Source organism: Bradyrhizobium sp. 87 (assembly GCF_023073015.1).
Lineage (GTDB): Bacteria > Pseudomonadota > Alphaproteobacteria > Rhizobiales > Xanthobacteraceae > Bradyrhizobium > Bradyrhizobium canariense_D.
On the sequence record NZ_JADPIQ010000018.1, the window covers coordinates 1 to 55923 of the forward strand.

Here is a 55923-nt window from a genome sequence, read left to right on the forward strand (position 1 = left end):
CCGTCACCGGCGGAAACAACCTTCACCGAGATCATAATCCCGATGGTGGGGGCAGTTCTACATGACGCAAAGGGGGCAGTTCCGGATGGCGTTTGACACCCGGGCCCGCACTCGCGATCGTACTGGCAAGACCCAAGAGGGCGCGGCAGCGCGAGAAGCGCCAAAAAGAGCAGCTATTTCGTTGAGGGCTGCTCTGCTGGGCAAGGGCTTTAACGAGGCAGAGTACCAGCGCGTCTTCAGATCGATGGAACAAGATCACTTGGATGCGCTGATGGTACGCGATGAAGCATCAGACAGCTCTGTTGCTCGTTCGTCTTGGTCGGCACGAACCGCATGTTGGGCCTTGTGACCGCCTCGCAAATAGCCTCCGCGTCGGTGCTGTCGTTCTTCTGCCGCTTGACGTAGGGCTTCACATAGGCCGGAGGCGTCAGACGCACCGTATGCCCCAACGCCTGCAGCTCGCGGGACCAATGGTGCGATGAAGCGCAAGCCTCGATCCCAACTAGACACGGCGGCAACTTCTCAAAGAAGGACAGCACGAAGCGGCGCTTGAGCTGACGGCGTATGATCACTTGGCCGGCTGCATCGACCCCATGCACTTGAAAGACCGACTTCGCGATATCCAGACCAATCGTTGAAACTGACTGCATAGTTTGCTCCTCCGAATCGTGGGAGCCTTAAACGGCGCCCAGTCTTTGGCACTCTCGTGCCCGTGGAGGAGCCGTCCACAGCATCAGAAGCGGGAATGCCAAAGAGCTCCCTGCTCAAGCCGCACCTCGCAAGAACCGATGACGTTCACTCCTTCAGGGCAGCAAAAAGCCCGCAACAATACGCGGGCTTTGGTCGCAGGACAGAAAATCGTTAGCTTTCGTCGTTCTGCCAAAAGCTCAGCGATGGTTTGACCACGACCACGAGGCCGGCAAGGGCGAGAAAGGCGACGGCGACGAACGTGATTGCGATCTCTTCCATGAAGTCTCCTGAGACGCCCTTGCGGAGGATGCAGGTGCGTTGCGGCGGGATCGTGGCTCCAAGGTGAACTTAGCGTGCCGTTTACCAACCATTGCGTGACCGCCACTCCCGTCAACCTAGGCCCGATCTCGCAGTTCTATTCGTCGACCCACCAGGTAAGCGACGGATAAATGACCAGCAAGCTGACGAGGGCCAGCGATCCGGCCAGTAGCGTCCCTATGATCAAAGCGCCTATCATGGATTATATTATAAGCACATTAAATTTTGACGCAATTAAATTATTTAATTGGTTGTTTCCCCTTCGATGGACTGGAGTCCGCTGCGGCCAAAAGTGTCGGTCGGGCGCTCGGTTGCGAACTGCCGGGCTGCCCTATGAACAGACATATAGCTGCACCGCATTAACAGACGCCATGGACTACCAGCAGACGTCGCTTGCGGGCTGAACCAACCAGATCGCGCACCGAGGCGCAGCCTCTGCCTTTACAGATTGAAGTACAACATAGAGACTAGAACCGTCGAAAATACACCTAGCCCTATTATGGCAACTTTAAAAACCAGGTCGGCTGCCAAGTGCACCTCCCTCAGTTTGCAAATCAGTTAGAAGCATACGCCTTACTTCCGCGCCTGCAATCCGGGAAAGGAAAGCCATTCATCAATATGGGCGGCGATATCGCACGTGGGCCTTCGTCAAAAGGTCTTCACGTTCCGCGCCCGGAGGCAGGTGCCCTGCCTTTTCCCTTGCCCCTAGCTTCCTCGAGGAGTCGTTGGCCTAGCGTCCTATCTGTTTGAACCGGTGGCGTTTCATAAACGTCCTCCCGATGTGATATCTGCTACTTAAACGCTCTCAGAGTCGCGCAGTGCGTTACGGCTATCGCGTGGTGCGGCATAGACTTCTGAATACTTGCCGTCAAAAAGCAATCGAGATGACGCTGCGGCGTATTGATGTCGCCGGCATTGCGCTGGACTTTCAGGATGTAGCTGAAATCTACACGATCGATAACGCACGGGACTGGCAGCTAGATCCTTCTGCTGCGCTCGATATCGAGGCCCGCCTGCGATCGTACGGCTTCGATCAGCATGAGATCAGCATGGAAGTCTATGTTCAAGCGCGCGATATCCTCGTGCTGTTTGAATCGCCCCTGAACGGAGCACAGCTTCGACGCCTAATGATGCTGAAGGAGATTAACAACTTTCGGCGCTCAAAAATGGCTGATCTTGCCAATCCTGCGGAGCGCAAAGGTTGGCCAAGCGGCGTCAAGCTCTAGCGAAAAGGTCTTCCTGACGAGACCTTGCCTCGACTTCATCCGGCAACGATCTTATGGTCCAGATTGCCCAGCGCACTGCTCCACAATTGAGCATGAGTTGGCTCACAATTGTCATAGCACCTCCACTGCAACCCAATATAGTTCGTTCAAGCAATCAGGAATGATCAGGCGAATTTCAATGATCAGACATGCTCTCCGCATGCTGGCCACGTATTGTGTTTGCAGCCAGCCAGCTTATTCAAGCTACGAATCTCAAGCAGTGGCTCCGCCGCTGTCATTCTCACAATTCTGCGTCCAGTATCCGGAGGACTGCCAACGCCACGACGATCGCAGAATCAGAGACTTCCGCTCCTCAATTCAGCGTTGGCGAGAACTCGCTGAGATCAATTCGACGGTGAATTTCGGCATAGCGCCAAAGGATCTGCTCGCAAGCCGGCGTGACGCGGAATGGCAGATATTTCCTTCCGAGGGCAATTGCGGCGACTATGCCGTTACCAAGCGCCATCTATTGCTTCGATCGGGTTGGCCCAGCTCGGTTCTTCTTCTCGCAGAGGTCATCATTCGGGCAACCGGAGAGCACCACCTTATACTTCTTGTGCGCGAGGGAAGAGCGGTCCTTGTACTCGACAATCTAAGTCCGGTAATCACGCCGCTCGTGGATGCCCTGGACCGATACATCCTCGTGCGGTCGGAACCGGGAACTGATCCCCAGCATTGGACGCGCGAAGTTGGCGCTTTCTAGCAGGAATTCGAAGCACATGCCTCGCGAGTATCCTTCACGTTGGCAAGCAGGCGCAGAGTAACCATAACGCAGATTCCGGAGCATCCCGATGGGACCGAGTAGGCCGTTAATCTAGGCTTGATTTTTGCTCGGTTTCACTCTCCCTAATGAAGTCAATTTCGTGTAAGCACAAATCTTCATTTTGGGATTGATATGACAAAGAACCGAGCACTGATTACGGGCGTCACCGGCCAGGACGGCGCCTATTTGGCTGAACTTCTTTTGCAGAAGGGGTACGAGGTCCACGGCATCAAGCGTCGAACCTCCCTTTTCAATACCGACCGCATTGACCATCTGTATCTCGATCCACACGAGCCCAATCCGCCCTTCCGGCTTCACTATGGCGATCTCACGGATTCCTCGAGCTTGATCCGCATCGTCGGCCAAGTGCAGCCGGACGAGATCTACAATCTCGCGGCGCAGAGCCATGTTGCGGTTTCCTTCGAGGAACCCGAGTACACGGCGAATTCCGACGGCCTTGGCACGTTGCGCATCCTTGAAGCGATGCGCATTACAGGCTTGGAGAGGAAGGCGCGCTTCTACCAGGCCTCAACGTCTGAACTCTACGGTTTGGTTCAGGAGATCCCCCAAAAGGAGACCACGCCTTTTTATCCGCGCTCCCCGTATGCGGTTGCCAAGCTCTACGCCTATTGGATCACGGTCAATTACCGTGAAGCCTACGGCATGTACGCCTGCAACGGCATTCTGTTTAACCACGAATCTCCTGTCCGCGGCGAGACCTTCGTGACCCGAAAGATCACGCGCGCCTTGGCACGGATTCATTTAGGTCTGCAGGAACGGCTTTATCTCGGCAATCTCGATGCGTTGCGCGATTGGGGACACGCACGCGACTATGTTGAGATGCAGTGGCTGATGCTGCAGCAGGAAAAGCCGGAAGATTTCGTCATCGCAACGGGCGTTCAACATTCGGTGCGAGACTTCGTCAACGTCGCGGCGAGCGAAGTCGGCATGAAGATCCGATGGGAAGGCTCCGGCGTCGACGAGAAGGGCTACAATGTTGCAAACGCAAAATGCGTGGTCTCGGTTGATCCGCGTTATTTCCGGCCGACTGAGGTCGCCACTTTGCTTGGAGATCCGTCCAAGGCGAAGGAAAAGCTTGGCTGGCAGCCGCAAACCTCTTTCGAGAGTCTTGTGGGCGAGATGATGAAAGAAGACCTTGAATCTGCAAAGCGAGATGAACTCATCAAGCAGCACGGCTTTAGGTATTTCCCACGTCATGAATAGGCAATAATAGAAAGAAGCGGCGGTCACCCTTGTGACCGCCGCTTGCGAGCCTGCCGAACCGTTTGCCTAGAATTCTACTCGAACCGCCCCAGCGCGGAAGATGAGCGCCAATCTTGGAGAGCGCTCACAAGATCGAACCTCCTTACAAAACCAGTTTCTTGAAGTTTTCGCGGCACTATGTTTGTCGACCGAAACAACTTCATCACGCGAGCTCGATTAACAGAAGTTTTGATGCCGATCTTCGAAAGCACTTCGAAGAGAAGTCCCGCAAGAAGGATCAGCTGCAACGGTATCGTGCCTACGGGCTTAGGTAAGTGCGCCGCATCCCGAAATGCGGCGCAAATTCCTTCAGTCGTAACTGGCTCATCAAACGCAAAATTGTAAGTAATAAGCTTCTCATCGCTCCTTAGCGCGAATTCAAACGACGCAACGAGGTCTTTGACGTAGCCACAGGCCTTCTTCGTATCCCGCCTGCCGGGATAGAAAAATGTTCCTCTTTCCAGAGTTCTAGCTAATCGCGTAAAATTACCCCGCTCCTGAAAGCCAAAAACGACAGCAGGCCGAACAATAACAAGCTTCCGATCAACGCCCTCGCGCTGCCAGACTTCGTGTACCCGCTCAGCCAAGAGCTTCGATTTGCCGTATGCGCTCTCGGGATTTGGTTGGCACAACTCCGAGACTTCCTCTTCACTTGGCCCGTATATCGATATCGAGCTAGTGAAAAGCAAAGCACTGACACCAGCCCGACGGGCATAATCAGTTACGTTCAAGGCACCAGAAACATTTGTCCAATAGTACTCCCAATCGTCGTGACCTGGAGTTACGTGGACGGCCGCGAGATTATAGATATCCGTCACGTCAGGAACGAACTCAGGAGGAATCGGATATCGGACGTCACAATGGACATACTCGACCCCAACCGTCTCGAATCTTGGATGAGGCGCGATATCGGCGCTTACCACCCTCGAATAGTCACCAGACTCAATGAGGGCTCGAACTAGATGCGACCCAATAAATCCGTGTCCCCCGAAAACAACAGCAATTCGTTTGTCAATTTTCATAACAACCTTCTAAGGTCATGCCTTTTCAATCACCGATAAGTATTGACCCATAATAGCCTGCTTGTTCATGCAATCGGCCACGAAAGACTGACCGTTTTGCCCCTTTGCTTCCAATTCCTCCCTGCTGTCGATGAGAGTAACAACGCTCTCAAACAATGCGGTTTCATCGCCAGGGGAAACGCATATCCCTGCCTTGGAACGTTCGGTCAAAACATCCAGGGGACTACTTGGCTCTGCGATACAAACATAAGGACGCCCAGCCGCCATGATCGAAAATAGCTTCGACGGCAACGCATAATTCGCAACATCAAGCGCTTGCGGGACCATATGGAGGCTGGCCGCCTGCAAGCTTTCCGTGAACTTCTCGCTGCTTGCCAGCGGCAAAAAGATCGCATCAGCAATGCCGGCGTCCTGAAACAGCCGAGCAATGCGCTGCTTTTCCGAGCCGTCTCCCTGCATGACCACTCTCACGTCACCACGCTCAACCGACAGCCGCTTGATCAAAGGCAAAAGCTGATCGAGGTTCTGCTTTTTTCCAAAATTTCCAGAGTACATCAAAACTGGCGGCGAATGCGGCATCGGCGCCTCCCGTGAAGGAGTCGCCCAAATTGAAATCACAGAAATCGGCTTCTTACAGCCAAGCTTCTGAAGTTCACTTTTCATGCCGTCGGTCAAGACAACGATCTGGTCGGACCGATTGAGCGCGAATCGCTCGACCACCTGCATTAGCGAAATCAATAGCGGACTGGTGGCGATCTTGAGAGAACGAGCCAAACCGCTCTCAATATCGTGCACAACCGTAACGATCTTTGCTCCTGAAAGCAGCTTGATTACTAACGCTCCGAACACCGTTAGAATGCTGGGCACGTAAGCGACCACTATGTCAGTGGCTCCAAATTGGCGGCGAACAGCCCGGTTGAGCACACCAAGCAGAAAGCGAAAGTCGTTCTTTACTCGCTCTTTGAAGCCTCCCGCACCTCGCTCGCTTACAGGAATGCGAGATATTTTTATCTCGTGCAGACTCTCCTCGTCCCGCCCACCGTCAAGCCAGTCGCCGAACTTTTCAACTGTTGGGTAGTGTGGGCGGAAAGCGACCACACGAACTTTAAATCCGTGTTCCTGGAGCCAAATCGCAAGCTCCGTGCAATATGGCGCAGATCCGATCTCTTCAGGCCAAAAATACGGGGAAAGATAGAGGATATTCTTGATCACTTGCATATCTCTTCTGAACGGGCAGAGCTCTAAGCTTGGACGCCAACACGCATGTTCCGTCCACCCATCTCGAGAAAATCTGCATAAGCAACAGCCAGCCCAACCGACAAGGGGGTCTTTGGCGCCCACCCAAGTTCGCGAACGCGGGAACTGTCGAGGAGCTTGCGCGGCGTGCCGTCGGGCTTGGACGCATCGAAAATCAATTTACCTTCGTAGCCGACAACATCAGCTACAGCCGCTGCGAAGTCTGCGATCGACAATTCGTCTCCGCTACCGACGTTTATCGGCAGGTCACTCGAATAATTCTTCAGAAGAAAAACGCACGCGTCCGCAAAGTCTTCGACGTTGAGAAATTCACGAAGCGGCGTACCGGTGCCCCATACGGCGACACTGGGTGCTTTTGCGAGCTTGGCTTCGTGGAAGCGCCGGATCAGTGCCGCCGGAACGTGACTATGATCCGGATGATAATTGTCGCCACGGCCATAGAGATTGGTCGGCATCACCGAAATGAAGTCATCGCCATATTGCCGACGAAAGGCTTGGCACATCTTGAGGCCGGCGATCTTCGCGATAGCGTACCACTCGTTGGTCGGCTCAAGCGGCCCAGTCAGTAATTCGCTTTCGGCGATCGGCTGCTTGGCGTGTTTGGGATAGATGCAGGACGAGCCAAGGAACAGTAGGCGCTGCACGCCAACCATGTGACTTGCGCGGATCACGCTCAATTCCAGCGCCAGGTTGTCGCAGAGAAAATCGACCGGGAGATTGTTGTTGGCTGCGATACCGCCAACCTTTGCGGCGGCGTGAACCACCACCTCTGGACGATTGGCCTCGAGCCATTTCAGCGTTGGCTCTTCCCTTGTGAGGTCCAGCTCACGCCGGTCGGCCGTCAGGACAGTGCAGTTCTCTGACGCAAGCCTGCGGACGACGGCTGATCCGACCATGCCGCGGTGACCCGCGACGAAGACACGTTTGCCCGTGAGATCGTAGGTTGAAACCCCTGCCATCGTATCCTCTACCAGCGTCCGGCTTGGCCGGATCATCCGGCGGCCGCCGCGCTACGCATCACGCTGCCGATGCAGCCCCGGCAATCTGGTAACACAATCTTCACCATGCGATAGCCTGTCCCGGTCTGACAAAGATATTCATGGTGAACCTGCGCTGCGCGCACAAAAGGTCAGCACACAATGAAACAAGAACGAGCAAGGCAGCCGCATCGGCTGTGCGGCTGCCTTTAGACATCATCGAAAAACGGCAGACGCCGCCTGTTAGGTAATCCTCAGTACGCCCGGCGCAGGACAGGACCGAGAGGCGCGCAGACCCGATCCATATACCAGCCATAGGGCGTCTCGACCCGCACCAGCGGGCAACGGCGCCACGGCGCATACCGATACGGATAAGGCTGCGCCCAGAAGGTGATAGGCGTCACCTGGCCCTCACCCGTAAGCAAGGCCGCAGGTGCCGGCATCTGCATCGCGGCGCTCGCTCCGCTCGCCGCGGAAAAGCTAACAGTTGCGGCCAAAAGACCCGCTCGCGTCAACGTCTTAAACATCCCAAAAAGCTCCTTGCCCCTGCGGATTTGATCCCCGAGTCGCTTGTCAGCCCCCAGCCGACCAACGTCACGATGCATAAGCCACTCCGCGATTGGCCCAAATAGTGAACCGACTGTACCAAGGCCACCGGCGGAAATGCAACTAATGCCGGGCGGCCGAGGGACTTTGGGGACGACATGGCGCACAACTGTGGCTTCTGGGCCTTATTTTTCCTCGCTCCAGGCGCCTGGGGCGGCAAGTTGGGGTGAACGGCGGTACACATCCCGAAGGAACTGGTAGTTGACCGTCTGAGCAAGCGGTACGTCTTCCTCCCCTACCTTGGCAAAGAGGAGGATATCCCGGAGCGTCCGCCAGCGGCTTTCGTCATACTCACCGATACGGCCGCCCGCCGGAAGCACCAGCGAGCGCTGCTGCTGCAGTTCGAATTTCACGCGCTGGGGATTTAGACTTGCCGGTCCGGTACCAGCGAGAATAGGCACGCTCCGTGCATAGTCCGCATAGACGAACTGCCATCCTCGAATGAGGCCCTGAAGGACGTCGGCAATCATGGATGGTTGTTCATGGACGAGACTATTGCTCGCGAAGTAAACCAAGCCAAGAACATGGATACCGTAGTCTTGCGGCTTAATGACATTCAACTTGATGCTATTCGAGCCGGCGGGATCTGGTTGCTCGTCGATTGCTGCAATGATTGCATCCACCTCCCCGGCCCTGAGAGCCTCGAAACTGTCGCGGTCGGCCACCTTCGTGATCTGGCTTCGAGGCAGTCCGAGCTGCGCCATCGTGGCATCGAACACGACATCACCCTCACTCGCCCTGCGGTATCCAATACGTTTTCCGACCAGATCGACCGGCCGCCGCAGACCCGAGCTTTCGAGAGTAAAAATCGCGATGGAAGTATCAAGGAAGCTTGCTGCAAACGCCGTCACGGGAACACCGCGCCAGGTTGCCAGCAGGAACTTTTGGCCGCTGGTCACGCCGATGGCATGTTGACGTGCAATGGTTTGGACGAAGTCAGGGTCGGGTTGAACCGCCAGCTCCGTGCGGGAGGAGAAATAACCCTGCCTGGATGCAGCGAGCTCGCCGGCAAAGCGTGCGCCATACGGTCCATCCAAGAGGAGCTTGACCGCTGCGCCCGAGGCCCTCGGGGATCGTACGGGGGTTACATCGGCGCGAAGAAGGAGAAGAGCGGCTCCCGCCAATGCTGCAGCAGCAAGGCCAATGGCGAGGTAGCGCTTTCCCCTCGGCCGGGTCCGCCGCCGGGACTGGGTTCGAAGCAAGGAGATCTCCCTAACGGATTGTGAATTTTAACATATCAGTCGAGGCGAGATGGACTACAATGCAGCTTATGGAGTAACGTTAATTTTTCCTTCGCCTTGTTTTGACAGCGATTTTGACCGATAGCACGATATGTTCCGATAATGAATTTTGAGCCAGTGGTTGGCAGAATGACAATTTTATCGACTCGACCGGTGCCGGTAGCTGATTCTGCGGCGGAAGTTCTTGTGGTTGAGCCAGCAGTCGCGGCTTCTACAGGTTTTGCACCGAGTTGGATGCGGCCTTTGGTTGTGGAACGGCTAGTAGCGGCCGCAGATGCGGCGCTGATCGTGATCAGCGGGATCGGCTGCGCGGTCGGCTATCTCCTGGCGAGCGCGGGAGTCGTCGGCAAGGCTGACGTCTATGCGGGGGCGAGCGTTCTGGTCGCCGTCAATTTCATCCTTCTGATGACCGTACAGCACGGCTACCGTCTCAAGACGATCACCAACCTGTCGCGCACGTTCCGGATGACGCTGGCGACGTGGACCGGCTTGTTCGGCGCGCTGCTGGCGATCGCCTTCACGATGAAGATCAGCGAGGAGTTCTCCCGCGGCGCCGCGATCTCGTTTTATCTCGTTGGGCTCACCCTCCTGCTCGCCTGGAAGACGGTGGCCGCGCGCTGGATCGCGCGGGCCCTGCGCACCGGCGCCTTCGCCAACGGACGGGCGATCATGATCGCAGAGTTCGGTCTTGCGGCTTCCTCCAACGCGATCGACGACCTCGGCCAGCACGGCTACCGCCTGATGCGTGTGATGGAGATCCCCGCCAAGGACCTCGCTTCGCCGCTGCTGCTATCCTCGCAGGCGCCGCGCTTCGAAGAGATGGTTTCTTACGCGCGCGAGAACCGGGTCGAGCACGTTTTCCTCCTGATGAATTGGAGCCGGCAGCACGCGATCGACAGCATCCTCGACGCGCTGAAGATCCTGCCACTCCCGGTGCACCTTGTGCCGGACGCAAATACCGCGCGCTTCCTGCGCTACCCGCTTGAAGGCACCGGCAATACCTTCACCGCCGAGCTGCGCCGTGCGCCTTTGTCCTGGAAGGAGCGCGCGCTGAAGCGCGCGCTGGACCTCGTCGGCGCCAGCCTCGCACTTTTCGTGTTCGCGCCGGTGATGCTGGTAACCGCGATCCTGATCAAATTGACCTCGAAGGGCCCGGTGTTTTTCCGCCAGACCCGCCACGGCTTCGGCGGTCGCGCGTTCAAAATTTTCAAGTTCCGCACTATGTGTGTGCTGGAGGACGGCCCGACCATCGTGCAGGCGCAGATGAACGACCCGCGAATCACCGCGATCGGCAAGTGGCTGCGCAAGACCTCGATCGACGAGCTGCCGCAGATCCTCAACGTCCTCAAGGGCGAGATGTCGCTGGTCGGCCCCCGCCCGCACGCGGCCGCCCACAACACCGAATATGAGCAGATCATTGGTAACTACGCCTTCCGCCACCACGTCAAGCCAGGCATCACGGGCTGGGCCCAGGTTAATGGTTACCGCGGAGAAACCCGCACGCTCGAGCTCATGCAGAAGCGCGTGGAGCATGACCTATGGTACATCAATAATTGGAGCTTAATGCTCGACTTAGCGATCTTAATGAGAACCGCTCTAGTTAGCGTTCGACCTACTAACGCGCACTAGTAACAACGCAAACATCTAGGAACGGCAACTGACCGTCGAATGTCCCCAGATATTGAAACAAGTCCGCGAATTGTCTTCGCCGCGCTCGAAACATTTTCGCTCGTCGGAGGCCTCCAAAACTTTAATCGGCGCGTCATTGCTAATCTTTCGGCGCGCACACTCGAGAAGCAGCTCCCGAAGCCGCGTATCCTCCTGCTCCGTGACCGCGATTCGGTACCTGCCGACCTCTCATTTATAGCTAAAGGATATTCAAGCCGATGGTCGTACCTTGTGCGATCGGTCGTGGCGTCCTTGAGTGCTGACATATTTATTATTGGGCACGTGAACCTTCTGCCATTGGCAGCAATGATCCGCTGTGTCCGTTGGAAGCTACCGATCTTGCTCTTCGTGCATGGAGACGAGGTTTGGAATGACCCCTCGCAACGAAAGAAGCGATGGTACGAGAGTTTCCTAATCCATGCTGTCAATAGAATAGCGTCGGTGAGTAACTACACTGCGAGAGTAATGTCTCGAGAGTTTGGGGTTCCAACAGAGAAATTTTCCTTGCTTCCGAATGCGGTTGATCCAATTGCGCCTCTTCCGCCACGCACCGCGGGCCCGCCGACAGTTCTCACCGTAACGAGGTTAGATCGCAGGGATCGCGACAAAAATGTGACTCAAATGATCGATGCGATCGGGATTCTGAAAAGCAGGGTTCCGAATGTGCGATACGAAATCGTCGGAGCCGGTAGTCTGCTGGACGAGCTTCGAGCAAGAGCTGAGGAGAGAGGCCTTTCAGATACCGTTGTATTCCACGGACGCGTAAGCCCTGCCCATCTCGACGAGGCGTATCGGCGCGCCACTGTATTTGCATTGCCTTCTTCTAAGGAGGGCTTCGGGATTGTGTACTTGGAGGCTTGGCTAAGAGAGCTACCCGTAATTTGCAGTTGTTTTGGAGCATCTCACGAGATCGTTTCCGACCAAGAGGACGGATTTGTGGTGGACTCGCGATCTCCAGAGGAGATCGCTGAGCGGCTCTTTCAACTCTTGTCCGCCCCCCCGTTGGCGCAAAAATTTGGCGAAAGCGGACGCAGAAAGGTCGAGAAGATGTATTTGAACCGCTCATTTCGGAAAAATCTCGATCGGCTTGTTGATGACACAATTGGTCAGTCCGTGAAAACATGAGTTTGTCCGGACAAGTTGCCTACCACCGTCTCGCATCCACATTTGGAGCCCAGATATACAATCAAATAGTCACCGTGGGCGTTCAGCTAATACTGGTGCCGATCCTCTTGTACTGCTGGGGCGCCGAGCAGTATGGAGTCTGGCTATTGCTATCCGCGATTCCAACCTATTTCACGTTCGCTGACTTCGGCTTCACTATGGCCGCTAAAAACGTGATGACTATAAAGGTTGCGGCCGGAGATATACGTGGAGCTTTGGTCATCTATCAGAGCATTTTCCTCCTCTTAGGCATAATCGTAGTGACGATTTTGCTTCTTCTCCTGCTCTTACTTTCAACGATTCCCCTAGGGGAATTCTTCGTGCTTGGACCCGTTACTGAGCAAGCTGGCAAGTCCGTTCTATTTCTTCTCGCATCAAATGTTCTACTTACTCAGTACTTTCTCTTGATGGCCGGCGGCTTGCGATGCATCGGAAGGACGACGGAGGAGGTGGTCTGGGGCGCCTCAGCTAGATTGATGGAAGGAGCGATCACCGCGTTGGCTGCTTCGTTTAGTCGAGACATCGTCGTAGCCGGCATAGCAATTGTCGTCATCCGCCTCACATTCAATTTCGCGACCTGGGCACGCCTTAAATTTCTTGAACGGCGCCTTGTTATGGGCTGGCGATTTGCTTCCTTCGAAGAAGCGAAGCGGCTGTTCCATCCATCTTTAAGCTTCATGCTCGTGTCTCTCGGTCAGGCCCTAACCATACAAGGACCTGTTCTCATCCTTGGCGTGGTGGGAACCCCCTTTCAAGTAGTTGTCTTCTCGACCACGAGAACGTTAGCGCGGCTCGGCACGGCCGCTGCGAATATGATCAACTTCGCCTTGACGCCGGAATATTCCAGGCTATTCGGCCTGCAACAACTTAGACAGTTCGCGAGGCTCACGCGAATTCATCTTAGGATTACTGTAGTGCTCTGCGCCGGCTATTTCATATTTCTTGGCACGGCTGGCGATTGGATTATCGCCTTCTGGACAGGAGGCAAGGTCATGGTGGACAAAGGATTCTTTATCGCCATGCTTCTTGCGGTTACTGCCGAAATGATTTGGAGTGCCGAATTGATGCCTCTTGCATCAATCAACCGACACACCACTGTGTCGCGAGCTTTTTCGAGCCTCAGCGTTATTGGACTAATTTTATCATACCTGGCAGGCCAGCGATACGGCAACCTGATCGCAATTGTCGCTCCGTTACTAGCGATACATTCAGCGCTGGCGATCTTCGCAGCGATCCAGCTTCGAACTTTCTGGCATACCCATCTACTCGGAGACGAAGCTCAACCGCCACCCAGCGCCCAATAACAGAGCTCCCGCCTCCGAGGACCGCATTCGAAGACTGCTACTTGGGAGATCAGCTCTAATGCATGAATCCGCCCCGCGGAGTTTCTCCGCGACCACAAACAGGAATAAGCAGTTGAAAATTCTCCATCTAATCCCAACGGTTGATCCTAAGTATGGAGGACCAATCGAGGGAATCCTATCGTCAGCCCCCTTGTTAGCGGCCCTCGGACATCAACGATCGGTCGCGTGCTTGGATCATCCGACGGACCCCTGGATTGCCAGCTTTCCCCTCGACGTTTTCCCGCTGGGCACTCGGCCTACCGCACGTCGTAAGCTGTTGCGACGTTGGCTGCCATGGGTGCGCTATGATTTTTCCAACGAGCTTATCCCTTGGCTAAAGGAGCACGCGCGCGAATTCGACATTATTGTTGTAAACGGCTTGTGGAATTACATCGATCTCGCGGCTCGGTCCGCGCTCTCAAGATCTGACGTACCTTATTTTGTTTTTACACATGGCATGTTGGATCCGTGGTTTAAAAAAACCTATCCTATAAAGCACTTTTTTAAGCAGATGGTTTGGTGGTTCTCAGAAGGGCCGCTTTTAGCGCGGGCAGAGAATGTCATATTCACGTGCGACGAAGAGCGCTTGCTCGCTAGAAATGCTTTCTGGCCATACCGGGTACGCGAAGCCGTAATTCGTTACGGAACGATCTACACCGAGGGTAATGTTGCTCAACAAACAGCAGCTTTCTATGAAAAGGTGCCCTCCGTAAAAGATCGCAAGTTTCTTCTTTTTCTAAGTCGAATTCATCCAAAGAAAGGATGTGATCTTCTCATTAAGGCTTTTGCCAAAACTGCCCACAAGGACCCCAATTTGGATTTGCTGATGGCAGGACCGGATGACGTGAATTGGACACCCGAACTGATAGCCCTTTCAGAATCTCTCGGAATTCGAACCCGCATTCATTGGCCCGGGATGCTCAGGGGAGATGAGAAATGGGGAGCTTTTCATGCTAGTGAAATGTTCATATTGCCCTCGCATCAAGAGAACTTTGGAATTGCCGTCGCTGAAGCACTCGCTTGCGCCAAGCCGGTTCTAATTTCAGATAAGATCAACATCTGGCGAGAGATCGATGCGCAAGGAGCCGGGCTCGTCGCCGAAGATAACCTGGTCGGGACAATATCTTTGATTGATCGCTTCTTAGAAATGACTCCTGATGCAAAATCAAAGATGACCAAAGCGGCGCGCGCGACGTTCCTGATGCACTTTGATATGACCACCAATATTCATCAGTTCATTGAAATACTTGAAGGGAGCAAGAGGAATGCTTCTGAATGCCAGCAGTAGCAAGCCAATGGAAGGTGGACCGAGCTTCTCGCTCGGTAATCGCGCTTTTCGGGTGCTTTGGATGCTCGCTTGGGCGTCCTTGGCGCGTTGGACACCAGCGCCTCTCCATAGATGGAGGCGACTTGTCTTGATCCTGTTTGGAGCAAAAATAGCGAAGACGGCCCGCGTTTATTCCTCGGTGGACGTATGGTATCCGCCCAACCTTGAGGTTGAAGAGCATTCAACTATAGGGCCGAGAGTGATCTGCTACTCGCAGGATCGAATTGTGATCGGCAAGCGTGTAATCATATCCCAGGGAAGCCATCTCTGTACAGGTAGCCACGATATCAACGACGCAAACTTTCAGCTTATAACAAAACCAATTGTGATTTCTGATAATGCCTGGATCGCCGCTGAGTGCTTCGTCGGTCCCGGCGTCAATGTTGGCGAGGGCGCAGTCCTCGGAGCGAGAGGGGTCGCTTTTCGAGATCTGAATTCATGGACTGTATACACTGGCAATCCAGCCCAGGCGATAAAGAACCGTCGGTTTAGGAACGAGGCGTGAAATCCAAAAAGACTTCCACTACGGAAGTTGCTGCCAGGATCTCACATAATCTACCTTGTAGACGGAGGGCAACGAAGACGGAGCTGGAAGTCCACAACCATGCTCATGAACTTCGCTGTCGAGGACCATATGCATAGGGGAATGCCACGAGGTGTTGTCAGCTCGATGGACAAGCACACCATCGACGAAGAACTCCAACTGGCTAGGCGTCCAATTGAACCCAAAAACGTGAAAATCGTCTGCAAGGTCAAAGGGGCTAATCCAGCGCGCTTCTGATGCCTTATCTTCCTTAAGTCCAGGCAGCTGATAAACGTGTAATGTCATCTGATAATTGTTCACAGCGTCATTCCTATTCTTGCACATTTCAAATACGTCAACTTCGATTTGCTCATGATCGTATTTTTCATAGAACCAGAATGAACTCAGTGCGGCCGCTCGCATCGGCTTGGCCCGCACCTCGAAATATCCATACAGTACCGGCGTGACACTCTTAACAATCCCCGTTGACCACTTACCATAGCCTTCATTGGCGAGAGCTGCCGGAGGCTCCCGAAGCTGGCATGTAATGTTCAGACAGCCTGCTTCCACAGAGACATTCTCGGGCGAAAAGAACGATGGCTTCATGCCATTCCACGAATCCGTCGGAGACCATTTTGTATGATCTAAAGTTTCTCCATTAAACTCATCACTAAACGAGGGCAGTGTTCTCCATTTGCCGATATTTGATTGATCGGACAAAGGAAGTTCATCAGTTTCCCTAGGCGGCAACGCACCCAGCGCTCCAATCCTAAGGAATTTAGTTGCGCCAATTGCGTGCCCTTGAAAAGCAAGCCCGCCCAGCGCCGTAAGGGCCCCACGACGAGTTATCGAGTACGGTCGGTAGGCCATCGCTCGTTCCATAGCTACACCTTCAGCTTAAGCGGCGATCGACGCAAGCGTAGCAGATCGGTTCGATTGGTTGGGCCTGAAGAGTCAAATCGATCGCCACCAACGGCTGTGGCGGCACCACGAGCGCGACTCTTAATGAGGATACAGAAACAAATTAGAGAAAAGTAGATGAAGTGCTGGGGCTCGTGCGGGACCTCCAATTGAGAATTCACAGCCGAAAGAGCCAGGAGCCCGAATGATATACTCACACAGAAGACTCGCAGCCTAGAATCTTCCGATCGAAAGGCTACTAGCAACGGCTGTAGCATGAACGCCACGATAAGCAGAAAGTAGGGAATGCCGTACTTCGCCGCACTTCGCAAGCCACTCTCGATTACTCCACCCGCCTCATCTTCGCGCAATCCAGAGGTCGAATAGAGGTTTATCCCGAATCGTATAACCGGGTCGTCATGACCGACACCAAACCACGGATGATCAGTTATGACTTTCGTCAGCATGTTGGTCAGAAGTGCGCGTCCTGCGGTAAGGTCGTTGTTGGAATAGCGGGCAAGATCGACCCCTTGGATATTTACCCTCAAGTAAAGAAGAACGTTGTCAAAGTTCTGCGGATCAAGAAAATACGCCGCTACAGGCGGCAGAAGGCAAAGGTAAATCACATTCTTCCATACCTTGTTCAAGCTAAGCGTCTCTGTAGCGGCAACGACGAAAGCTATGCTGATTAGCAAATACGCAGCTGTTGCTTTTGCTGCCCATAGGCAAACCAACGATATTGCGATGGCAACGACGCGCGCGGCGAGCGATACACAAGCGACGTTCGAAAGTGCAATTATCAAAATGATAAATGCCAAGTCGATGAGAATGCTGTGCCCAGTCTTGTAGGTAAGCAGCCGAAGTCTTGTTCCGGCGGTTAGATCCTGGATCGGATTTTCGATATTCATGAAAGTAGACAGAAAAATCGAGACCACAAAATAAAAGAATATATTTGCCAATAGCAACCACAGCAGGAGCCGAAAGAACTCCGCTCGGCTTGATTGGGCCCTCGCGATTCTAGTCATCAAGTACAACGCAAGGATTTCCACAAATCCGACGGCAACCAGATTGAGGACATTTTGCACCCGATCGGCATATATCGCCACCAGGAGGCCCATCAGTAAAAACTTTGCTTTGAGGACGTTCGGGACATTGATGCGCGAGATAGACCTCAAGCGAATCGAACGAAAAGTCGCCAACAAAAGAACCACGCCGAGGACGGCGTAGATCGATGGCCAATAAATGAAATACAGTATTGGAAAAACAGTAATAAGCGCCAGCCAAAGAAGCACTTCTCGCCGTGGTCCGGAGGGACGTGCCCTTGCGCCTCTAGGCCCCAGCGCAGCATAGGACCTCGCGTCCGTGTAGCTCATGTACTTTAGCTCCGATGGCCAGATGCTCGATTTCCCAACTAGGAGAGCACCAGACGAGCACCGCCAAATCGAGCGGCTTCAAATGCGAAAGCGAATCGAAGTACGCTGGTAGACTTGCACCCAGCCATCTTCCGAGGGTCTTCCTCGCCAGATCGTTTTGCAAACACGGTTTTCATTGCGTCACGCCAACTAGCGAAACTCAGTTCTCATTCCCGAAAACGCGTTTTCTCCAGCTACTTTTGCAAAACGGAGTAGCGGAAGAACCTAACCTTGTTCGCGGATCCGAGTATCGTATCAACGCGCTTGAAGCCGTCTACCGTGACTGAATTGCACCGATCGGAGCCTAGATAGCAAATCTTCGCCTCGATCTTTCGAGGACAATTGTTCTTTACGCTAATGACGTGATCGACGAGATCCGGATTGATCGCGTGTGTACGTGCGGCCGCTTCAACATCAAGGCACGGTCGTCCAAGGGCATCGCGAATGATGCGCGATTGCGCTTCCGCAGCAGCCCCTTGCATGGTGAGTCTTGGAGCACGTTCGGGGACCGACTGCGCAAAACATCCAGCGTGGAGCAATGCCAATGCTGTCAGCACGCACGTGGCCCGGGTGATAGTTCTTGCGATCAATGCCATGGCCTCTCGTCTATCTCCACGCCAGGCACATTGACCTTCAGACCCTCACGTAACAATATCTTTGCAAACGCCTCTCGCGGAATCGTGTCCACGTCCGTAAGGCTCCTCAGCAGCTGTTCTCTCCGAGCCCACCCAACTCCCATCAAATTTAGTGCGGCGACTTCGGTAAAATTGCTATCGACCATGTGGGCGAATTCTGCCATCACTTGGATTTGCACTGCCTCGTCCAATCGCGCAAAAGCGCTAAGTGCAAGCTTATTGCGTCGGAGGGAAATCCAGCCTTCCAAGGGCCCGGCTGCGTAGGATTGATCCAGAAATCGGGTCGTCCTCGCCTCCAAGCCATTGCGCTCCAATTCGACAGAGTACAGCATCAGCCACAGGAAGGCGTCGGTCGGTGCCATACAAAGCGCGCTCCTCACCTTGTTCTTGCCGGCTTCCATCGCGAGGTCGGCGGCATCAGAGCCCGCCCGTGGCATGGCCACCTCGGCAATACGAAACGTAATAACGGCCTCCATTCGCAGGAATTCAGGGTGCATAATGTGCTGTTCGGTGGCATGCATGCGCGACAGGATTTCGACGAGAGCTTCGGACTTAAAGCGTTCATCGCCAATGATGCGCGCGACAATATCGTGCAGAGGCACGGTCAAAGAGAATGAGGGCATGCTACTCGATGACCATACCAGGCCCGCAAACCCAAGTGCTAGCATCAACCCACGCACCCACGCTCTTTGCACCGTGGGATTCCTATTCCACATAGCCGTAACGTGCGTAATACTTCTGATAATAATAACGACCGTGATAGGACTCATAGCGCGCGAGAAGCTTCGTGTCGGCTTTGTTCAGCACGATGCCCAGCAGCTTATCCTGTATCTCCGGCGCGTTGCGCAAATTGTGCTTGACGACATCGATCTTAGTCTTGCCCCACTCCACCACAAAAAGATACGAATCCACGTAATTTGAGGTGACGCGCACATCCACCACCGGCGCCATCGGTGGCATGTCAAGCACAATGTAATCATATTTTGTACGCAGCAGGGCAATAAGATCGCGCATCGCCTTTGACGCGAGCACCTCGTTGGTATGCAGCAGCTTCGAGGTATTGCCAGCAGGTAGGATTGCGAGCTTAGTCTGCGGATCGATCATAACAACGTCTTCGAGATTGGAACGTTGCGCGACCACGTCGACAACACCGGCCTGAGCATCCGGCAGCAGGGCACGCGAGAGCGAGGGGTTGCGCAGATCCGCGTCGATCAGGATAACCCGAGCGCCGCCATGAGCGATCAGCTGAGCAAGGTTGGTCGAGAGCGTGCTCTTGCCCTCGTTTGGTAGGGTCGATGTCACGGCGAGCACCCGATTCTCGCGCACAATGGAGTTGAGATCTACCGCCACCTTCAACGAGCGCACCGCCTCTGAGAAGCGCGACAGCGGATTGTCGACGACATAGCGCAGAAAGTCCGGGCCGGGATTTCTTTTCTGACGACCGAGCTTGCTGGGCACGGTGGGTGCGGACGGTTGAGGCCCAAGCGCCGGAAGGATCGCGATGCAGTTAGCGCCGAGTTGCTCCTCGACCTGCCCCGTGGTCCGGAACACCTTGTCGGAGAGCTCGCGGGCCATGGCGGTACCGAAACCGATCATCATGCCGCCGAGCAACGCGGCCCCGAGGATGATCAGCGACTTCGGCGCGCTCTTGATCAACGGCGTCGTCGCAGCGCTAATCACGCGCGCTTCGGTAATCGGGAACGATTGCTGCTGGACACTCTCCATGTAGCGTTGGAGAAAGTTGTCGTACATGGCCTGGTAGCTCTGCGCGGTGCTATCGAGTTCGCGGAGCTGGATCTGCGCCTGGCTTGTTAATTGCGATTCCGAGACGACGTTGGCAAGGCTCGACTTGATGGCCTCCTCGCGTGTCATCGCGATGTCGTAGTCGCTCTTGTATGACTCCTGGATGCGCCTCAGCTCGTCGATGATGTTCTTCTTGATCTCGGCCATCTGGCGGCGAAGATTGACCGCGGCGAGGTGATCCGAGCCGTATTTCATCGCCCAGATCGATTCCTTGGAGGCCATGTCGACATATTGCCCGCGCAGCTTGACGATGGTCTCGTTCTTCAGGGCATCGGCGACGCTGGCGTCCGGAATCTCCTGCTTGAGGATGTCGTTGATGCGGTCCATCCGCGCCTTGGCCTCGGCAGTCCCTGCATGCGCCATCACTAGCTGACTATTGACTTCGGCGAGCTGCTGCTCGTTCATCAGCCGGCCGCCACTGTCGACGATATTGTTGGCGATCTTGAAATCCACCACCGATTTTTGTGCGGCGGAGGCCTGGGTGCGCAGCTCCTTGATACGATCCTGCAGCCAAACGCTGGCGCGACGGGTGGCCTGATACTTCGCCTCGAGCTGATCAACAATGTACGCGTCGGCGATGGCGTTGGCGACGTGCGCGGCCTTCTGCGGATCGCGCGAGGTGAAGCCGATCTCCATGACATATGTGAGGCCGAGACGTTTGATGGTGCGGTTGCTTGCGAAACGCTCCAGCGCCTTGCGGGTCAGCTCGAATTCCGAGGACGCTTGGCCGGAGGAGAACAAGCTAGAGATTGAGCCGGCGATCGCGCCGACTAGGCCGGCGCCGCTGCCGGTAAACTCCGGATCCTCCGTGAGGTGGAGGTCGCGGATCACGGCGAGGCTGATGTTCTCGGATTTTAGGATCTCGACCTGGGTTTCGATGGTTGCCGAATCGACCGCGATGTCACCGAGCACCGACTGCTGCTGAAACAGCTGCACTTTGCGGGTGTCGATCACCATCGCGGCGGTTGAGGTGAACAGCGGCGCGGCAGTGAAGAGATAGAGCAGCGCCAGGATCACGCAAGCCGACACGATCGCGATGATGGTCGGGAACTGACGCCTGATAATGTCGAGATAGGAGGTCAGCGTCTGGGACGGAGAACCGTCAGCCTCGGCGAAATCACGGTTGATTTCCGAGGTCGGCTTGTTCACCTGCAACATCCGGCAATTCCTGAAATGGAAAGATTTTGTTAAGAATTGGTGGTCTGCCAACAGCTCCGCGGCATCTCGAAGCGAACTTGATCTGCAAACCTCGCGTCGAAGGGAAGCCTAGCACAATGCCGGCTGCAATTGAACGTTGTTGATGCGGCGCAACGTACCGCTGGGCTGGGATCTTGTGGGAAGCTTAATGGCAAAAAGCAAAGCGGCGCGATGAAGCGCCGCTTTGACTGGATCGCGAATAAGGCAGCCGGGAGGCTTGTGGCCTCCGGGCAAATACGGTCAGCGGTCGCTGATACGATTGGCGGCGTTGGTGGTGCCGCTCACGCCGCCCGAGGCGCCGCCACTGACCTGCGTCGCGTAGTGCAGGCCGCCGAACGTGCTGGTGGTGCCGCCCTGTCCGCCGTTCGCAAAACCGCCCGCTCCCGTGGGACCGCCCGCGCCGGAGCCGCCGCCGCCTGCACCACCGCCGGCCGCCGCGATCGCGACGTCGCCGGTTGCGGCCTGGTAGGCTGCGATCACGTCGGGGTTGTTGGTGCCGGCGATCGCCGCCTGGATCTCAGTGGCGAAAGCCTGGTCGGCCACCGCCGCCATGCGGGCGAGTTGGGCGAGGCCGGCGGTGATCGCGCGGATCTGGTCCTTGGTGGTCGCGGGGTCCTTGAGGAGCGCGATCAGGGCCGGAAGCGTGGTCGGATCAGACGCGCCGAGGTCGCGCACGCGCGAGATCAGCTGCGCACCGGCCGGAAATTGCGTCAACAGCGTGCCTGGTGTCGCCTTGAACTCGGAAATGACCGTGGCCGGCAGCTGGCGCTGCGGCGGATAGACGGCGGCGCTCGCGGCGCTCGAAATCGTCGCGGCCAGGGCCGCGGCCGCAGCCATGCGAAGCGCAATCTTGATAACGCTCATAATAAACCTCCAAAAAACGGCTGCCCACTTTACGTCTCGGCCCGGGCAAGTGGCTGTGTCGTGTCGGAACCTAGCGGAAGAGCAAATCGCTGTCCACTTATTCTAAAGACTTCGTAAATGGCGCAACTGCTTCAAAACTAGACAGTTTTGTGAAGCGCGCGGGCGCGGCGCAGGCCCCGCGCAGAGCCGGTCCGGCGCCCCTGCTGGTCCGGTGCGGCGATCGCCTCGCCTTGCTGTCGCGCCGCCTCGGTCGAGCGGAACGATTGCGAAAGGCCAGCGCCGAAAAGCGCAAAGAACGGAATGGAATAACCGGGGATCTGGAGCGTGAAGTCCAGGCAGGAATGCAGCAGCGACAGGCTCGCGGTCGCCGCCGCCGCCAGCGGGATGATGGCGTCCCGCCGCCTTGCGAACACGCCGCGGCCCAGGATGACGAACATGACCGCCCATCCGGCCGCCACCAAAAGCGCCATGGGGATGCCGACGTCGGAGGCGAGCTCCAGCGGCGTGGAATGGGCGATATCCCAGATTCCGCGAATCGAGATGTTGGGGCTGCGGTAGGGCGGGAAGGCCCATTGAAAGGTGCCCATGCCGGTCCCGAACCAGGGATTGTCGGCGATGATCTTCAGCGTGGACTTCCAGGCCTCGATGCGGCCCTCGTCGACCAGGCCCTGGCTGTCGAACCGGCTGGAGACGCGGCCGCCGAGCAGCTGCATCAGGCCGAGCGCCACCACCAGGCCTGAGCCGAGCGAGATCCAAATTCCGGTCCGCGGCGGCAGATCCTTGCGCAGGAACACGGTGAACGAGGCGATCATCGCGAGCAGCGACAGGCTGACGCCGGCGCGCGAGCCGGTCATGAACATCGCCATCAGACAGATCAACAGCGCTCCGAGATGCGGCAGGATCTCGCGCGGGGGTATCTCGGCGACGTCGCGCCAAACGCGCCGCCACTCGATGTGCCGCTCTGCGAGACGCCGGCGGATCTTCTCAAGGATCAACAGCATCCAGAGCACCGCACAAGAGCCAAAATATGCGGCCGCCGTGTTGCGGTTGATGAAGGTGCCGGTGACGCTGCCCATATAGGCCGTCTTGTCCCGCCACAGGATCATGGTGGGCTCGATCAGGAACGAAGCGACGCCATAAAGCGCGTAAAGGCTGCCGGAGACGGCGATGACCCACAACATGCGTCGCGCGCGCTCGCGGTCAGCACCAACCGTGATCCCAAGCAGGATCGCAAGAATATTGGTGAGCGGCGCCCCCAGCGCGAAGAATGCCTCGTTCTTGACGATCGATGCCGAAGGGGCAATTGGCACGCCTAACAGATCCGACGCTTGCTTCCAGATCGGCTGGAACGGCGCGACCCATGGGTGGTCGGAGAGCTGTTCGTGCAGCACAAAAACGTATCCGGCGACGATGACTCCGACACCAGCGATCATCCACATGTGCGGCTTTCGCAAGTCCCGCGTGGGCGCGAAGATCACCGCGATCCCGAGGCAGAGACACCAAAACGCGATCGACAGATCATTGGTCGAGCCAAACGGAAACGGCGCGCCAGCCACCACGAAGAACAGGATGAAGGTCGCGGGCAAGCTCCACGACCAGCGAATTCTGAACCAGTCGATGTTGGGTAGCCAAAGGCGCATCGTTGTTCTTGCGTGCTTTGCTTGAACCTAGAGGAAGCAATCGATCGGATAGATCTTCAGATCCACATTCAAGCGGCTGATCCGGGTCTGCGCCCGGAAGCCGTAGAATAGCCCAACGTTATCACTCCCCTGATCGAGCTTTATTCCAGGGGTTAATTCGTCGGGTGGCACCAGATTGCCTATGTGGCGATTAATGCCGGATATCTCGATACGCCCCCCCTCCTCGCCGAAATGCCCGGCGAGTCGAGTGACCGTCACCTTGGGCAAGCCCCGCCGCTGATGGCAGACCTCCTCCTCCCATAGCTTTGTTTGTGGGACGAGAGGTTTGCCCGCTCCTTCAGGCACAACGATATCCGAGAAGGAGGGGTGCAGCATCCCGAAGAACCGGCTCTCCTTGGAATTCGCCGACAGGCGCACTGTGAATGAAACTTCCCCCTTGGCACCCCGAAGGCGCTGAAAGATCGGCGCGTCGGGCTCGGCAGAGACCACGACATCGATCCGGTGGCGTACTCCGAACTCCCCCGCCGCAGCGGCAGCCTGCTCGAGCAAAACAGGACCCCCGATGATGAGGGTCAGAAAACACCAGAATGCTCGTCGTCGAAAGCGCATGACGCCCCTCGCAACACTGCGGGGTGACCGATGATCGGCACGCCTTGCTCAGTGGTGCCTTGATCCATAACCCGAACTGCGTCGCCTTCGCTAAACGAAAATGGCACCGGGACAAAGCCCCGGTGCCATCGTTTCGCGGATCAGGTTGGCTACGGCCTTACGGCGCCAGCTTGATGTTGTTGCGGAAGATCAGGGCGTCGTTGGAGAGGTTCACGGCATCGCTGCCGGTCGCCATGATCACTCGCAGGAACTGCAGGAACTTGGCAGTTTCGACGTTGCGCGAGTTCGAGACATAGAGCACGTCGCCATTCTTCATCATGACCTTGGTGGCCAGGAAGAAGCCACCCGGATCGCGGAAGTTCACGTTGAAGATGACCGGGATCGTCTCAGAGGTGTACTTGCTGACGTCGATGCCAAGCTGGGCAGCAACCTCACGCGGCTCGCGGCGATAGAGATACACCGCAGCCGGATCGGCTTGACCATCCAAAAGGCCACCGGCCTTGCCGACCGCTTCGCCGAGGTTGATGCGCCAGGCGTCGAAGTTGAACTCGCCGCTCTGTCCGCTGGCACCGAACGCCAGGAACTTCTGCTGCTCGCGATAGACGTAGACGCTGTCGTCCGGACGAACATAGATATTGTTCTCCGGACTCATGACCAGATTCTCGAACGGCACGGTCGCCCGCTTGCCGGCACGCTCCAGCATGACCCAGGTCTCGAAGCCCTGGCCCTTGATGCCGCCAGCGCGGGTGATCGCGTCGAGCACCTTGTCCTTGGCACCCGCGGCACTCGCCGGATAACGCGCCGGCGCATTGACCTCGCCAAGAACGCTGATGAGCTGGGTCCGCTGCGAGGACATCGCAACCACGACCTGAGGCTCAATGGCGCGGTTGGAGATCTTCTCGACGATAGCGCGCTGAATTTGTACGGCAGTGAGACCGGCCGCCTTGACCTGACCGGCGTAGGGCACCGTGATGAAGCCGTCATTGTCGACCGACTGATCCGGAATGGTGACAAAGTTGCCCGGACGGACGCCGGCTTCCGCCGGGATGAACAGGCCGCCCGCGGCGGCTTCGAAGATGGTAACCGCAACAACGTCGCCGATGCCGAACACAATGCTGGCAGGCGGACGCCGGTCCGTGAACACCCCGGCCAGCCCCTTGGGCTCGTGGGTGTGCAGGATCTTCACCGTGGCCGGATTGAGCGGCACCAGCTCATAGGCCGGTGCATTCTCAGTCTGGATCTTGTTGTTAACGTCATCCGTTAACGGTCCGGAGCCTGGATTGGTGGAGCAGGCGCCAAGCGCCAGCGCCACGGCCAAAAACGCGGGCTTGAATAAATAGGTCTTAGCAAAGGAATGCATCAACGCGGCCCCAATCGTCCCAATTACCTCAAAGTGGTACGGGCTAGCGGACCGCGCGACAAGGGTTCCACGCCGAAACCGATGTTTACCGGCGCAATGAGTCCGCCGGTGTTGCGCCCGCGCCACTACTTCGGAACCCCGCTAACCCTTTGTGACTGTTTGTTGTAATTCGTGTGCCTGATCGATAGGCAACCGCTCAACCGGTGAGCGAGGCGTTCTCACCCCCGCGTATGTCTGGTATTGCTCCGGCCGTCTCATGAGGAGTTCCGGCGTTGCTCTTGTCGATTCTTTCCCTTGCACTGACAGGATGGTTGCTCGCCGGACCGGGATACGACCCCCCGGGGCGCCCTTTCATTGAGATCGCAAACCCATCCTCGATTTGGAAATTCGCCCGCGCCCAAGGCTCCAAAGAGGGCGAGAGCTTCGCTTCCATTTCCAAGACAGCCGAGACGATGCAGTCTGACCCGGAGTTCGCCGGCCTGATCGTCCGCTGCGCTCCCAAGGGCAAGATCGACGTGTTGGTCGCCTTGATCCGGCCCTTCCCGCCACGGAGCCACCCGCGAGTGACGATCTCCTCAACTGGCGGCGGTACCCAGACGTTCGAGGCCAGCATGGCGGCGGCCGGCGCTGCCGTCCTATTACCCGACGAAGTTTCTGCGTTCGCGGCCGGTAAGTGGCAGACGACGCCCTCGCTTTCCGTGGTGGTGAAGGAAAGTGACACCGAAATCAAAGGCGTGGTGGTCCTGAACGGGCTTCGCGAAGCCTATAATTCCCTGGCGGCCAGTTGCGGCCAATAGACAAAATTTAGCCATACGACTTAAGGGTCTTTTTAGGGTGGGGAACCTAAGGTCCGGAGCACGGAGTGTTTCGGATGACCGAGCTTTTGATCTTCAGCTTTCTGGTGGGCGCAGTTCTGGGCCAGCGTTTTCGCGTCCTGGTGCTCCTGCCGCTGACCTTCGTCACGCTGCTCGCTGCGATCCCGGTCGGCTGGATCGCCAATCTGGGCTTTCTTGACGGCCTGAAGGGCGTCGTGTTCGCGGCCATCGCGCTCCAAGCCGGTTATCTCTTTGGCTCGGCCACCCGCTTTGCTCTCGCCGCTGGTCGTGCCGCTCGCGTGTTTGCCCGGCCGCTCAAGACCGCCCGCTGACCTCTGTGGCCGCCTGACCCCCCGCAGGCGACGCTCCGTTGATGTGAGGTGGGGCTGGGAGCTGTTGGCTGCAGAGCTCTGTTTGAAAACCAGCCTCCGGCTTGTATGGTGACTGACCCTTTCAGGATTCCTTCCAGGCGCACGTTTGTCCTTCGCTTATTTTGCCCTCATCGTTTGCCTTGTTTCTGCATCCGCTCTCGACATTGCCGGCGCCAAATTCGGCGTACAGCTCGGGATGACGGCTACGGCCCTGGGGCTATTTGCAGCGGTCTTCAGCGCACGAAAGGCCGACTACGAGCACTATCTGCGTGCCACGGTCTGGGGCCGTTGGATCCTGATCGGCATTCCCCTTTGTATCGCGGCTCAGCTGGTGCCGCTGTGGCTGAGTTGGGCGCATCCGATCTGGGCGAGCAGCCACGATGCTCTGGCTGGCCTGTCGCTTGGGCCAGTGACGGCGGATCTCGGCCTCACCCTGAATGCGCTGTTTCAAGCCCTCGCAGCGATCTCGTTGCTCAGCGTGACCATCGTCGTGGTCCGTGACCGCAGCCGTGCCGAACTGGTGCTGTTCGTGCTGAGCGGGGTAACAGCGGTGTCGGCTCTGACCTTGGATTTGCGTCCGTTCTCATCCGCCCTTGCAACCGCCGTTCCTTCCGACCTGGCGACAACGATGGCCGGTCTTGGCGTCATGCTTAATATAGCCGTCATGCAGCTGGCCGCCGAGCGGGCCGAAACGCGCCACTCGGTCGTTCGATCGGTCGCCATCGGCCTTTGCGGCCTTGTGGGCGCTCTGGCCAGCGCGGTCGCGGTTTTTGGCTTGTCGGGGACGAACAGCGCGATCGCCGCGGCCTTTGGCCTCGTGTTGATGTTGCTGATCCTTGTCATTCGAAGGATCGACCTATCCCCGTTGGCCGCAGGCGCGCTGTCCTTAGCCGCGCTGGTCGGAGCGATCATTGTCCTGAGCTTCTTGTTCGAAAAGAATGCAGGGCCGATTCTTTTGCGGCTCGTCGCGGAGGTGGGGGCCGAAACCAGAGCCGCGCTGGAGCGAATGTTGGCCGACACCAGGTGGTTCGGTGCGGGGGCAGGCACCTTTTCTGCCGTTGGCAGGATCTACCAAAGCGATTCCGGCGCGGCTTTGATGGCGCCCTCGACGGCTTTTGCCATCTTCGCGGATACCGGATGGATCGGTTTTTCCGCCGCGCTGCTGGCGGGCATGTTGGCTTTGGGCCGCTTGTTTTTGGGGGCTTTGCAGCGCGGCCGCGACTCGTTCTTCCCTGCGGCGGCCGCGGCCTGCCTTGTCTTCGCGCTGGTTGAGGGCTTCGCCGGTTCAGGACTGCTGCATCCGGCAGCAATCCTTTGCCTGTCAACGATCATGGGACTCGGCTTGTCCCAAAGCATCACCCAGTCCCCACGCGGCACGGGTCATTAGTCGTTCGTCGTTAGACGTCGCGATCAGCCAGTGACGCCCAGTAGGTCGGGTTCTTGGGCATTTGGATGCGGACCCACCGATAGGACTTTTTCGACCAGGGCAGGATGTGCCCGGTGAGGTTATCCAGCACGAGATCGCCGGCGAACGTGCGCACCACGACCACAAGATGATGCTCACCCCAGGTCGTCACGACCTCGCTGAGCAACACCGATCGCGCCGGGAAGCCCTTGGCAATCAGATCGTGGCGTTTTGTCACGGCGTAGTCGTTGCAGTCGCCGCTGGTGGGATGCAGCAGCCACTTCTCGCCGCGCAGCCCCTCCAAATTAGGCTCGGGTCGGATCGCGCTGTTGACCCGCCGATTGACCTCCTGAAGCTGGGCCATGCGCTCGGCCGTGAGCTTGAGACGTCCGCCCCTGAACACGATTTGCTGCGGTCGCGGCTTACACTCGCCCTCGTACTTCAGGCAAAAGAGCGTGAAAGCCATCGGCGCCAGGGTCGGCTGGTCGAACTTGATGTACTGGATGGCGCCGCGCAACGCCGACGGCGCACCGACAAAGGCGGCCTCGGCCTTGTGTTGAGCCGCCCCAGCCAACAGAGCGGCGGCAATCGCCAGGAACTTTAAAGTCTTGCGCATGTCGCGCTCCCCATTTCTTGTTGGGGAAACGCTACGGGACACGTCTTGAAATCCGGCTCAAAAGCCGAGCGATCCTTTAATCAAAACCGCTGCGACTCCGTCAGAAACAATTAAGAATACCGATGCGTAACTTGTTCTGCTATGAGCGACCATGCCCTCCATTCATGACGCCAGACCCGATTCGACCAGCTGATGGGCCTTTCCAAGCGTTTTCGTAAGAACGTCAAGCCGCGGCTCCCCGACGGCGTGAGGATCTATGCCATCGGCGATGTGCATGGACGCGCCGACCTGCTTCAGTCGCTCTTAACTGTCATCGACGCCGACCTTGCCCGCTCCGCTCCCGAACGAGCGATTCAGGTCTTTCTTGGCGACTACGTCGACAGGGGCCCGGACTCGCGCGCTGTGATTGATCTCCTGATCGAGCGCTCGAAGTCGCATGAGACAGTGTGCCTCAAGGGCAATCACGAGGTGTTCCTGCTCGAGGTCCTCAAGGACCCGGCGCGCCTGGAGGAATGGCGTCGCTACGGAGGCCTGCTGACCCTTGTTTCATACGGCATCAACCCGACGATGAATCCGACGCCGGAGCAGCAGATTGAATTGATCGAAGGGTTGAGGCAGGCGCTTCCGCGGGAGCATCTTTCGTTTCTTCAGCAGCTCCGCCCGTCCTTCGCGTGTGGCGACTTCTTCTTTGTGCACGCCGGCGTCAAGCCGGGCGTAGCCCTGGAACGTCAGAAGGAGGAGGATCTGCTCTGGATCCGCGAGGAATTCCTCGAGTCCGAAAGACGCTTCGGCAAATATATCGTCCACGGCCATACCCCGGTCAGCGTCCCGGATATCCGCTCAAACCGGATCAATATCGACACCGGCGCTTACGCGACCGGCAACTTGACCTTGCTCACGATCCAGGGCGATAGTCTGCTCGCAATTTAGGACTTTTGCAGAGTTGCTGGCCAACTCCTGCGCCCTTCCACACGGGCATCGAAATTCATCATGAGCCGCATGACCTTGCTTCGCATCATTGGCGCCTGCATCGCAGTGATGTTGCTGCTTTACGCAGCATTGGGGTTTTACGGCGATCTCACGCGGTCGAACTTTCGGGCGAGCGATTTGTTCTTGGGCGAGTTTCCGCCCGAGAAGGTCAACGTAGCCGCTTCGGGCGTTCTGGCGCCCCTTTCATTCGACGGCGACTTGCTGGCGAATTATGCGGCGGCCAAAGCCGCGGATTTTCTTCACCGTCCTGCAGCCGATGTGAACAGCAGGGCCGCCGAGAACAAGGCTGCCCAGGATGCCGTTGTTGCGGCTCTGAAAGTATCGCCCATCCGGCCCGCGCTTTGGCTGACGCTCGGCACGCTGAAGACGCAGGCGGGTGAGCTGGCGACGCCTGCAGTGAAAATGTCTTACCTGGCCGGCGCGGTGCCGATCGCCGTCGCCTTCGCACGGCTCCAAACCGTCACATCGAACGCGGCAGCAGCCGACGAAGAGATCAAGCTGCTGGCGCAATCGGACGTCCGCGCGGCGCTTGCCAACCGCTCTCGCTACGAGCAGCTCCTGATCGCTGCCTACCTGCAGGCCACGCCGCAAGGCAAGTCGCTGCTTCTGGAGACCACGCAGGGGACCGATCCCAAGTTCAATCAGATTTTGCGGCGGTACTGAAGTTCGAGCGCGAGTTAGCCTGCTGGCTTGCAGTCAATTTTTCAGCGCGTCGCTTTTGGTGCGATCGGCACGAAATCCCGCTCACGGCGCGGTTGATCCGGTCGCCCCTGGTAGACGAACATGCCCTTCTTGGTCGAGACGATGTCGCCGCGCTGCAGGCTGTCGTCGTTGAGGAGGCGTTCGGTCGCGACAAGGTCCGGATCCTCCGGGACCGGTTTATAGAGCTCTGGATGGTCCCGCCGCTCGCGCGAGAGCTCCTTGGCTCGTCGCCGCGCATCTTCGATACGCTGACGCCACTCGTCACGGCTGACTTCCGGCTCGCTTGGTGGAAGATAGTCGCTGACCGAGGGCTCCGGTTCGGTCTGCGCAAAACACGAGGGCGGATTGGCGAGACCGAAGTCGATTGCACCGGCAACGGTCAGGACCACTCCGGCCAGGTGCCCAAGCCGCCTGGCATGAGCTAGAAAGGTGTGAGGTCGCGCGGTTGGCACGCTGTAACTCCAGGGCAGAGCGAGAAGAACGAGCAAGGGCCGGAAACTTCTCGTCCATTCCCTTCAATCTATACGTTTGCCGATTGCACGAAAGCCAAATCGCGGGCAAGCTTCGTGCTTTAGCTCGCGAGGATATTGACCAGTGGTCCGCAACGTTACTTTCCTGGTTCTGGTGATCTTTTTAGGCACTCACTTTGCGACAGCAGGCCAGATCGAATACCCGCAAGTGATCCATACGCAATACGAAGCCGTCGATCAGAAGACCGGGGGTCACTTCGTGCTGTGGTCGGAGCGGGAAAAGATCTTCTATGGCCTGGACCAGAAGCTTTTCCCGGGAGCTCGGTTTGTCGACATCACCCAGGTAACCCCAAGCGTGGGTTCGATCACACTGACCTATGTCGAGGTGCGGACCGTCAGCAGCACGACGTCGGACTATCTGTATCTGGCAGGAAATGTCCGCTTTCGCGTCAGTGGGATGGCGCTCAAATCCAGCAACTTCCCCGCCGGCGGCGGAATGACACCCAACGTACAGTAGCCAGACTAACGCCTGCTCGACCCACTAGTCCGCGTTCTGTTGCCGTAATAGGGGCGCGCGCGCCCTCCACTGACCAGAGGCGGCTGAATCTGGCTCGGAATATTCCGCGTAGCCGTGCTCGGCGCGGGCTGCGAGGGATTGACGATAATTACATTTCGATCGGGGGTCGATGGATCATTGACCCCCTGGGCCCGAGCGCTGAGGGCCCACGTGCTTGCCGTCACAAGAAGCGTAAACGCGGTCAGGACTAATCGTTTCATAAGATGTCTCCCAAGCGAGAACATCGGGAGGCGATCACCGTTCCTTCACGGTTGCTTGGGTCGTCATTGCCGAGGCACGGCGATCAACTTGCCGTCTCTCCAGACCCCCTGAGCCGCCATCCCGCTCGGCAGCTTGCCCGGCGCCAGGTTTCGGGTGGCGGTGGGTCGTGAGGCGCTCTGGGCCGTTTGGGTTTTCTTCGTAGGGGTGGTCACGATGCTGGTGCTCGTCAAATTGGCTTTGTCCTTGGTCCCTTGTGCAAAAGAAGGTTGCACCAGGAGAGCCACAAACGTGAGTGCTATGAAACCGTCGCGCATGATCAAAATACCGGAAAGAGGAGCTCGTCGAACTGTCACAGCTTTCTGCCCAAAAGCAAGCCCCCGAAGCTGTTCGACCATGGGCTCTTGCAAGGCTGGCGATCAGAGCGGCTTTCGCCGAGATAGGATTTTGACGCGGAAAAGCCTAGCGAAACAGCCTGTTCCGGGTTACTTGATCGGCCTTGATGACCGACCCCAGCGACACCGCCGCCGGCGCGCCAAATATGCACGCGATCAAGGCCGGGTTTGTGCGTCTCCTGTCCGGGCGGATTCGCGACATATCCAGCGACCCCCGGCAGATCCGCGAAATCGTATACGAGCTGGCTCGCATCAAGCTTCTGGAACAATTAACGCATGGCGACGCACGGGAGTCCCGCGAGCTCCAGCAAGTGCTTGAGCGCGCCATCCGGGAGGTTGAGCTTTCATTTGACCGTAGCGAGCGCGACGCGCTGTCCAAAGCGCCGGAGTTGGCGCTAGACGTCGCTTCGCATCAGTCGCCACCCAGTCCCCCGGCTCCTCAGCCCGTTCCGCATCTGGCGCCCGTTCCGCCCTCGCCGCCCGTCCCGAAGCCTGCGGAAACAGGGCGCGGTTCTGTCGCACCGCCAAGCCCGCCCGACCAATCTCGGCGAAGCGGCATCCTCAACTCCCTCATCCGATTAGCCGCCATCCTGGTCGTCATTGCCGGTGCCAGCGCGGCGGTTACTTATTGGCCGCGGTTGAGGACACAATCCCTCGCATTGTGGCAGTCCGCGACGCTGTCCAAGCGCACCTCCACAAGCCCCGAGCCTCACTCCACCGGGGCTGTGACTCCATCGAGCGGTGAGAGCGTCGAACGGACACCGGATCAACCGAAGGAGCCGGTGACGCCTGCGCAACCCTCGATGCCGTTGCCAACGACCTTCGGCGTCTACGCCCTGAGCCAGGGCCAGCTCCAGGAGCTCAAGCCGGTCCCCGGGAAGATTCCGGATCGTCGTGTCGCGATCTCAGCAGCAATCACCACACCGAGCGCGACGACCCTGACAAGCGGAGATGTCAGCTTCATTGTTTTCAGGCCCGACGGTGGTGTCGATGCAACCGGGACCGAGGTTCGAGTAGTCGCAAAAGTCTCCCGAGCGATGGGCGTCGATGCAACCGGGAAAGCGGCCATGGTCTCTGCCGGCGACACCTGGGTCATCCGCAGCATGTCCTTCCCTTACAAAGTAGGTCCGGTCGAGGATCAGCCGAGAATGCTATCGCTGCAGCCGGAGCAGGACGGCTTTACGCTTTCGCCGGGTCGCTACGTCGTGGTCGTCAAAGGTATGGGCTATGACTTCACGGTGGCCGGGACGCCGACTGATCCCAACCAATGCGTCGAACGCATCAATGCAACGAACGGCGCATTCTACTCCCCCTGCCCGCCGCGACGCTAAAGTGGCGCGACGCGTTCCGTTTATTTCTTGGCCTTGGCGTCTTTAGGCGCATCCGCGGGCGCATCATCGACCTTGCCGTTGTTCGTGACGCATTTGCTGAAATAATCGCGCCGCTCCTTGGCTGTCCCTGCGCTGCCGGCAGCGGGATTGCCGATTTGCTTTGGAGGAAAGGCCTTGGCCAAAGCTGCGTCGCATGCACGCGCTACTTCTACAGTGACGGCCGACGCCGTTACTGGCGCGCCAATAGCCAAAACAAATGCCAATCCCATTGACCTTTGCAAATTTCTGGAGATCACCTGGCTCGCTCCTTCAATCCGTCCGAGAACGCTGGACGGGACCATATCAAAACCGGCAGAAGAGCCAAACGGCAAAGCGGCGCCCGAATTGTCCCGTGGCAAAGCTGTTCAGCGAGAGATTATGCTTTTCGGACCGAGATATCCATCGTGCCCAAACCTGCTGCGTTTAGCAGACGGAAGGGTGCCGAGCCAAACCCTCGATCCTAGCTATTGAGCTGCGGCGGCTTCAGGTTCGGAAAGCGCGTGAGCATCGCGGTCCTGATAAACCTCAGATGAGCGATGGTGTTTGCCAATTCCTTGAGCCGCCGCTGGCCGTTGGAGATGTCGGCGGCAAAGAGATCTTGATGATGACTGTCGATCGGCTCCCGTTCGAGATATTCATCGGTGCCGTTTCCGAAAGTGACGGATGCACGCGCGAGTGCGTCATCAACACGTCGTCCGAGGCCGACCTGCTCCCTCTCCGCATCGCGCAATGCCGTATCGATCGCGACCATGACGGCATCGATTCGAACGCGGTCCGTCTCCGCATCGCGCTCGATGGTACGGGCCTTGAAGCCTTTGTCCTCACGGCGGGAGCTGAGAAAATTGTGTGCGCGCGCTCTCAGGAACAGCTGAAACATTTGGGCCATCCCACGTTCGAGATTTGGACCGCTAACATCGGTCAGACATAGTTAACAAAGCTTGAATCTTGTGGCTGCTCCGCCTGGCTTTGTACGATCCACGCCCGCCAGGCTCCTTCGTGTTTCGAATAAAGCTCAAGCCATCGAGCTTCGTGCGCCGCGGCGGCCCCATCGCCCGGACCGATTTGAACCGTCTCTCCCGATGTGATGTCCAGCGCTTCGAACTCCGCCGTTTCCGGAAGCGACAGCCCTATCAGCACCCGCTTCCCTTGCGCATCAACGAAATACCTGCGGGGCGCGTTGTGCCTTTCAGTCATTCGAACGAGCCTCGTCCATGATCCAAGGACCTGGAAGATCTTTCAGGTGTCGATCATAGGCGCGAACGAAACCCATCAAAATAACGATGCAAATAATCGCGCCCAGCAATGCAATCAGATACGTCATTTACGCCTACCCTAACGCGGGCCCCGGAAAAATCGGGGCGGCTAAACTTCCGCCGTGAATCGAGATGTTCTAGGTGGGATTGGCTAGGCTCTCAAGAATTGCGACAAGTTAACCTAACCGCACATGGTTATTTCGATAATGCTACAGAGATCGCTCGGCAAACAGGCCAGGCGCGAAATACCATCATTGGGAGGGCGACCGACTTCGTCCCGCCCCTGTTGCGGGAGTATAGGGCGCATAGAGACGATATCTTGCCGATCGCTTGCGTGAGCGCCACGCCCTCGCACCATAGCCGCAAGCAAAACCGCCCGCGAAGATCGAACCCAAAATCACAATTGCCAACATTTGAACGTCCCATTTTTTCGGCGCGTTCCTCCCATTGCATTTCATCTTGTCGTTGTGACGACTTCAAGATCGGCACCGCTGAAAGTTTTGCCAGGCGATGACGAAATTTGTGCAAGGAGCTGATTGAAGTTTGGTCGTTGCCGGACAGCCGCGGGCCGGGGAATGACAAAACGTCTCACTGATTGAAGTTGGATCCGGCCGGAGGTTAATCGGGGTTCACGCAGTCCATGCAGCCTTCAGAACCGGCGCCCGACAATTCGGCTTCCAGCCATTCAAAGCGCGGTAACGGCCGCCGCTGATCAGCATTGACACCTCCGTGATAGTACGGAGCGACAAAGCCGGATTAGACGCGTTAAGGTTGAGCGGTTAGCTTAATCCGCGTTGTTTGTTGCGAATTCTCACTAATCACTTATCCCATCGTCTCACCGGGCTCCCCCAAGCTCGGCCCCACCCAAGCAAAGCCGTCGAGCGACATGGGTCCGCTTGGCGGCTTTGTCCTTGTCGCGACGAGAGGATGATTTCGGTTATGGCGCGCAAGCCCTGGTCGTTCAAGGAAGACCGCCGGCTGATGGAGTTGGCTAAGTCTTCGGCTTCATTGGAGGAGGCGGCGAAACAGCTCGGACGATCGCCCGATGCGATCAAGCGCATGGCCCTGCGCCTTGGTCTTTCGTTGAAAACGAAGGCGAGAAAAAAGGCCTAAGCGAGCGTGCGGCGGCGTTCCGCCAACGACGTCATGATGGCCGCGGGCGCGCGATCGCCGGTTCTGACGAAGAACGAATGCGTCGTGTTGCTGATCGGAGTAGAGCAAGGACCTCAAGGCAAGGTGAGGTCGCCGTCCGCCCCGAAGGCTCGACTCCGGCTACATGAAATAGATGCGCTCTAGCCCGGTTCGCCAGGGAACCGAACCAGCGCGCTCGCGTTGACTCCAACTTCATCGCGAGGTCTGGCCGTGGCCCATCTTGCCATTTCCGTCATTCTGGTCTGGTTGGCTATCAATATCGCCTTCGTGGTCTTGCGCTTGCGAGCCACCCGGCCACAGCATGGTGGCAGCCCTCGGCAGGCTTCCATCGCGCCCTACAATCCCGCACCCGCTTCGCTCCGCCATCGAATGGGCCGCCAGAACTTGGGAGCGGAAGGTTAAGTAGCATTTTCGATAGGGTCCCCCGGTCCGGGGGCAGACGGGTCCCTCGCCTGCCCACCCCCAAAGGCCGGTTCCACATGCCTCGCCCGCGCATTAAACCCTATCTTAGCGCGTCCTGATTAGGATCGGCCGACGCTTCCCTCTGTTCCGCCGGGCCGAATGAGATTGCAGCGACCGACTTTCGTATTTGCGGCGTTCGTGCTCGCGAGCGCGGCCGCGTTCGGCGTGGCTGGCCACTTTGCGGCAACTTCGTTCATTCGGTACCAGCAGGCCCACCAGCTCGACGAATTGACCGAGGTGGTTCTGCGTCGCGCCGAATTTGCGGTCGACTTTGCCGGCGCGAGCCTGGGCGAACTCGCGCGGCGCGATCTTGCCGATTGTGGGCCCGCGACGCTGCAGGCGATCCGGCTCCACGTCTACCAACGTTCCGCAATCAAGGATGTGCGCCTCGTCAACCCAGATGGCTCGGTGATCTGTTCGGCCTATTCCGAAACGCTGGAATTCGACAAGGGATGGATCGACCGCCGCGATATGCTTCCCTCGCACGACAAGAACCTTTCGCTCTTCCGTGTTGAGCAATTCGGCGGCGATGCTCTGGGCGTGCTCAAAGACATCAACGGCAATGCCGCATTGGTCGCCATTCTTGGCGTCAACGCCAGCCTGTTCGACATCATGCCCGCCGAGTTGCGCGCCCACAGCGAAGTGATCCTCGCGTTGAGCAACGGCGAGAAACTTGGCGAATTCCTGCTCGATCCCGACAAAGCCTTGCAGGCCCCGATCGATCTCGACAAAAATTCAGCTCGATTCCCACTCCATGCGACCATTCGCCTCGAACGCGGCATCCTCTCGACGTGGAACAACGAGGCTTACTGGCCGACGCTGGCCGTAGCATTTGCAATCGGCGCCCTTTTCGGCGGGCTTTTCGCGCGGAGCCGCCGCATGGAAGGGCCCGTCGCCGATCTCGACCGCGGGCTGGCCGCGAACGAATTCAAGCCGTACTACCAGCCCATCTTCGAGCTCAAGACCGGTCGGATCAAAGGCTGCGAGGTGTTGGCTCGGTGGCTCCTCAAAGACGGATCGGTCGTGCCTCCGATGAACTTCATCCCGCTCGCGGAATCCAGCGGCCGCATCCAGGTCATGACCTGGCAGATCCTGCGATCAGCGCTGTCGGATCTGCAGCCGCTGTTGAAAGCGAACAAGGATTTTAAGCTCTCCCTCAACGTCGTACCAAAGCATCTCTTGAGTGCGGGCTTCATTGAAACGCTCCGCCGCACGGTCATGGCGGCGCAAGTCTCCGCGCGCCAGATCATCATCGAGGTGACCGAGCGCGACGAGCTCGACGACCTCGCACGCGCCGCAGCCGTAGTCAGCGAATTGCGGGACTACGGGTTTCGCGTCGCCATCGATGACGTCGGCGTCGGTCATAGCGGGCTATCCCGGCTCAAGGGCCTGGGCGCCAATACAATCAAGATCGACAAATTTTTCGTCGACACGATCACCGTGGACGCATCGACTGCCACGATCGTGGAGATGCTGGTCGCACTTGCGAAGGACCTCCAAATGACGGTGGTCGCGGAAGGCATCGAGACGGAGGAGCAGGTCCGGGCGCTTATTTCATCCGGCGTAGAGGAGGGGCAGGGCTATCTGGTCTCCGCCCCACTGCCCTTCCCTCGATTCAACGAGTTGGTCGAGTCACGCTGCTTGGCGCAGAACGCTAAATTGCCGACCGACGCGGCGTTGGTGGCCTGAAAGGATTGAGCCGTTAACCCGGGACGGCAAACGCGCCGCGCCGCGCCCCTTGCTCAATCAGCCTTAACGATACTCTCATCTTTCAACGCGGCCTGGCTCCGGTCCGGCTATGGTCGTTCAATGCGCCGCAACCACCTTATCGCAGCCGCAGGCGTCTGCTTCGCGCTCATCGTCTATGCCACGCTTGCGAGACTGGCGGGGAGACCCGTGCTTATTGGCCATCACGACGCTTATTGGGTCGTCGTGATCGAGCGCTTCAGCGCCTACGGGTTGCTGGGATTTCTCTTGTCCTTCCTGTTGCCCGGTCGGCTCACCCTCGCATGCTCGCTTGTCGTGGCGGTCGCAATGGGGCTGGAAATCCTGCAAGCAATGACGCCCGATCGTGATCCGGGTTTCCTGGACGTGCTGCAAAAGGCAGCAGGCGGGACCGTCGGGGTCCTCCTCGCTCAAACAATCCTGGCCTTCTTACCGAGGCCGCCCTCCTGAGCAGATGCATGGCCTGCACGTCTGCATCGGGAAGTGACCGTCCTTATTTTATCATTTGTCCGCGTAGTTCACCGCCCGGGTTCGCGGCCGTATGAATGTTGGCATACCATTTCCCAGCCAGCAGGTCCGCAGCCTGAGCTTCGGTGAGCGTTGCGCTCCCCTGAATCGGGCTTTGGACCGTCTTGAACGGCAGCACGATGCCGGCGTTCTTGCCGGCCTCCACGGGGCCATGGAAATGTGCCCCCATGGCTGGCCCGGTCAAGCCGGCGAAGCTGACTGTGTAGGTCAGGGTTTTCGCCTCCGTATCGTAGGTCGCCTCGGCCTTGCCTGTTCCAGGCGAGTTGTTCGGAGGCACTTCATTGCTGCCTTTTAAATCGGCCTGCAACTTCACGAGCTCTGCATTTGCCGTTGCGGCTGTCATGATGATCAGCGCACCCAGCATCGCCGCTGCCAACAGTGTCGCGTAGCCTCGATCGCTGTCGTTCCTCATGGCATCCTCCTTCAGGCTCTACGGCCCGCTGCGGTTAAACCCCGGCCAGCAATGAAAATTCCGGATGGAGATTTATGCCTGATTCGGAACAACTATCGCGAGAATCTCGGCTCCTTGTACCCGGAGCCTGATGGATTGCGTGCGGGAGCTAAGCCGAGCGGCGCCGGCCCAGGAACTGGTTCGGCGTCAGGAGTTCTGCCATCTGCCGATGGGTGGCCTGGAGCGTCTCGATGGCGCCGTCCAGATCAAAATCGGCGTCCCGGACAGAGGCGAAATATTTGGCCGTCAGCGCCAGATCGAGCTTGACGCGGGTTGCGCCGTCGCGGCTTTTGCGGCGGTCAAGTGACAAATGGATGGCCCGCATTCGTGCCTCGGCAGACGTGCAGCCGCTAAGCTCGGCGAGTTCGTCATAGGTCATCCAGATCTGTGCCATGTTTCAGTCACTCCTTTACTCGGCATCAGCTTAATTTTGGTTCTTAAAGCTTCGGTTGCCGCGATGCGCGCGCCCACCGTTTCGCAGCGATAGGGTCAATGCGAGCTAAACGAAGAAGGACGATCGTGCCGAGCCGCCGGTGGGTTGCATACAGCGAAGATCAATCTATGCTCACCAGATCGATCAACTATTGAACTGAGGCAATCGCATTGGGGACAGGTCACTTCGGAAGCCCTCTCCTTGATTGATGTCGTCTCCCGTGGCGCCACGCGGCATGTCCTCGCCTTCCGCAAACGTCCCGCATGGCTGACGCTTGCGGTGCTCGTGCCGGGTGCCGATTTGGTGCTGGCCGCGGACGCATGGATGATCGTTGATTTCACCTCGAGGTAAGCAGACATGACCGACCGACCGACTGTCCTCGTTACGGGAGGCGCGGGCTATATCGGCTCGCATGCCTGTCGCGCCCTGACCGCCGCCGGCTATCAGCCCGTCGTTTATGACAATCTGTCGACAGGTCATCGCGGCTTCGTCGCCGGCCCGCTGGTAACAGGCGATCTGCTCGACGGCGCCACGCTGGCGCGCGCCTTCGCCGAGCACAAAATCACGGCGGTCATGCATTTCGCGGCGGCGAGTCTCGTCGGCGAGTCCATGACCGACCCGCAAAAGTACTACATCAACAATGTGCAGGGCACGCTGTCGCTATTGCAGGCGATGCGCAATGCGGGCTGCCATCGTATCGTGTTCTCCTCGACCGGCGCCGTCTACGGCAATGCCGATTCCAAGGAACTGCCGGAAGACTTCCCCTGCGCGCCGATCAACCCCTATGGCGCATCGAAGTGGATGATCGAGCGCATGCTCGCCGATTACCGCGCCGCTTACGGCTTCGGCGCGTTCTGCCTGCGCTATTTCAATGCCAGCGGCGCCGATCCTGCCGGCGGCATCGGCGAATTGCGTGACAATGAAACCCATCTCATTCCGCGCGCCATGATGGCATTACAGGGCCATGTCGATTTTGCCGTGTTCGGTCAGGACTACGACACGCCCGATGGCACCGCGATCCGCGACTACATCCACGTCACCGACCTCGCCGCAGCGCATGTCGCGGCGCTGAAGCTGCTGGAACAAGGGCATGCCGGCGGCAGCTTCAATCTAGGCACCGGCTCCGGCTTTTCGGTACGGGAGATCCTGACCGCCATCAGGCAGGAGACCGGGCGCGAGGTGCCCCACACCGTCAAACCGCGCCGCGCCGGCGATCCCACCTATCTGGTCGCCGATCCCTCCGCAGCGCGAAAAGTGCTGAATTTCGTGCCGCGATATTCGGATCTGCCGACTGTAATCCGCACCGCCTGGGCCTGGCACCAGAGGGCTCATCCGCTTAAGCAGCCCTGACAACATCCTCGAAGTTGATCAGGCGGGATAAGACGTGGCCTTATGGTCTATTCCGTTCTGAGCCGAGCGATCCCGGCGCAAACGGATGGCGCGATCGCGAACGGCCGTCGAGCCCCTTGGGCAGCTTGTCGGCGTTGAGCTTCACGACCGCACCTCGGGCGTCAACGGCCGGCACCTCGTCCTGGCTGTAGATGAGCGTCGCCTCGAAGGTCACATCGGGGGCCTGCTCGGCCGTTCCGGAACAGGTCGCCATCGCACCGCTGCACACGCCCGCGAGCTTGACCTCGACCTCGTCGAGCCCGAACACGGTCGGCGGCCCCTCGGCATGACGCCGCGTGGTCAGAACCGCCGTGAAGCGCTGCTCGTCAATTCGGTAAGAGCCTCCATAAGTGAAGAAGCTGTCGCTGCCGGAGATTCGTCCCTCCGCCAGATGCACGACGCCCGTGCCCTGACCGCGCGGGGTCCTGAACCAGGCCGCATATTTGCCGTCTCTCAGCATGAAAACATCCACCGTAAAACTCCAACGTATTTGCAACCAACTCTGGGGCGCGACAATGACCCGCGCGGGGAGCATTCCGCCACGGTTAACGCCCTGCAAAATCAACTCGTCAATTTGACGCCGAGGCGCAGCGACGCGGGCGCATGCTTCCCGTGCGGCGGGCAAGAAAGCTGGAGCTGGACCTCGTTGCATACCGCGCTAAAAACGATCGGCGTGCCGACCTCGTTTGCAGCACGCATATAACCGCTATCAACTCCAGCCAGCTCGTGACAGCTAGCCTGTCACGCGGGAGGAAGTGGTCGAGATCGCCGCCGGTCAGCAGGCGACGCCGTATCAGAAGACCGAGGCTACGTTCGCGCCCATCATAGATATGGAGAGCCACCCGGTTGAGGCCGTCCCAGCCGATTGAAATTATCCATCCAGCTTGCCGGCGCACTGTCTTCTCGGGTCGCCGGCTTGAACCTCTTCCTGATAGAGTGCACCAATATCAAAGAGTGATTCCGGTCACACTTGCCTGGGCGTTTCGCTGCTAAGCATCGGGCCTGGATGGGGACCGGCAAATATTGGTCGAATTGGATGAGAATTGCCATGAAAAGCCTGATCGGCGCTGTTGTCGGCACATGCTGTCTTGCTGCTCCGGCTTTGGCGGAGAGCCCGACCGCCATCGTCGAGGACGTGCAAGGCAAGGTCGACGGTGTCGCGTTCATGGATTATGTGGTGCCGGGCAAGATCATCAAGCTGGGGCCCAAGGCAACCATTACGCTCAGCTATCTCAAATCGTGCCAGCGCGAGACCATCAGCGAAGGCGTCGTCATGGTCGGCACCGAGCAGAGCACCGTGCAACTCGGCGAGGTCAAGCGGGAAAAGGTCCCCTGCGATACCAACGCGGCAAAACTGTCGGAGCGCGAGGCGAACCAGAGTGCCGCGACGACCTTCCGCACCATGCGGTCGGACGCCAAGGGCAGCGCTCCGGCCAAGCTGCCGACGCTCTACGGTGTCGCGCCGTTGGTGCAGGCCAAGAGCGGCAGCACCCTGGTGATCGAGCGCACCGATGGCAAGGAGCCCACGATCAGCGTGCCGCTCAAGAGCGAGACCATGGTCGGAGGCAAGTTCTATGACTTCGCCAAGGCCGGGAAGTCGCTGACGCCGGGCGGCAGCTATCTCGCCATCCTCGGCACCAAGCGTTACGCCTTCCAGGTCGATCCCAGCGCCACGTCGTCGCCGACGCCGATCGTGGGACGCCTGCTGCGGCTCGAATAGGCAGCTAGCGACGGGGCGATGCGGCGGATCGGCAGACGGGACATCGTTGCAGCGATCCTGATTGCGCTTCTTGCAGGCGCCGTCGTCACGTCTCCGCCGTTCCAGACGCTGCAGGGCCTGTCGCTCGACGTCCTCACGGCACTGCGCGGCAAGCTCGTCGGCGACCACCGCGATCCCGCGACATCACCGGTCGTCGTCGTGGCCATCGACGGCGAGACCTACGACACTCCGCCGTTCCAGGGGTCGCCGACGCTGACCTGGACGCGCGAGATCGCCCGGGTGCTCGGCAGCATTGCCGACGGCGGCGCCAAGGTGATCGGTTTCGATGTCATCTTTCCGAGCTCGATCGAGCGGTCGGAGATTCCCTTTGGCGATGCGCCGCTTGGCGCGCGACTGAAGGGATTCGACCGAGACTATCTCATCGCCTTGCGGAAACTCTCTAGTGACGGCAAGCTGGTGCTGGGCGAGGTCCTCAGCAGCGATCATCCGGACCGCGCACAGCAATTGGCTGTGGGGAATAACGTCCGCGGCCTCAACGTCTATACCGACACCGACCATGTAATCCGGCGAATGCCGCTGAGTTTTCCTGTCGGCGACATGCCAGCTTCCGCAATGGCCGTCGAACTCGCCACCCGCGCGCTCGGCGCAAAACCGCAGACCGCGCCTTCTGGCGTGACTGCTTTGTCCGGCTATACGATCCCGAGCGCGGTGCCGAACACGCTAACGCTCAATTTCCGAGGGCTCGGCCGCGACGTGCCGACATATTCGTTCGCAGACCTGCACGCCTGCGTCGAGAAGAACGACCGCGACTTCTTCCGCCGCGCCTTCGGTGGCAAGATTGTGGTGCTCGGCACGATCCTCAATGTCGATGACCGCAAGATCACCTCGATGCGTCTTTCCGGCGGCTATGACGGAACGCCGGCCGCAAGATGCGCCCTGCCCGCACCGGCAACCACCGAACAAAAAGCCCGCAGCGACATCGCCGGTGTCTTCGTGCATGCCAACGCGGTGCGAAATCTGATCGAACGCGATGCGGTGACCGAGCTCGGCTTTCCACTGCGGAGCATTCTCACCATCGTGTTCGCAGCGATCGTGGCCTGCGCGGCCTGCGTGCTCGCACCGGGTGGCGCACTGATCGCATGGTTCGGCCTCACCGCGGTATACGCCGCTGTGGCTGTCGGTGCATTCGTCCATGCCTTGGCGCTGCCGCTGACGGAGCCGGCACTCGCAAGCCTTGCCGCGCTCGCGATGATGATCGGCTACCGTTTCGTGCTGGCCGATCGCGACGAGCGTTTCCTGCGCAGGAGCTTTGCGTTCTATCTCGCCCCCGAAGTGATCGACACCATGGTTGCCTCCGGCAAGATGCCGGCGCTCGGCGGCGAAATGCGCAACGTCACCATGTTCTTCTCCGACCTGAGTGGCTTCTCCTCCATCGCCGAGACGATGACGCCGGGCGAACTGGTGACGCTGATGAACGAATATCTGTCGGCCATGACCGACATCATCGAGAGCCATGGCGGCTATGTCGACAAATATATCGGCGATTCCATTGTCGCCATGTTCGGCGCGCCCGCCGACGATCCCGCGCATGCGCGCCACGCCGTCCATGCCGCGCTGAAATGTCACGCAAAACTGGCGGAGCTCAACGCCGGCAGCGCCGCTTTCGCCGGCCGCGGCCTGTCGCACCGCATCGGGCTCAACAGCGGCGAGGCTGTCGTCGGCAATATCGGCTCCCGCCGCCGCTTCAACTACACCGTGATGAGCGACACCGTGAACGTCGCCTCGCGGCTCGAAGGCGCCAACAAATATTATGGCACCGCAATCATGGCTTCAGAAATGACTGTCGCGCAGACAGGCAATACTTTCACCTGGCGCGAGCTCGACGCCATCAAAGTGATAGGACGCGGCGAGGCGATCAAGGTGTTCGAGCCCCTCGCGGAGAAGGGCACGGAGAGTGCCGGGCAGACGAAGGTTGCCGCCGCGTATGCGGAAGGGCTGGCGTGCTGGCGGGCAAGGGAGTTTGCGAAGGCGGCTGATGCGTTCGGGCGAATGGCGGAAATGGATCCGGCGTCAGCGCTTTTTGGCAAGCGCGCGACTGCGCTCGCTACAAATCCACCGGGGTCGGATTGGACGCCGGTGAACATCCTAGAAGGAAAGTAGCGCAGCGTCCCACCGCTTTTCGGGTCCACTCCCCGCTAGAACGGCAACCCCACGTAATTCTCCGCCAGCAGACGCTGCGCCGTCTCGGACGACAGCAGATACTCCAGCTCCGTCTGCTGAAGCCTCTCTTCATACTCGGAACGGTCGGGGAAGCGATGCAGCAGCATCGTCATCCACCACGAAAAGCGTTGCGCCTTCCAGATCCGCGCCAGCGCCTTGGCGGAATAGCCCTGGAGCCCGGAATCATCGCCGTTCTGATAATGCGCGAGCATGGCGTGGTAGAGATAATAGATGTCGGAGCCGGCGCTGTTCAGCCCGCGCGCGCCGGTCGGCGGCACGATGTGGGCGGCATCGCCGGCGAGAAACAGGCGGCCGTAGCTCATCGGCTCGGCGACGAAGCTGCGCAACGGCGCGATGCTCTTCTCGATGGACGACCCCGTGATCAGGCGGTCGCCGACCTCGTGCGGCAAACGGCGCTTCAGCTCGGCCCAGAACGCATCGTCGCTCCAGTCCTCCACCTTGTCGGTGAGCGGCACCTGGACGTAATAGCGGCTCAGCACTTGCGACCGCAAGGAACACAGCGCGAAGCCGCGCTCGTGCTTCACATAGATCAGCTCCGGCGACACCGGTTTCGTGCGCGACAGCACGCCGAGCCAACCGAACGGATAGATCTTCTCGTATTCCCGCAGCACGTCCTTCGGGATCGACTTCCTGCTGACGCCGTGAAAGCCGTCAGCGCCGACGATATAGTCGCAATCGACTCGGACGGTTTCGGCATTCGAACGATAGGTCACGTACGGCTGGTCCGAGGTCAGGTCATGCGGCGTCACGTCCTCGGCATTGTGCACGACGTTGCCGCCAAGGCGGTCGCGCGCCTCGTAGAGGTCGCGCGTCAGCTCGGTCTGGCCGTAGACCAGCACCGAATTGCCGCCGGAATGCTTGTGGAGGTCGATCTGGGAGAGCACCCCGTCATGGGCGATCTCGAATCCCTTGTGGATCTCGCCCTCGCGGTCCATCCGCTCGCCGCACTGTGCCTCGCGCATCAGCCTGGCGAAGCCGTGCTCGAGCACGCCGGCACGGATCCGGGCAAGCACGTGGTCGCGGCTGTACTTTTCCAGCACGACCGTGTCGATGCCCTTGAGGTGCAGGAGCTGGGACAACAGCAGCCCGGACGGCCCGCCGCCGATGATACAGACCTGGACTTTCATTTTTGCGTCCTCCTCGGCACTTTCTTGCAGATTCAGCGCCGCTGACGGATGGAGGCTTTCGTCTTTGTCTTGTACTATTCGAACATGAGAAACCCAGCCCCCGCCCCGGCAATCCGGGTCTACAATTTGTTCGGCGAATCCGGTGATCTGCCCGATGTCGTGCATTGCGAGACGATAGCGTCGCGCTCGGTGCTGCACGATTGGACGCTCGCCGTGCACCGCCATGCCCGGCTGCACCAGGTGCTGCTGATCGAGCGCGGCGGCGGCGAAGCGACGCTCGACGGGCGCGTGGTGCAGCTGAAGCCGATGCAAATCGTCAACGTGCCCGTCGGCCACGTCCACGGCTTCCGTTTCGTGCCTGATACCCAGGGCTGGGTGCTGACCATCGCCGCGGAAATATTGGACGAAGCGCTGCTCGCCTCCGAAGGGCTGCGAGGTGCCTTGTCGCGCTCGGCCGTGATACGCGGCACGCCGCAGATTCGGACCACCATGAAGCAGATCTTTGCCGAACACGCCGCGCGCGATTTCGGCCGAGCGCATGTGCTGCGTGCACTTTCGGCGGCCATGATCGGGCTGGTGGCCCGCGCGCTCACCGGCGAGAGCGGTGGCAACGGCACGGCTGAAAGCGGACTATTCCGCCGCTTCGAGGCGCTGCTGGAACAGCATCATCTGGAACGCTGGAGCGTTGCGGACTATGCGAGCGCGCTGTCGATCACGCCGACCCATCTCAACCGTGTGACCCGGGCAGCAACCGGCGACACCGCCTCGCACCTGATCCTCAACCGGCTGATCCGCGAGGCGCGGCGCAACCTCGTCTACACCAATTTACCGGTCTCGACGATCGCCTATGCGCTTGGCTTCGAGGACCCCGCCTATTTCAGCCGGGTCTACGCCGCCGCCACGGGCGTGTCACCGCGGGCCTTTCGTGCCCAGCTTCATGGCGATGAAGGCTGACACACCGGCCGATCGATCAGCCGCGCCTGTGGTCGAAGGCCACGCTGGGAACCGCAATGGCCCTTGTTGCCAGCGCTGCCACTTAACCTTCGTATATGGGGCCCTATCCTTTGGATAGGCGCCCTTTACCTCAGTACAATTGAGTAGGGAATGCGCGCGCCTTAGCCTGGCTGCATTCGGCGCCCTGGCGCCGGTGGCATTGTATCCTCCCTAACCTGGGCGCAAGACGGCCGCCCCTGTCCGGTCGTCTGCGCTTCTTTTTCGGCAAGCCATCGGTGCCTTCAATGTTTTTCCGGCCGACACACCGCCCCCGGCGGTTGGACCGGCCACCTTTCGCGTACAACTGGAGATTTGTGCATAATGTCTTCGATTGAGAAGATCGCACTCTTTATCGATGGCTCCAATCTCCATGCCACCTCCAAGGCGCTCGGCTTCGACATCGACTACAGGCGACTGCTCGGCGAATTCCAAAGCCGAGGTGCGCTGTTGCGGGCCTTCTACTACACGACCGTCGTCGAGGATCAGGAGTATTCGTCAATCCGTCCGCTGATCGATTGGCTCGACTATAACGGATACACCGTCGTCACGAAACTCACGAAGGAATTCGTCGACGCCATCACCGGCCGCCGCAAGGTGAAGGGCAGCATGGATGTCGACCTCGCCGTAAATGCGATGGAGCTCGCCGAGCACGTCGATCAGATCGTGTTGTTCTCGGGCGATGGGAATTTTCGTTCGCTGGTGGAAGCCCTGCAACGCCTCGGTGTCCGCGTGACGGTCGTCTCCACACTCTCCACTCAGCCGGCCATGGTCGCTGACGAGCTGCGCCGACAGGCGGACATATTCATCGATTTGGCAGAACTGAAACCAAAAGTGGGGCGCGATCCGGCCAATAGGCCGGGATCGCGCGAGATGCGTCAGTCACCGCAATTCCACGCGCGCGTAGTGATCGATCGCAGTGACCAGGTGGAGTGAACCTTCGGGCGGCGGCTCTCAGACGTCGAAGAACATCGTCTCCTCCGGCCCCTGCAAATTGATCGTGAAAGCATACACGATCTTGGCGCCACGCTCGCTGCGCTTTGCGATCAACGTCGAACGTCGCACCGGCTGCTCGATCAGGCTGAGCACGGGGTCGGCGGCGTTCGCAGTCTCTTCATCGGAGAAATACAGCCGGGTGTTGAGCCCGATATTGATGCCACGCGCGACGATCCAGATGTTGACGTAAGGCGCGCATTTGCGGCCCGCCTTGTCGGTGATGGCCCCGGGCTTGATGGTCTCGAACGTCACCAGCCCGCTCTCGAAGTCGGAGCCGGCGCGGCCCCAGCCACGAAATTCCTCGTCGAGCGCGCCGGTCGACCGATCGGCCGGATGGTTGTAGCGGCCGGCCGCGTTCGCCTGCCAGATCTCCAACAGCACGTCACGCAGCGGCGTGCCGCTGCCGTCGAACACCTTGCCCTCCAGCGTGATGCGTTCGCCTTGCGTGTTCGGCGTCACCAGCACGTTGGAAAAGTTCTTCTCGAAGATGTCGAAGCCGGCCATCGCCGGGATCAGGCCGATATGGACGTAGGGCCCAGCGGTCTGCGAGGCGGTTTCCTTGAGGTAGTTGAGCGGCTGCGGCATGGACCTAGTTCCCTGCGGTGCGATTTTCAAAGTAAGTGGAGCGCTGGCCGCGCAAGACGATGTCGAAGCGGTAGGCGAGCGAGTCGAACGGGGTCGATGCGTTGAGGTCGAGCGGCGCGATGAGGCGCTCCAGCGCATCCTTGTCCGGGATCGTCGTCAGGATTGGGCAGACCGGGATCAGGGGATCGCCCTCAAAGTACATCTCGGTGATCAGACGCTGTGCAAAGCCCGAGCCGAACACCGAGAAGTGGATGTGAGCGGGACGCCAGCTGTTGACGTAGTTGCGCCAGGGATAGGGTCCCGGCTTCACGGTGCGGAAATAATAGTAGCCGCTGTCGTCGGTCAGCGCGCGGCCGCAACCGCCGAAATTCGGATCGATCGGCGCCAGATACGTGTCCCTCTTGTGCCGGTAGCGGCCGCCGGCATTGGCTTGCCAGAACTCGACCAGCGTGTTCGGCACGCCGCGGCCGGTCTCATCCAGCACGCGGCCGTGGACGATGATGCGTTCGCCGACGGGATCGCCGTCCTTGGCGTAGTTGCGGATCAAATCATTGTCGAGCGGGCCGAGATCGTTGTGCCCGAACACCGGCCCCGTGATCTCCGAGACCGAGTTCTCAAGCGACAGCAACGGCTGGCGCGGCGAGCGCAGCACCGAGGATTTGTAGCCCGGCGCGTGCGCCGGCGGATGCATGGAACGGTCGCGCTGGAAGAAGCCGCCGTCACCGAGCGGCGGCGTGAACGGCTCGGGACGGTTGGGGCGGGATTCCCGCAAGGCTGGCGCCTGGGCATGCATCGGCGTTGTCTCTCCCTCTGGCGCTCCCGTTGGGGCGCACGGCTTATCGGGGGGTGATGGCGCCGGCTATTCTCAAGATAAATAGATCGATTATAATGCATTCCATGAATAAAATCGATCATTTGGCGCTCGATGGCCACGCGCTTGAGCTGTTCCTGGCCGTGCTGGAAGAAGGTTCGGTGACGGCGGCCGCAACGCGGCTCGGCCTGACGCAATCCGCGGTCAGCCACGCCCTGAACAAGCTGCGGCGGATCGTCGGCGATCCGCTGTTTGCCAAATCCGGCCGCGGCATTGTCGCTACGGCGCACGCCCAGGCGCTCGCGGCAAAGGCGCGAGCGCTGATCGACGAGATGCGCAGCTTTGCCGGCGGCGTCACGTTCGAGCCGGCGAGCGCGCAGCTTTCGCTGACAATCGCCGCCAATGACTTCCAGCGCGACCTGCTGCTGCCGCGGTTCTTCGATCATGTCGCAGCGCAAGTGACGAGCCTGAACCTGCGCGTGATCCCCTCGCAGTCGCCCTCGCCGGCGATGCTGCGCGAAAACCGCTGCGATCTGCTGATCACGCCGCTGCCGCCATCCGGCGTGGACATCGTGCAGAAGCGCCTGCTGCAAGACCATTACGTTTGTTACTACGACCCCAAAGCGCGCGCGGCGCCGGCTACGCGCGGCGCCTATCTCGCGGCGCGTCACGTCACGGTGGTCTACACTGACAATGAGCGGCTCGACTTCGATCGCCGGCTTGCAGCCAACGGCTTCCACCGCGACATCGCGATCTCCGTGCCGAGCTTCTCCGGCGTGCCGTCCTTCCTGCGTGGCTCGCAGATGCTGGCCAGCATGCCGAGCCTGCTGGCGCCCGGCGTGATGCACGGCTTCGCGCGTGTGCGGATTCCGCTGGCCTCGCGCACACGAACCCTGGCCGAGCTGCCGATGTTCATGGTCTGGCACCAGCGATATCAGAAGGACCCGGCGCATCGCTGGATCAGAAGCCAGCTCGAGACCGTGGCGGCAACGGCCTCGCACCCCGTCCCCGCGAAAACCTGATCCCCGTCAAACCCACTGGTTGCGCCGGGGCCGCCACGCTAGAATTCCCCCATGACAGTGACCGACATTGCGAGCCGGACCTACAATCACAGCTGGCGGCTGGATCCCATCATCCGCAGCCTGCTTGATACCGACTTCTACAAGCTATTGATGTTGCAAATGATTCGGGAATCTTACCCGAATCAGCAGGTGACATTCTCGGTCATCAACCGATCGCGCCATGTCCGGCTCGCCGAAATCATCGACGAGGGCGAGCTGCGCGCCCAGCTCGACCACGCCCGCACCATCCGCTTCACCAAGAAAGAGCTGATCTGGCTTGCCGGTAACACTTTCTACGGCAAGACCCACATGTTCTCGGCGGACTTCATCCGCTGGCTCGCCGAATTCCGGCTGCCCGAATACGAGCTGCGCAAGGTCGAAGGCCAGTACGAGCTGCACTTCCACGGACCGTGGAGCCATACCACGATGTGGGAAATTCCTGCGCTCGCCATCCTCAACGAATTGCGCTCGCGGGCGGCGATGAAGGGCTGCGGCCGCTTCGAGCTCGACGTGCTCTATGCCCGCGCCAAGGCCAAGCTGTGGACCAAGGTGGAACGCCTGCGCAAGCTGGATGGCTTGCGGCTCTCCGACTTCGGCACTCGTCGCCGCCATGGCTTCCTCTGGCAGCGCTGGTGCGTGGAGGCCGTGAAGGAAGGCCTGGGCCCGTCCTTCATCGGCACCTCCAACGTGCTACTCGCGATGGACAATGATCTCGAAGCCATCGGCACCAACGCCCATGAACTGCCGATGGTCGCGGCTGCGCTGGCCAAGGACGACGAGGAATTGCGCTGGGCGCCCTATCGCATCCTCGACCAGTGGCGCCAGACCTATGGCGGCAACCTCCTGATTGCGCTGCCCGACGCTTTTGGCACCAAGGCTTTCCTGCGCGATGCGCCGGAATGGGTTGCCGACTGGACCGGCTTCCGCCCCGACAGCGCGCCGCCGATCCAGGCCGGCGAGGAGATCATGAAATGGTGGGAGCAGAAGGGCCGCAATCCCAGGGACAAGCTGCTGGTGTTCTCCGACGCTATGGATGTGGGCTCGATCGAGGAGACCTACCACCACTTCGCCGGCCGGGTGCGGCTCTCCTTCGGCTGGGGCACCAATCTCACCAATGATTTCGTCGGCTGCACGCCGGACGGCTCGTTCAACCTCGATCCGATCTCGCTGGTCTGCAAGGTGTCGTCGGTCGACGGACGTCCGGCCGTCAAGCTTTCCGACAATCCCGAGAAGGCGACCGGCCTGCCTTCGGAGATCGAGCGCTATTTGCGCGTCTTCGGCGACGCCGGCCGCGTGCGCAAGCCGGTGCTGGTCTAGCGCCAGAGCAATCTCTCTCCATCAAGTAAACCATCTGGGGCAAATGCGCGACATCGGCTCGCCGATGCCGCGTCAGTTCCGGTTCGACGGCATTTGCGACGATCTGCAAGCATCCACTTCACAACGCCTTCACCCTGCGACGCAGTCTCCTGGCATTTTCAAGTCGAGTTAAGCACCTTTCGCGCGTAATCCGCGTTATGAGCGGATCGCTCCGCTGGGGTCGTTGAGCGACTTGGGGAACGCAAAGTGTTTCGCAGAACAGCGCCGTCAACGAAGGGACGAAGCTTCCTTCATGTCATCAAGCTCGTTTCGCCTTTCGTCACGGTCGTTCTGCTGCAGGCGGCGATCGCCGGATTCAGCCTGGAGGTGATGTCCTCGGTCCGCGCCTATGTCGCGGGCGAAGCGTTGTGGTCGCGCTCGCAGAAGAACGCCGTCTATTTCCTCAATCTCTATCTGCATTCGGGCGACGCCAGCCAGTTTGCGCAATATCAGACCTCGCTGGCCGTTCCCATCGGCGACGAGTTCGCGCGCTGGGCGCTCGAGCGCGATCCGGTCGACGTCGAGGCCGCCCGCATCGGCTTCCTGCAAGGCGGCAACCATCCCGATGACGTGCCGGGACTGATCTGGCTGTTTCGCTACTTCAAACAGGTCAGCTTTCTCAAGGAAGCGATCAGCGAGTGGGCTGCCACCGACCCCATGCTGCTGGAGCTGAGCGTTTTCGGCGAGGTCATCCGGTCAGAGTTGAAGAGCGGACCGGTTCAGGACGGCAACCGCCTGCAATTATTGTCGTCGCGGCTTTCGGAGCTCAACACTCAGTTCACGGTGCACGCCAAGCGGTTCTCCACCGTTCTCGGCGAAGGCTCGCGCGCCATCAAGATGACGCTGACTGGCGTCAATATCGTCACAGCCATGACGCTGATCCTGCTCCTGATCTGGCACACGCGGCGATTGGTGCTGCAACGACAGGCGTTTGAGGATGCCCTGCATGCCGAGAAGGAGCGCCTAGTCTGGCAGGCGTCGCACGACTGGCTGACCGGCTTGTCCAACCGGCGCGCGTTCGAGGCCCGCCTGCAAAGCGAGTTGGACGACACCGCGGCGGGTTCGCTGGGCCTGGTCCTGCTCGATCTCGACCAATTCAAGGACGTCAACGACAGCTGCGGTCATCTCGCCGGCGACCGCCTGCTCTGCCAGATCTCGCGTCTCCTGCAACAGGAACGACGGCCGCATGACCTGGTGGCCCGGCTTGGCGGTGACGAATTCGGCCTAATCCTTCCACAAAGCACGCCGTACGACGCCGTGGATATCGCCGAACGGCTGCGCCGGTCGCTCGAGCTATCCGTCTTCGCGTGGGACGATCGTTGCTTTGCAGTGACCGCCAGCATCGGCGTTGCCTGCATCACCGACGGCAACACCACGCTCGAGGACGCGATGCGGCGCGCGGATGCCGCCTGCTATCGCGCCAAGGAGAACGGACGCAACCGTGTTCAGGTCGACAACGGGACGACGGACGTCGTCGTCGTCACCTCGCGGCACCGCAAGGCCGCCAGCGCGTAGCAGCGCTCCACACTTTATCGTACTGGCACAATCCCGAGCCCTGCGAGATGCGCATCCAGAAACTGATCGACCTGCTGGCGCAGCATCTGCGGCGGCACGGCTACCATGCGTTCTTCGAGGCCGAGCGAGATGATCCCGTGCACGGCGGAAAACAGGGTGCGTGACAGCAGCGCGATCTGCACGTCGTCTGCATTCGGAAGCAGCCGCACCAGGGGTGGATGCATCAGCGCGAAGGCGTCCATCACCATCTGAAGGATGTCATCGGGGTAAGGGCGGTCGTCCTCCATCCGATGTTCGAACAGCGAGCGCAGCAGATTGGCGTGCTCCGCAAAAAATTCGAGGTAGGTCGCGGCCAGCCCGTAGAGCTGGCGAACGGGATCCTCGGCGGGAACCTGGCCCAGCCGCACCGTCAGCTCCTTAACGGTCTCCCGATTCACGGTCAGGATCACCCCGTCGAAGTCGCCGAACTCGTTGTAGACGCTCCCAACCGAGCAGCCTGCGGCGTCCGCAACATCCCGGACTTTCAACGATTTCAGCCCCTTAGTCGCGATAATGCTGCGAGCGATCTCCACGATCTGCTGCCGCCGGCGAGATTTTTTTCGGTCTCGCAACGATTCGTCTTGAACATTGTTCATTTTCAAGGTACTCATTTGAACAATGTTCAAATTAACCTGGAGATCTGCAAAATGCAAACCCTCGCTGTTGATATCGCCTCCACCTTCGTCGATGACGCCACAGCTCTCGTGACCGGATTTGGCCGCGCCTTCCTGCGGTTCGCGACGGGGCCGATCGATCGCATTGCAAATGCCTGCGACATTGCCGGCGTCCTGACCGAGCGCCGCGTGACCTTCCCGATGTGGCGGGCCAACCGCGACCGCGCCCGTCATGAGGGCCGCCGCATTAGCCTGCTCGGCCGCCTCTCGCCCTTTCGCCGCCTTGCCCACCTTACCTGAGGCGCGCACGCCTCCTTGCCGGGGCGTGATAGAGCCGCGACCAGCCATTTGCGAACCAAACGTCGCCACGCGGAGACCAACAGGATCGGAAGGTAAAGGCGCAGAGCAGGCCGGGGCGATCGTTCGTCAACCCGCAAATGCCCGTCGCATCTCCTCGGGTCCCGACGCCCATCCGACAATGAAACAACCTCAGACAGCGTTTCCAAAACAGGACTAGTCATGATCAGGGATTTGATGTCGTCACGCCGCTTCGCGCCGCTGTTCTGGGCGCAATTCTTCTCGGCGCTGAACGACAACGTGCTCAAGAACGCACTCGTCATCATCCTGCTTTACACTGCCGCGACCGGCCACGGTGATGCGCTGGTGACGGTCGCGGGCGCGGTGTTCATCTTCCCCTATTTCATCCTGTCCGGGCTCGGCGGCCAGCTCGCCGACAAATACGTCAAATCCGTCGTCGCAAGGCGGCTCAAATTCGCCGAGATCTTTGCCGCGGGCTTTGCCGCGGCCGGCTTCTTCCTGCACTCGGTGCCGCTGCTGTTCGCAGCGCTCGCACTGTTCGGCGTCATCGCCGCGCTGTTCGGACCCGTGAAATACGCGATGCTGCCGGACCAGCTCGAGCTCGGCGAGCTCGCGACCGGCAACGCGCTGGTCGAAGGCGCGACCTTCATGGCCATCCTGCTCGGCACCGTTGCCGGTGGCCAGTTCGTGGCCGGCTCCGCGCATATGGGCTGGGTCGCATCGGTCGTGGTCGTGCTGGCCCTGCTGTCCTGGGCCTTCGCCTCCCGCATACCAGCGACGACGCCGTCCGCACCCGATCTGCCGGTCAATCGAAATCCCTGGACCTCGACGCTCGGCCTGTTGAAGACGTTGCACGCCGATCACCGGCTGTGGGACGGCACCGTGATCGTGTCCTGGTTCTGGCTGGTGGGCGCCATCGTGCTCTCGCTGCTACCGGCGCTGGTCAAGGAAGTCATCGGTGGCACCGAGGGCGTGGTGACGTTGTGTCTCGCGATCTTCGCAATCGGCATTGCCATCGGCTCGCTGTTCGCCGCGAATCTGAGCCACGTTCGCCCGAACCTCGCGCTGGTGCCGATCGGCGCCATCATGATGGGGTTTGCCGGCCTCGACCTCGCTTGGGCGATCGGCGTGACCACCAAGGGGCAGGACATCACAGCGGGCGACTTCGCAACCTCGTTCGCGGGATTGCGCATGCTGGTCGATTTCGTTGCCTTCGCATTCGGCGGCGGGCTGTTCGTCGTGCCGTCCTTCGCCGCCGTCCAGGCCTGGTCCGCCCCCTCCGAGCGCGCCCGCATTATCGCCGCCGGCAACGTGCTGCAGGCCGCCTTCATGGTGGCCGGCTCGCTGTTCGTCGCGCTGTTGCAGGCCGGCGGATTGCACATCGGCTGGATCTTCTTTGGC

Annotated in this window: 57 protein-coding genes and 1 pseudogene (1 of these 58 only partly in view); 29 read left to right on the plus strand and 29 right to left on the minus strand. The window is 59.3% G+C overall.

Annotated features, from left to right (window positions below):
* Positions 1 to 278: 278 nt before the first annotated feature.
* Positions 279 to 650 (minus strand): annotated as a pseudogene (locus IVB50_RS03500) (transposase); the annotation flags it as partial.
* A 1176-nt stretch (positions 651 to 1826) separates the two neighbouring features.
* Here IVB50_RS03500 and IVB50_RS03505 point away from each other — a divergent pair.
* The 3 genes from IVB50_RS03505 to gmd all read left to right on the plus strand — a co-directional run bounded on the left by IVB50_RS03505 (position 1827) and on the right by gmd (position 4260).
* Positions 1827 to 2234 (plus strand): hypothetical protein, encoded by a 408-nt coding sequence (locus IVB50_RS03505; protein ID WP_247294371.1) that lies wholly within the window; start codon positions 1827 to 1829, stop codon positions 2232 to 2234.
* Between the two features lie 199 nt (positions 2235 to 2433).
* Positions 2434 to 2976, plus strand: a complete 543-nt coding sequence (locus IVB50_RS03510) for a transglutaminase-like cysteine peptidase (protein WP_247294707.1) — start codon at positions 2434 to 2436, stop codon at positions 2974 to 2976.
* A 192-nt stretch (positions 2977 to 3168) separates the two neighbouring features.
* Positions 3169 to 4260 carry a GDP-mannose 4,6-dehydratase gene (gene gmd / locus IVB50_RS03515; RefSeq protein WP_247294373.1) on the plus strand — a complete coding sequence of 364 codons (1092 nt, stop codon included), beginning with the start codon at positions 3169 to 3171 and terminating at the stop codon, positions 4258 to 4260.
* Positions 4261 to 4334: 74 nt separating this feature from the next.
* On the opposite strand, the gene IVB50_RS03520 is transcribed toward gmd, so the two are convergent.
* The 5 genes from IVB50_RS03520 to IVB50_RS03540 all read right to left on the minus strand — a co-directional run bounded on the left by IVB50_RS03520 (position 4335) and on the right by IVB50_RS03540 (position 9198).
* On the minus strand, positions 4335 to 5321 hold the full coding sequence (locus IVB50_RS03520; RefSeq protein WP_247294384.1) for an NAD-dependent epimerase/dehydratase family protein: 987 nt from the start codon (positions 5319 to 5321) through the stop codon (positions 4335 to 4337).
* 15 nt (positions 5322 to 5336) lie between these two features.
* Positions 5337 to 6533 (minus strand): glycosyltransferase family 4 protein, encoded by a 1197-nt coding sequence (locus tag IVB50_RS03525; RefSeq protein WP_247294386.1) that lies wholly within the window; start codon positions 6531 to 6533, stop codon positions 5337 to 5339.
* A gap of 29 nt (positions 6534 to 6562) precedes the next feature.
* Positions 6563 to 7537: a GDP-L-fucose synthase gene (locus IVB50_RS03530; RefSeq protein ID WP_247294388.1), complete on the minus strand. Its 975-nt coding sequence runs from the start codon at positions 7535 to 7537 to the stop codon at positions 6563 to 6565.
* A 272-nt stretch (positions 7538 to 7809) separates the two neighbouring features.
* Positions 7810 to 8082 carry a hypothetical protein gene (locus IVB50_RS03535; RefSeq protein ID WP_247294405.1) on the minus strand — a complete coding sequence of 91 codons (273 nt, stop codon included), beginning with the start codon at positions 8080 to 8082 and terminating at the stop codon, positions 7810 to 7812.
* Between the two features lie 204 nt (positions 8083 to 8286).
* Entirely contained in the window at positions 8287 to 9198 is a 912-nt protein-coding gene (locus IVB50_RS03540) for an ABC transporter substrate-binding protein (RefSeq protein WP_247294407.1), read from the minus strand.
* A 438-nt stretch (positions 9199 to 9636) separates the two neighbouring features.
* On the opposite strand from IVB50_RS03540, the gene IVB50_RS03545 reads away from it, so the two are divergent.
* From IVB50_RS03545 to IVB50_RS03565, 5 genes are all read left to right on the plus strand, one after another.
* Positions 9637 to 11031, plus strand: coding sequence for an undecaprenyl-phosphate glucose phosphotransferase (locus tag IVB50_RS03545; protein WP_247294409.1), 1395 nt, complete (start codon positions 9637 to 9639; stop codon positions 11029 to 11031).
* 39 nt (positions 11032 to 11070) lie between these two features.
* On the plus strand, positions 11071 to 12195 hold the full coding sequence (locus tag IVB50_RS42635; protein WP_346283351.1) for a glycosyltransferase family 4 protein: 1125 nt from the start codon (positions 11071 to 11073) through the stop codon (positions 12193 to 12195).
* Between the two features lie 146 nt (positions 12196 to 12341).
* Positions 12342 to 13538 carry a hypothetical protein gene (locus IVB50_RS03555; protein ID WP_247294411.1) on the plus strand — a complete coding sequence of 399 codons (1197 nt, stop codon included), beginning with the start codon at positions 12342 to 12344 and terminating at the stop codon, positions 13536 to 13538.
* 58 nt (positions 13539 to 13596) lie between these two features.
* Complete coding sequence (locus IVB50_RS03560) at positions 13597 to 14865, plus strand: glycosyltransferase (protein ID WP_256464948.1); 1269 nt, start codon at positions 13597 to 13599, stop codon at positions 14863 to 14865.
* Positions 14843 to 15409, plus strand: a complete 567-nt coding sequence (locus IVB50_RS03565) for a putative colanic acid biosynthesis acetyltransferase (RefSeq protein ID WP_247294417.1) — start codon at positions 14843 to 14845, stop codon at positions 15407 to 15409. The genes IVB50_RS03560 and IVB50_RS03565 overlap by 23 nt, the downstream gene beginning before the upstream one ends.
* Before the next feature lie 18 nt (positions 15410 to 15427).
* Here the strand turns inward: IVB50_RS03565 and IVB50_RS03570 are convergent, their stop codons facing one another.
* The 9 genes from IVB50_RS03570 to IVB50_RS03610 all read right to left on the minus strand — a co-directional run bounded on the left by IVB50_RS03570 (position 15428) and on the right by IVB50_RS03610 (position 25847).
* Positions 15428 to 16297, minus strand: coding sequence for a family 16 glycosylhydrolase (locus IVB50_RS03570; RefSeq protein ID WP_247294436.1), 870 nt, complete (start codon positions 16295 to 16297; stop codon positions 15428 to 15430).
* Between the two features lie 14 nt (positions 16298 to 16311).
* Positions 16312 to 17700, minus strand: coding sequence for a hypothetical protein (locus IVB50_RS03575; RefSeq protein WP_247294454.1), 1389 nt, complete (start codon positions 17698 to 17700; stop codon positions 16312 to 16314).
* Between the two features lie 233 nt (positions 17701 to 17933).
* On the minus strand, positions 17934 to 18335 hold the full coding sequence (locus IVB50_RS03580; protein ID WP_247294457.1) for a hypothetical protein: 402 nt from the start codon (positions 18333 to 18335) through the stop codon (positions 17934 to 17936).
* Positions 18326 to 18997: a hypothetical protein gene (locus IVB50_RS03585; protein WP_247294474.1), complete on the minus strand. Its 672-nt coding sequence runs from the start codon at positions 18995 to 18997 to the stop codon at positions 18326 to 18328. Before IVB50_RS03585 ends, IVB50_RS03580 begins: the two co-directional genes overlap by 10 nt.
* Positions 18998 to 19079: 82 nt before the next feature.
* On the minus strand, positions 19080 to 21335 hold the full coding sequence (locus IVB50_RS03590; RefSeq protein ID WP_247294488.1) for a polysaccharide biosynthesis tyrosine autokinase: 2256 nt from the start codon (positions 21333 to 21335) through the stop codon (positions 19080 to 19082).
* 279 nt (positions 21336 to 21614) lie between these two features.
* Positions 21615 to 22238, minus strand: coding sequence for a hypothetical protein (locus IVB50_RS03595; protein WP_247294492.1), 624 nt, complete (start codon positions 22236 to 22238; stop codon positions 21615 to 21617).
* Positions 22239 to 22375: 137 nt separating this feature from the next.
* Positions 22376 to 23878 (minus strand): O-antigen ligase family protein, encoded by a 1503-nt coding sequence (locus tag IVB50_RS03600; protein ID WP_247294495.1) that lies wholly within the window; start codon positions 23876 to 23878, stop codon positions 22376 to 22378.
* 27 nt (positions 23879 to 23905) lie between these two features.
* Positions 23906 to 24487 (minus strand): hypothetical protein, encoded by a 582-nt coding sequence (locus IVB50_RS03605; RefSeq protein WP_247294509.1) that lies wholly within the window; start codon positions 24485 to 24487, stop codon positions 23906 to 23908.
* Between the two features lie 157 nt (positions 24488 to 24644).
* Positions 24645 to 25847 (minus strand): polysaccharide biosynthesis/export family protein, encoded by a 1203-nt coding sequence (locus IVB50_RS03610; protein WP_247294511.1) that lies wholly within the window; start codon positions 25845 to 25847, stop codon positions 24645 to 24647.
* Positions 25848 to 26125: 278 nt separating this feature from the next.
* On the opposite strand from IVB50_RS03610, the gene IVB50_RS03615 reads away from it, so the two are divergent.
* The 3 genes from IVB50_RS03615 to IVB50_RS03625 all read left to right on the plus strand — a co-directional run bounded on the left by IVB50_RS03615 (position 26126) and on the right by IVB50_RS03625 (position 28420).
* On the plus strand, positions 26126 to 26644 hold the full coding sequence (locus tag IVB50_RS03615; protein WP_247294513.1) for a hypothetical protein: 519 nt from the start codon (positions 26126 to 26128) through the stop codon (positions 26642 to 26644).
* 74 nt (positions 26645 to 26718) lie between these two features.
* A complete protein-coding gene (locus IVB50_RS03620) occupies positions 26719 to 26994 on the plus strand; it encodes a hypothetical protein (protein WP_247294515.1) in 276 nt (91 codons plus the stop codon).
* 145 nt (positions 26995 to 27139) lie between these two features.
* On the plus strand, positions 27140 to 28420 hold the full coding sequence (locus IVB50_RS03625; protein ID WP_085359809.1) for a hypothetical protein: 1281 nt from the start codon (positions 27140 to 27142) through the stop codon (positions 28418 to 28420).
* A 10-nt stretch (positions 28421 to 28430) separates the two neighbouring features.
* Here IVB50_RS03625 and IVB50_RS03630 read toward each other — a convergent pair whose 3' ends face one another.
* A complete protein-coding gene (locus IVB50_RS03630; protein ID WP_085359807.1) occupies positions 28431 to 29054 on the minus strand; it encodes a transglutaminase-like cysteine peptidase in 624 nt (207 codons plus the stop codon).
* Positions 29055 to 29246: 192 nt separating this feature from the next.
* Here IVB50_RS03630 and IVB50_RS03635 point away from each other — a divergent pair, with 192 nt between their 5' ends.
* Together IVB50_RS03635 and IVB50_RS03640 are read left to right on the plus strand one after the other, a co-directional pair.
* Positions 29247 to 29984: a metallophosphoesterase family protein gene (locus IVB50_RS03635; RefSeq protein ID WP_085359805.1), complete on the plus strand. Its 738-nt coding sequence runs from the start codon at positions 29247 to 29249 to the stop codon at positions 29982 to 29984.
* 183 nt (positions 29985 to 30167) lie between these two features.
* Positions 30168 to 30707 (plus strand): hypothetical protein, encoded by a 540-nt coding sequence (locus IVB50_RS03640; RefSeq protein WP_231188850.1) that lies wholly within the window; start codon positions 30168 to 30170, stop codon positions 30705 to 30707.
* 41 nt (positions 30708 to 30748) lie between these two features.
* Here the strand turns inward: IVB50_RS03640 and IVB50_RS03645 are convergent, their stop codons facing one another.
* Positions 30749 to 31135: a hypothetical protein gene (locus tag IVB50_RS03645; RefSeq protein WP_231188851.1), complete on the minus strand. Its 387-nt coding sequence runs from the start codon at positions 31133 to 31135 to the stop codon at positions 30749 to 30751.
* A gap of 205 nt (positions 31136 to 31340) precedes the next feature.
* Between IVB50_RS03645 and IVB50_RS03650 the strand changes: the two genes are divergently transcribed.
* Positions 31341 to 31733, plus strand: coding sequence for a hypothetical protein (locus IVB50_RS03650; RefSeq protein ID WP_204513756.1), 393 nt, complete (start codon positions 31341 to 31343; stop codon positions 31731 to 31733).
* Positions 31734 to 32056: 323 nt separating this feature from the next.
* On the opposite strand, the gene IVB50_RS03655 is transcribed toward IVB50_RS03650, so the two are convergent.
* Positions 32057 to 32389 (minus strand): hypothetical protein, encoded by a 333-nt coding sequence (locus IVB50_RS03655; RefSeq protein WP_231188852.1) that lies wholly within the window; start codon positions 32387 to 32389, stop codon positions 32057 to 32059.
* Between the two features lie 104 nt (positions 32390 to 32493).
* On the opposite strand from IVB50_RS03655, the gene IVB50_RS03660 reads away from it, so the two are divergent.
* Positions 32494 to 33717: a hypothetical protein gene (locus tag IVB50_RS03660; protein ID WP_247294517.1), complete on the plus strand. Its 1224-nt coding sequence runs from the start codon at positions 32494 to 32496 to the stop codon at positions 33715 to 33717.
* Between the two features lie 20 nt (positions 33718 to 33737).
* Here IVB50_RS03660 and IVB50_RS03665 read toward each other — a convergent pair whose 3' ends face one another.
* The 4 genes from IVB50_RS03665 to IVB50_RS42370 form a co-directional block, all read right to left on the minus strand.
* Positions 33738 to 34013 carry a hypothetical protein gene (locus IVB50_RS03665; RefSeq protein WP_083926416.1) on the minus strand — a complete coding sequence of 92 codons (276 nt, stop codon included), beginning with the start codon at positions 34011 to 34013 and terminating at the stop codon, positions 33738 to 33740.
* 203 nt (positions 34014 to 34216) lie between these two features.
* On the minus strand, positions 34217 to 34633 hold the full coding sequence (locus tag IVB50_RS03670; RefSeq protein ID WP_018456120.1) for a hypothetical protein: 417 nt from the start codon (positions 34631 to 34633) through the stop codon (positions 34217 to 34219).
* A gap of 41 nt (positions 34634 to 34674) precedes the next feature.
* Positions 34675 to 34950: a hypothetical protein gene (locus IVB50_RS03675; RefSeq protein WP_018456121.1), complete on the minus strand. Its 276-nt coding sequence runs from the start codon at positions 34948 to 34950 to the stop codon at positions 34675 to 34677.
* Complete coding sequence (locus IVB50_RS42370; RefSeq protein WP_256464949.1) at positions 34943 to 35077, minus strand: hypothetical protein; 135 nt, start codon at positions 35075 to 35077, stop codon at positions 34943 to 34945. Before IVB50_RS42370 ends, IVB50_RS03675 begins: the two co-directional genes overlap by 8 nt.
* A gap of 871 nt (positions 35078 to 35948) precedes the next feature.
* Between IVB50_RS42370 and IVB50_RS03680 the strand changes: the two genes are divergently transcribed.
* The 3 genes from IVB50_RS03680 (at position 35949) to IVB50_RS03690 (ending at position 38798) form a co-directional block, all read left to right on the plus strand.
* Positions 35949 to 36122: a hypothetical protein gene (locus IVB50_RS03680; protein WP_162847250.1), complete on the plus strand. Its 174-nt coding sequence runs from the start codon at positions 35949 to 35951 to the stop codon at positions 36120 to 36122.
* A gap of 639 nt (positions 36123 to 36761) precedes the next feature.
* Positions 36762 to 38312: an EAL domain-containing protein gene (locus IVB50_RS03685; RefSeq protein ID WP_247294519.1), complete on the plus strand. Its 1551-nt coding sequence runs from the start codon at positions 36762 to 36764 to the stop codon at positions 38310 to 38312.
* Positions 38313 to 38432: 120 nt separating this feature from the next.
* Positions 38433 to 38798: a VanZ family protein gene (locus IVB50_RS03690; RefSeq protein ID WP_204513754.1), complete on the plus strand. Its 366-nt coding sequence runs from the start codon at positions 38433 to 38435 to the stop codon at positions 38796 to 38798.
* Between the two features lie 43 nt (positions 38799 to 38841).
* On the opposite strand, the gene IVB50_RS03695 is transcribed toward IVB50_RS03690, so the two are convergent.
* Complete coding sequence (locus IVB50_RS03695; RefSeq protein ID WP_039799634.1) at positions 38842 to 39240, minus strand: CHRD domain-containing protein; 399 nt, start codon at positions 39238 to 39240, stop codon at positions 38842 to 38844.
* A 196-nt stretch (positions 39241 to 39436) separates the two neighbouring features.
* Positions 39437 to 39721, minus strand: coding sequence for a hypothetical protein (locus IVB50_RS03700; RefSeq protein WP_018456127.1), 285 nt, complete (start codon positions 39719 to 39721; stop codon positions 39437 to 39439).
* A gap of 240 nt (positions 39722 to 39961) precedes the next feature.
* Here IVB50_RS03700 and IVB50_RS03705 point away from each other — a divergent pair, with 240 nt between their 5' ends.
* Positions 39962 to 40111, plus strand: a complete 150-nt coding sequence (locus IVB50_RS03705; protein WP_240543981.1) for a hypothetical protein — start codon at positions 39962 to 39964, stop codon at positions 40109 to 40111.
* A 6-nt stretch (positions 40112 to 40117) separates the two neighbouring features.
* Positions 40118 to 41110 carry a UDP-glucose 4-epimerase GalE gene (gene galE / locus IVB50_RS03710; RefSeq protein ID WP_247294521.1) on the plus strand — a complete coding sequence of 331 codons (993 nt, stop codon included), beginning with the start codon at positions 40118 to 40120 and terminating at the stop codon, positions 41108 to 41110.
* Positions 41111 to 41150: 40 nt separating this feature from the next.
* Here galE and IVB50_RS03715 read toward each other — a convergent pair whose 3' ends face one another.
* On the minus strand, positions 41151 to 41609 hold the full coding sequence (locus tag IVB50_RS03715; RefSeq protein ID WP_018456130.1) for a hypothetical protein: 459 nt from the start codon (positions 41607 to 41609) through the stop codon (positions 41151 to 41153).
* Between the two features lie 588 nt (positions 41610 to 42197).
* Here IVB50_RS03715 and IVB50_RS03720 point away from each other — a divergent pair.
* Positions 42198 to 42869 (plus strand): hypothetical protein, encoded by a 672-nt coding sequence (locus IVB50_RS03720; RefSeq protein ID WP_085384366.1) that lies wholly within the window; start codon positions 42198 to 42200, stop codon positions 42867 to 42869.
* Between the two features lie 18 nt (positions 42870 to 42887).
* Positions 42888 to 45029 (plus strand): adenylate/guanylate cyclase domain-containing protein, encoded by a 2142-nt coding sequence (locus tag IVB50_RS03725; RefSeq protein ID WP_247294523.1) that lies wholly within the window; start codon positions 42888 to 42890, stop codon positions 45027 to 45029.
* Positions 45030 to 45064: 35 nt separating this feature from the next.
* Here the strand turns inward: IVB50_RS03725 and pobA are convergent, their stop codons facing one another.
* Positions 45065 to 46237: a 4-hydroxybenzoate 3-monooxygenase gene (gene pobA, locus IVB50_RS03730; protein WP_085350037.1), complete on the minus strand. Its 1173-nt coding sequence runs from the start codon at positions 46235 to 46237 to the stop codon at positions 45065 to 45067.
* Between the two features lie 48 nt (positions 46238 to 46285).
* Between pobA and IVB50_RS03735 the strand changes: the two genes are divergently transcribed.
* Together IVB50_RS03735 and IVB50_RS03740 are read left to right on the plus strand one after the other, a co-directional pair.
* Entirely contained in the window at positions 46286 to 47191 is a 906-nt protein-coding gene (locus IVB50_RS03735; protein WP_085359783.1) for a helix-turn-helix domain-containing protein, read from the plus strand.
* A 360-nt stretch (positions 47192 to 47551) separates the two neighbouring features.
* Positions 47552 to 48163 (plus strand): NYN domain-containing protein, encoded by a 612-nt coding sequence (locus IVB50_RS03740; protein ID WP_085350038.1) that lies wholly within the window; start codon positions 47552 to 47554, stop codon positions 48161 to 48163.
* A gap of 18 nt (positions 48164 to 48181) precedes the next feature.
* Here IVB50_RS03740 and pcaG read toward each other — a convergent pair whose 3' ends face one another.
* Together pcaG and pcaH are read right to left on the minus strand one after the other, a co-directional pair.
* Positions 48182 to 48808 carry a protocatechuate 3,4-dioxygenase subunit alpha gene (gene pcaG, locus IVB50_RS03745; protein WP_026233093.1) on the minus strand — a complete coding sequence of 209 codons (627 nt, stop codon included), beginning with the start codon at positions 48806 to 48808 and terminating at the stop codon, positions 48182 to 48184.
* 4 nt (positions 48809 to 48812) lie between these two features.
* The gene (pcaH, locus tag IVB50_RS03750; RefSeq protein ID WP_247294525.1) at positions 48813 to 49601 is read right to left on the minus strand and encodes a protocatechuate 3,4-dioxygenase subunit beta; all 789 of its coding nucleotides are present in this window, start codon (positions 49599 to 49601) and stop codon (positions 48813 to 48815) included.
* 95 nt (positions 49602 to 49696) lie between these two features.
* Here pcaH and IVB50_RS03755 point away from each other — a divergent pair, with 95 nt between their 5' ends.
* From IVB50_RS03755 to IVB50_RS03765, 3 genes are all read left to right on the plus strand, one after another.
* Entirely contained in the window at positions 49697 to 50641 is a 945-nt protein-coding gene (locus IVB50_RS03755) for a LysR family transcriptional regulator (protein ID WP_247294527.1), read from the plus strand.
* Between the two features lie 51 nt (positions 50642 to 50692).
* The gene (gene pncB, locus IVB50_RS03760) at positions 50693 to 51997 is read left to right on the plus strand and encodes a nicotinate phosphoribosyltransferase (RefSeq protein WP_247294529.1); all 1305 of its coding nucleotides are present in this window, start codon (positions 50693 to 50695) and stop codon (positions 51995 to 51997) included.
* 246 nt (positions 51998 to 52243) lie between these two features.
* Positions 52244 to 53551, plus strand: a complete 1308-nt coding sequence (locus tag IVB50_RS03765; protein ID WP_085384371.1) for a GGDEF domain-containing protein — start codon at positions 52244 to 52246, stop codon at positions 53549 to 53551.
* Between the two features lie 14 nt (positions 53552 to 53565).
* On the opposite strand, the gene IVB50_RS03770 is transcribed toward IVB50_RS03765, so the two are convergent.
* Complete coding sequence (locus IVB50_RS03770) at positions 53566 to 54186, minus strand: TetR/AcrR family transcriptional regulator (protein ID WP_162496297.1); 621 nt, start codon at positions 54184 to 54186, stop codon at positions 53566 to 53568.
* Between the two features lie 51 nt (positions 54187 to 54237).
* On the opposite strand from IVB50_RS03770, the gene IVB50_RS42640 reads away from it, so the two are divergent.
* Positions 54238 to 54504, plus strand: a complete 267-nt coding sequence (locus tag IVB50_RS42640; protein ID WP_162496301.1) for a hypothetical protein — start codon at positions 54238 to 54240, stop codon at positions 54502 to 54504.
* A gap of 219 nt (positions 54505 to 54723) precedes the next feature.
* Positions 54724 to 55923 carry the 5' end (the start) of an acyl-[ACP]--phospholipid O-acyltransferase gene (locus tag IVB50_RS03775; protein ID WP_085359776.1) on the plus strand. 2205 nt of this gene lie beyond the right edge of the window, so 1200 of the gene's 3405 nt are visible here — the first part of the coding sequence; the start codon lies at positions 54724 to 54726; its stop codon lies off the right edge, out of view.

What these genes read in the sequence shown, in the direction of transcription:
- IVB50_RS03510 (WP_247294707.1), top strand. Translation starts at nt 2,434, where the DNA reads ATGCTGGCCACGTATTGTGTTTGCAGCCAGCCAGCTTATTCAAGCTAC.
- gmd (WP_247294373.1), top strand. Translation starts at nt 3,169, where the DNA reads ATGACAAAGAACCGAGCACTGATTACGGGCGTCACCGGCCAGGACGGC.
- IVB50_RS03520 (WP_247294384.1), bottom strand. Translation starts at nt 5,321, where the DNA reads ATGAAAATTGACAAACGAATTGCTGTTGTTTTCGGGGGACACGGATTT.
- IVB50_RS03530 (WP_247294388.1), bottom strand. Translation starts at nt 7,537, where the DNA reads ATGGCAGGGGTTTCAACCTACGATCTCACGGGCAAACGTGTCTTCGTC.
- IVB50_RS03535 (WP_247294405.1), bottom strand. Translation starts at nt 8,082, where the DNA reads ATGTTTAAGACGTTGACGCGAGCGGGTCTTTTGGCCGCAACTGTTAGC.
- IVB50_RS03545 (WP_247294409.1), top strand. Translation starts at nt 9,637, where the DNA reads ATGCGGCCTTTGGTTGTGGAACGGCTAGTAGCGGCCGCAGATGCGGCG.
- IVB50_RS42635 (WP_346283351.1), top strand. Translation starts at nt 11,071, where the DNA reads ATGTCCCCAGATATTGAAACAAGTCCGCGAATTGTCTTCGCCGCGCTC.
- IVB50_RS03560 (WP_256464948.1), top strand. Translation starts at nt 13,597, where the DNA reads ATGCATGAATCCGCCCCGCGGAGTTTCTCCGCGACCACAAACAGGAAT.
- IVB50_RS03565 (WP_247294417.1), top strand. Translation starts at nt 14,843, where the DNA reads ATGCTTCTGAATGCCAGCAGTAGCAAGCCAATGGAAGGTGGACCGAGC.
- IVB50_RS03570 (WP_247294436.1), bottom strand. Translation starts at nt 16,297, where the DNA reads ATGGCCTACCGACCGTACTCGATAACTCGTCGTGGGGCCCTTACGGCG.
- IVB50_RS03575 (WP_247294454.1), bottom strand. Translation starts at nt 17,700, where the DNA reads ATGAGCTACACGGACGCGAGGTCCTATGCTGCGCTGGGGCCTAGAGGC.
- IVB50_RS03580 (WP_247294457.1), bottom strand. Translation starts at nt 18,335, where the DNA reads ATGGCATTGATCGCAAGAACTATCACCCGGGCCACGTGCGTGCTGACA.
- IVB50_RS03585 (WP_247294474.1), bottom strand. Translation starts at nt 18,997, where the DNA reads ATGCCCTCATTCTCTTTGACCGTGCCTCTGCACGATATTGTCGCGCGC.
- IVB50_RS03590 (WP_247294488.1), bottom strand. Translation starts at nt 21,335, where the DNA reads ATGTTGCAGGTGAACAAGCCGACCTCGGAAATCAACCGTGATTTCGCC.
- IVB50_RS03595 (WP_247294492.1), bottom strand. Translation starts at nt 22,238, where the DNA reads ATGAGCGTTATCAAGATTGCGCTTCGCATGGCTGCGGCCGCGGCCCTG.
- IVB50_RS03600 (WP_247294495.1), bottom strand. Translation starts at nt 23,878, where the DNA reads ATGCGCCTTTGGCTACCCAACATCGACTGGTTCAGAATTCGCTGGTCG.
- IVB50_RS03605 (WP_247294509.1), bottom strand. Translation starts at nt 24,487, where the DNA reads ATGCGCTTTCGACGACGAGCATTCTGGTGTTTTCTGACCCTCATCATC.
- IVB50_RS03610 (WP_247294511.1), bottom strand. Translation starts at nt 25,847, where the DNA reads ATGCATTCCTTTGCTAAGACCTATTTATTCAAGCCCGCGTTTTTGGCC.
- IVB50_RS03620 (WP_247294515.1), top strand. Translation starts at nt 26,719, where the DNA reads ATGACCGAGCTTTTGATCTTCAGCTTTCTGGTGGGCGCAGTTCTGGGC.
- IVB50_RS03630 (WP_085359807.1), bottom strand. Translation starts at nt 29,054, where the DNA reads ATGCGCAAGACTTTAAAGTTCCTGGCGATTGCCGCCGCTCTGTTGGCT.
- IVB50_RS03635 (WP_085359805.1), top strand. Translation starts at nt 29,247, where the DNA reads ATGGGCCTTTCCAAGCGTTTTCGTAAGAACGTCAAGCCGCGGCTCCCC.
- IVB50_RS03655 (WP_231188852.1), bottom strand. Translation starts at nt 32,389, where the DNA reads ATGGTCGAACAGCTTCGGGGGCTTGCTTTTGGGCAGAAAGCTGTGACA.
- IVB50_RS03660 (WP_247294517.1), top strand. Translation starts at nt 32,494, where the DNA reads ATGACCGACCCCAGCGACACCGCCGCCGGCGCGCCAAATATGCACGCG.
- IVB50_RS03670 (WP_018456120.1), bottom strand. Translation starts at nt 34,633, where the DNA reads ATGTTTCAGCTGTTCCTGAGAGCGCGCGCACACAATTTTCTCAGCTCC.
- IVB50_RS03675 (WP_018456121.1), bottom strand. Translation starts at nt 34,950, where the DNA reads ATGACTGAAAGGCACAACGCGCCCCGCAGGTATTTCGTTGATGCGCAA.
- IVB50_RS42370 (WP_256464949.1), bottom strand. Translation starts at nt 35,077, where the DNA reads ATGACGTATCTGATTGCATTGCTGGGCGCGATTATTTGCATCGTTATT.
- IVB50_RS03680 (WP_162847250.1), top strand. Translation starts at nt 35,949, where the DNA reads ATGGCGCGCAAGCCCTGGTCGTTCAAGGAAGACCGCCGGCTGATGGAG.
- IVB50_RS03690 (WP_204513754.1), top strand. Translation starts at nt 38,433, where the DNA reads ATGCGCCGCAACCACCTTATCGCAGCCGCAGGCGTCTGCTTCGCGCTC.
- IVB50_RS03695 (WP_039799634.1), bottom strand. Translation starts at nt 39,240, where the DNA reads ATGCTGGGTGCGCTGATCATCATGACAGCCGCAACGGCAAATGCAGAG.
- IVB50_RS03700 (WP_018456127.1), bottom strand. Translation starts at nt 39,721, where the DNA reads ATGGCACAGATCTGGATGACCTATGACGAACTCGCCGAGCTTAGCGGC.
- galE (WP_247294521.1), top strand. Translation starts at nt 40,118, where the DNA reads ATGACCGACCGACCGACTGTCCTCGTTACGGGAGGCGCGGGCTATATC.
- IVB50_RS03715 (WP_018456130.1), bottom strand. Translation starts at nt 41,609, where the DNA reads ATGCTGAGAGACGGCAAATATGCGGCCTGGTTCAGGACCCCGCGCGGT.
- IVB50_RS03720 (WP_085384366.1), top strand. Translation starts at nt 42,198, where the DNA reads ATGAAAAGCCTGATCGGCGCTGTTGTCGGCACATGCTGTCTTGCTGCT.
- IVB50_RS03725 (WP_247294523.1), top strand. Translation starts at nt 42,888, where the DNA reads ATGCGGCGGATCGGCAGACGGGACATCGTTGCAGCGATCCTGATTGCG.
- pobA (WP_085350037.1), bottom strand. Translation starts at nt 46,237, where the DNA reads ATGAAAGTCCAGGTCTGTATCATCGGCGGCGGGCCGTCCGGGCTGCTG.
- IVB50_RS03735 (WP_085359783.1), top strand. Translation starts at nt 46,286, where the DNA reads ATGGAGGCTTTCGTCTTTGTCTTGTACTATTCGAACATGAGAAACCCA.
- IVB50_RS03740 (WP_085350038.1), top strand. Translation starts at nt 47,552, where the DNA reads ATGTCTTCGATTGAGAAGATCGCACTCTTTATCGATGGCTCCAATCTC.
- pcaG (WP_026233093.1), bottom strand. Translation starts at nt 48,808, where the DNA reads ATGCCGCAGCCGCTCAACTACCTCAAGGAAACCGCCTCGCAGACCGCT.
- pcaH (WP_247294525.1), bottom strand. Translation starts at nt 49,601, where the DNA reads ATGCATGCCCAGGCGCCAGCCTTGCGGGAATCCCGCCCCAACCGTCCC.
- IVB50_RS03755 (WP_247294527.1), top strand. Translation starts at nt 49,697, where the DNA reads ATGCATTCCATGAATAAAATCGATCATTTGGCGCTCGATGGCCACGCG.
- pncB (WP_247294529.1), top strand. Translation starts at nt 50,693, where the DNA reads ATGACAGTGACCGACATTGCGAGCCGGACCTACAATCACAGCTGGCGG.
- IVB50_RS03770 (WP_162496297.1), bottom strand. Translation starts at nt 54,186, where the DNA reads ATGAACAATGTTCAAGACGAATCGTTGCGAGACCGAAAAAAATCTCGC.
- IVB50_RS42640 (WP_162496301.1), top strand. Translation starts at nt 54,238, where the DNA reads ATGCAAACCCTCGCTGTTGATATCGCCTCCACCTTCGTCGATGACGCC.